A 57671-nucleotide genomic window follows, 5' to 3' on the forward strand; every position below is an offset into this window, starting at 1 on the left:
TTCGATGAAACCGAGCGCACCGTTATTGAAGACGATCACCTTTACCGGCAGTTGCAACTGGACGAGGCTGAGAAGATCTCCCATCAGCATGGTGAAGCCGCCATCTCCGGAAAGCGCGACGACCTGTCGCCCCGGACAGGCTGCCTGAGCGCCGATCGCCTGCGCCATGGCATTGGCCATGGAGCCGTGCCAAAACGAGCCAAGAAGTCGTCGATGGCCATTCATGGTGAGATAGCGAGCCGCCCACACGGTTGGCAAACCGACATCGCAGGTAAAGATCGCGTCCTGACTTGCGAGCTCGTTCGCGATACGCAGCACATATTGAGGGTGGAGTGGACCGTCAGGGCGTCCTGTCGCAAGTTCATCGAGCGTCTGCCGCGCCTGTTGATAATGCGCGAGCGCCGCATCCAGATGCGCACGGTCGGTCTTCTGCACGAGTTTCGGACCGAGCAAGCGCAAAGTGGAACTCACATCGCCGATCAGCCCGATATCGACAGAGGCACGCCGACCGATCACCTCGCCCCGTATATCGATCTGCGCGATGCGTGCATTTTTCGGGTAGAACTGGCGATAGGGAAAATCCGTGCCCAGCATGAGGAGTGCGTCGCAGCTTTCCATGGCGTGATAGCCGGACGAGAAGCCGATGAGACCGGTCATGCCAACGTCGAAGGGATTCTCCCACTCGAGGCCCTCTTTTCCGCGCATCGCGTGAACGATCGGCGCCTTGAGCGTTTCAGCGAGCGCAAGCACTTCCGTACGCGCCTGAGCGGCACCACCTCCGCATAGCATCGTCACGCGTTTGGCGCCGTTCAGCAGGGCCGCAAGGCGCTCGACAGCCTCCTGCGGAGGCACCATGGCGGGGCGCACCGGCAGGAGGCCGTCAGACTTGGGAGTGGGGGCGTCCGTGGCGGGCTTCAGGGCGACGTCGCCGGGAATCACGACGACCGAAACGCACCGTTCGCTCACCGCTCGGCGAATAGCGATTTCAAGCACACGGGGCAACTGCTCGGCGCTGGAGACGAGTTCACAATAACCGCTGCATTCGCGGAATAGCTGTTCGGGATGAGTTTCCTGGAAATAGCCGGAGCCGATTTCGGGAGAGGGAATGTGGGCGGCGATGGCGAGCACCGGCACACGCGAGCGGTGGCAATCGAACAGCCCATTGACGAGATGCAGATTGCCTGGCCCGCAACTCCCGGCGCAAACCGCAAGATCGCCTGTGATAGCGGCTTCGGCGCCCGCGGCAAAGGCGGCGACCTCCTCATGCCGGACATGGACCCAATCGATGCCACCGTGACGCTGCAGCGCGTCGGTGAAACCGTTCAAGCTATCTCCGACGATTCCATAAACACGGCGAACGCCAGCAACAGCGAGCGTTTCGACCATCTGATCAGCTACGGTGCGAGCCATGATCACCTCCATCAGGCTATTGGGTCAGATCAGATGCAACTCTCTCGCTGCTGCCGTAAGCTCGTCGCGAAAGGCCGGGTCTGCGATTTCGATCAGACCGCGCGCCCTCTCGTCGGACGACAAGCCGCGGAGATTGCACAGACCGTGCTCCGTAACGATGTACTGGGTCTCGATCCGTGGGTCAGTCGCCGGCCCCTGCAGCCGCGGAACGATCCGTGAGACCTTGCCATGCGCCGCTGTTGACGACGCAGCGATGAAAGACAAGCCACCTTTGGAATAAGAGGCGCCGCGCACGAAATCGAGCTGGCCACCCGCGGCGCTGTATTGGTGCTCGTTCAGATATTCCGCGTTCACCTGGCCACTCAAATCCACCTCGATCATCGAATTCACCGATACGACGTTGTCGTTAAGCCCGATAACGCGCGGATCATTCACATAATCGGCCATACGGCATTCGATGGACGGATTGTCGTTGATGAGGTCGTAAGTACTGGCGCTGCCCATAGCGACATTGAAGACGCTTCGCATCGGATCCGTGGTCTTGCGCCGATTGGTCACTGCACCGCAGGCGATAAGGCTGGCAAGACCGTCGCCCAACAATTCCGAATGGACACCAAGGTCTTTGCGGTCCCGCAGTTCGCCCGCGATGATGTCCGGCACCCCGCCGACGCCAAATTGAACGCACGCGCCATCTTCGATCATGGGGAGGATGTGCCCCGCAATCTTGCGCTCCACCTCCCCGGCCACCCTGCTCGCGGCATATTGAAGATCGCTCGCATGCTCTATCACCGCATCCACTTGCGAGATGTGGACCAGACCCGTGCCGAGACTACGGGGGAGATTGGCATTGACTTCCACGACAATCCGCTTTGACCGTTCGATGCCGGCCAGGGAATAGGCGCCGGTCAAACCAAAGCTGAACCAGCCGGCCCGGTCCATGGGGGCCACCTGGAGAAGAAAGACATCGGGTGTCAGCCGCTCGCGAATGATGCGCGGAATCATACTGAAGGAGGCGGGCACGAAGAAGATCGCCTTCTTCGCATGTTCGCCCCCAGCCTTGATCAGCGCACGCTCGTTCTCGCCAACATAGAAAGGATATGGCTTGACCACGTCCATCAGTTCCGGACGCAACATGGCTTCCGCCGTTGCGGTCGTGGCATGCATGTAATAGACGCGCAGCTCATCGAAAAGCCCGGACCGTGCTCGTTCCATTAACGCGCCAATCAAGGCAGGCGGCTGTGCGGCAAAGAAACCCAGAAGGACGACGGCGCGGCGGGGTAACTGTCCCAGAGCCGCTTCCGGTGTCATAAGCTTGCGTTGGTAAGCGTCATGAAAATCAAGCATGGGCATGCTCCGGTGACGTCAATATTGGGCAAGCGCGTAGGGCCCGGCCCCTCGGCGATAAACCAGGAGTGCGCGTTGATAACGGCATATGAGTTCGCCGTTCGCCGCAAAAGCGCGCGTTTCGACCTGTGCTATCCCTTGCGTGGGGCGCGATTCCGAAGCGCGCACGGCACCGATGGTGGATTCGGCATAAACCGTTTCACCCGGCCGCACGGGACGCAGGAATTCGATATCGGTCCAGCCGAGATTGGCGACGACACGCCCGAGGGTACGGGTGGAGAGTGCGGTCATCGCGCCGATCACCAGAGGCTCGAAAATCGCCGGGCCCATGTCCGGATACTGATGAAGGTAGGTATCGTCGCTCCAGCGAGGATTGATCTCAAGAGAGCGCAGCGCATGTCGTCGGCTTTCGTTCCAATCCATGGTCCGGCCGGGCCAATGCACGAAGGTTTCTCCAGCAACCATATCCTCGAAGTAGAGCCCGGTCTGTTCCACCAGCGCACCGTCTGCGTCCTTGTGATAGAGACGAAACCGCTCCTCTTCGGCGGGCGTTATTCCCGGCATGTCCTCGGGATGACGACCTTGGCGATACACCTCCATCCGGCATGCGATTTTCGACACAACCTCGCCATGTTGATTGGTGCCCTCAATGGTGAGGGATACGAGGCCCACATCGGCATCGCTTCCCGCCTCGAGCTTTGTGACCGTGGAACTGGAATAGAGTGTGTCGCCGCCAAACACAGGATGGGTCATGGCGATGCTGTCGATGCCGAGCATGTGGCGCCGGCGATACCAGCTTCGGGAAATCATGCCCATCAGGCGCTGGACCGTCAGTGTGCTGACGCCCAGCGGGCGCTTCCATTCCGTTTGGGCGGCGTAGTGGCTGTCGAAATGCAATTGGGCATTATTGAGGAGATCGACGGCATCTTCGCGATTGTCCTGCTGGGAAACGTCGATGCCGGGGCGATGCCTGATCCGGAGGCCCACTTCGAGATCCTCGAAGCTCAGCCCGAAGCGTTCACGGTACCGGTTCTCGCCGAGGCGAACATAGCCGAACATGCTCATGATCGTGATCTCCCGGCGTCCGCGCGTTCAGCGAGCTGCACGATACGACGAGCAGAGTTCACCACCGGCGCATCCACCATCTTGCCATCCAGTTCCAGGGCGTTGCCTTTGGCTGCCTCGAACGCGGCCAGAATGCGTCGAGCGCGCGTCACCTCCAGGGAAGTCGGTGTAAACACCGCGTTGATGGTCGCGATCTGACCGGGGTGAATGGCGAGCTTGCAGCGATAGCCGAGCGCCTTCGCGGCTTCGGTCTCGCCCCGCAGCCCGTCCACGTCGCGGATATTCAGGAAAGGGACATCCGCGGCGGGGATGGCGGCGCAGGCCGCCGCCTGCACCACGCGACTGCGTGCAAACAAGAGAGGCTCCCAGGCCATGGCGGCGTTGAGATCGCTGGCAAGATCCGCGCCTCCGAAGCCGAGCGCCCCCACCCCCGGATGCCCGGCGATAACCTCAGCCGAGGACAGGCCAGCCGCGCTCTCGATCAGCGGCATGAAAGTCGGGGACTCTCCACCACGGGCGAGATGAGCTGTAGCGATTGCGATTTCCATCGCCGACTCCACTTTTGGCAGCAGGAAAAGCGAAGGGCGCGCCGAAGCTTCACGAAAGGCAAGCAGATCATTCAAGCCGTCGGGTGTGGTTACATGATTCAGACGCACGGCCCAGATGAACCCGGCCGGCGCGGAAGGCCTGGAGGCGAAAAACGCCAACGCCTCACGGCGGGCAACGTCCTTCGCAGGGAGCCCTACCCCGTCTTCCAGATCCAGAATGGCGCCGTCAGCACCCGCTTGGCAAGCCTTGCCAAACCTGTCGGGCCGGTCAGCCGGGGTAAAAAGCAGTGAGCGCAGAAAGGACAAATCTGCCATGATCTTGCAATCCCCTCATCGAGAACGCCAATTGCTGCGCGTTTGGTTTGCCGGATCAGCCGCCGACCGTCACTGTGGCCTGAGTTCCCGCAGCGCAGATCGACCTGCACGAGACACAAACCTATGCGTGGCCAGCGGTCAATGCGCTGACGGCCCTATGCTCGACCTTCAGGAAATCGAGCACTTCCTTTCCCGTATAGAATTTTTGAACGGCAAGTCCCGGCGTCGAAGTATGACCCATAGGAATAACGACGTCGGCGTTTTGATTGTGCAACCACGCACCTACAAAGCGGACGCATGGAGCACGAAGCAATCGAAATTCATACTCCAATGCATCTTCAGCTTCGACCGCTTCGGCAAGCAGGATTGCCTGAACCGCAGATTTTGCTATCGCCCCGTCGCCTCTCATATGCGAGACGCTGAGTTTCCCTTCGCTTTGAACCACGCCAACGTCGGTAACCGGCGAATTTGCCGAGAAAATTAAATACTGCCACATCCCAAAACGCGCTTCGCGGATCGTTTCAGTCTCTTGCAGGACTTCCTGATCCAGAAAATATGTCTGAAATGCCGACGAAATACGCAGCTGTTTCGGCTCCAGCGGGAAGGTTCTCGAGAGTTTCGCAAGCACCCCTTGCTCGAAAGTGGCTTGGAAGAACGAAGTGACGCATTCGATCCCTCTTGACGGGCCTTCGGGAAACACAATATGCATAGGAATATCTCCAAATCCTAACGTACCGTGATCAATTCGCCTGCGAGAGCATAGTCAGATACCACTGACTGGCCCCCCACTTTCCCGGATACGATGCTGGAAAACTACTAACCGAAACGAAGTTTGCCCCCTCGATCGGATCGCATACGTTCCAGTAATCAGAGCGATAACCCTGGTTGTATATTACGAAAGCCGCATCGATAACAACGCAGTGCAGATAAAAATTCCTCTGGACGTCCATCTCCAGAACAACGACAAACGGCCTGCCGTTAAGCAATTCCCCCAGAAGTATTGGCATTCCGGGGCTGGCGATTTCCGTGGCCTGCCAAATATTTATCCTTTTCATGGATATTTCAGCATTACCGGACATGTTGCACTGACTATAAGGGGGTGCCTGCATGTACGGAGGATTACAGTTGGTACCCTGAATATTGTTATATAGATAGGCCTGTGTATAGCGAGTACCGCCAGCATAAAAATTACCGAGCGTGGAAGCTACGGCAATCCAGCACCAAAGGCTTTGCTGCTGGTTTTCAAAGTAACTATTGGAAAGCTTGAGGGTATCACCACCCACATCGTAGCCAGTGAAATATCCGTTATCGTTACTGTAGGAAGTTTGTCCCTTGGTTTCAACCAACGGCATATTTTGTATATTCAGGCTCGCCGGCAGGTGTTCGTCACCTGTTGGGATGGCGTCGATATCAGATTGGCTCATTTTTCATCCTCAGTATGACTGGGTTTGACGGACTGCAATAGCGTTACTTCCAATCCTGTGCCGCTGGTATCGATTCAGCTTCACTTCATTCCATTTTCCGTGAAGATATAAATTAACTAAAATAATAGTCCTAATATTTCGGTATCGTTACTAGTAAATCGAATAGTTGGCTATGGCCGGTGTATGTGATCGCGGCAGCTCGGCGTTGCACCCCTTGGGTTCCGGCTTCTTGTGGAGATCGTCATGACGACCGGCATTTCGCTGTCAGCACCGTCTTCCGTCTCACCCGATCGGCACCGACGTCATGGGAACAATACAACTGCGAAACGGCGTAGCCGGAATATGACAAGTTCGTCGATAGGCATCTTGTGTTGACATCGCTTGCCCTGCGCCTTCGGCCCACTTGGAAATGCGAACCTTGAAGTATCAAGCCCACCACCTGCATTCCCAACCCCGTTGCCAGACGGCTCATGAGCGAAATGTAGTAGACGAAACCTGGGCGGGCCGTAATCTATGAGTCGCGCCTATCCACTCTCAAAAATGAGCCGTCATGCAGATCTTTAGAACTGGACATGATGTCCGAGCGTATGTGCGAAACCATGACGGCGTCTCTCTCAGCGATCAGCGCGCCGAGGATGCCGAAATCGTTCGCAACACAATTCGTGATTTCTCAGGAAACACACTCTTCCTGGAACGGGTGGGGGCGGCCATCGTATATCTACACCGGAAGTTGAATTTCACGGCTGACAGTGCAGAGTTAAGCGCTTCAGGACTTGCCGTTGATCTTGCGGGAACAGGGGATCCTTCGCCTGACAACGAAGCACTGGAACGCATGTCAGCGGCCCTTATCCGCCTGTGCACCCGCCGTCATGCCACATTTGACAGGGTCTTTCATAGCGAATCACACCTTCCGCGTCACATCGCGGAAATCAGGCGAGATTTGGCGGACATGCTGAGTGCAGCTCACAGTCAATCGGTGACGGAGAGGCGCAGCGACTCTTCAGAAGCGCTGTTTTCCGGACCGCACGAAAGCTATGTGAGTTTTCCAATGATGTACTACGAGGACTCGCCTTTCCCTGTCTCCGACTATAGGACATTGCAAAACAAGGAGGCGTTTGTTTCCCAAGCGGCAAACCAGACCGAGCGAGACGAGCTGTCACTCCAGTGGGAGCAAGCGAATCCGTCCATGGACCATATGATTCTTGATGCCATAAGTGACGGGCTGACCACTATGGAAGAATTAATTATATCCGTTGGGAGAGACGAGATTGGCAAGCGACAGATAATCGATTCTTTTTATTCTGAGATATACGGCAAGGAAAGGGACAAAACCGCCCCCGAAATAAACGACAGAGGGAAGCGCAATGAATATCTTATAAAGATTGGTTCAATTGCGAAGAACGCCGGATTGACCATGGCAAAGGATGATCCAAGTGGAATTATCGCGCCGAAACCGAAAGCGCTGGGCGCGAACGTTTTTCAGACTGTTGTGACAAAGTCGTACCACTATTTGAGATCGGGGAATGTAGGCGAGAAGATAAATGAAATGGAGCCGGAAATCAGGAAGCAGATACAGGAGGAAGGACTCCGACTGGTAGCGCCAATGGCCAGGGAATTGGGCTATCCTGATGCGGCGACCTTTCGTAGTGAGTTAAGGGCCATAGCATCGGATTACGGCGTTGCCCCAGAAATATTGGATACGACGCCACACTAAGGCGGCCGAATTCACTCGCGGGGTGAGGAAGTGGCAACCTCCGCCACTGACCTCCAGCGTTCCGCAGGCTGGGTACCGGCACGCTGCAACCTGTTCTGTGCCTCCGGCGTCAGCGCGCCTTTTTTCACATGCGACCTTACTGTGCGGGAATTCAGGTTGCGAGCTCGCGCCCACTTTGTCAACTCAAGCCCAGGATTGTGGGCCAGTGCGTCACGCAGTTCCCACAAGTCTTCCACCTCCGCCCTCCTAAGGCTCGACGCCTCCCCATAGGCCCGATCCAACCGGCTCTGTGCCTCTGGCGTCAGCGCACCTTCGAATATGCAACCTATTACGGTTCGAGGATGAAGGCGGTTCGCCCGCGCCCACTCTCTCGCATCAAGCCTGGGGTTTTGGGCCAGCGCGTCACGCAGCGCCCGCAGGTCGTCCCTCCCCACCGTCCTGAAGCTCGGCGCTTTCCCGTCGATCACATCCAGCCGGTTCTGTGCCTCCGGCGTCAGCGCACCTCGGAGTACATAACTTTCTATTGTCCGAGAGTGAAGGTGGTTCGCTCGCGACCACTCCACCACATCGAGCGCGGCGTTGTCGGCCAGTGCGTCACGCAGCGCCCGCAGGTCATCTTCCCCCACCTTCCTAAGACGCGGTGCTTTCCCGTCGGCCAGATCCAATCGGTTTTGTGCCTCCGGCGTTAGCGCACCGTTCTGTACCGAGTTCTTTAATGTTTGAATATGAAGGCGGTGCGCTCGCGCCCACCCTGCCACGTCAAGGTCGGAGTTTTCGGCCAGCGCATTACGCAGCGCCCGCAAGTCATCCTCCCCCACTTTCCTAAGACGCGGTGCTTTCCCATCGGCCAGATCTATTCGGTTCCGCGCTTCCGGCGTCAATGCGCCTCGGTAGATATAGTATCTGATTGTCCGGACATGAAAGTGGTGCATTCTCGCCCATTCCGTCACATTGAGGTTGGGGTCTTGGGTCAGCGCGGCATCCAGTGCCCGCAAAGTTTGAATACCTACCTTTTGGCGGCGAGCCCTTGCTGAATGAAACAAGAATCCAGCGCCTCTCCCCCTGCCTGCGCCCTGGGACGCTGCGCGCGATTCGGGGAGGTGCTGTTGTTGAACCGAGCTCGACGGCATGGAAGCCAACGCTCCGGGATTGGCCCGGGGTGCCAGTGCGGCGTCCATATATGTCAGCATCCCTTCGTGTATCAGCGCGGAGGTTTCAAGGGACAGCGGGCGCTCGATCGAGCTTGATGGCACGTCGGCCGGTGCTTGGGCATTGTCGCGCCGCGCCAAGCTCTCCTGAATGGCGTCAAACCTGCTCAATAGCAGCGATGTCTCGGGGGACGGCGGGTATTGGGCGAAGTTGAGCAAGGCGTCCATCGCCCCGGCATTGACTGGCGGTTCCGTTTGCCGATCCGTCTGATCTGCCGGACACCCCCAGCGCACATTGCCGTCGACGGTCGTCGGCGGCGTCGATGTCGGCGTCGACTGGTGCACGTCTCCGCCCGTCGTCGTTCCAAGGGGCGTCAGGAGTTGGCCCAGGCCCGTCGGCATATGGGAGCGCCCGTCAACTTGGCACACCTCACGCACGTCTGTGCCAAAGGTATTCGGCCACGCTGGAGTGGTAGGTGGCAGTGCCGACGCAGAGGTCGTCACGGGAAACTGGAAGCGCGGAGCCGCAGCGCCGAAAACGGGGGGCATTGAGTTTCTCTCGCGAAAGCGCTTTCGATCACGGCGCGCCTCGTCATCTTCGCAGCCCGCCGTGCGCTTTATTCTCGCAGAGGCTCACCGTCCACATTTGCACAAATCGTTCTTTCGGTTTTCGGCAAAGACTGACGCCCCCGCCCGATTTGCGCAGCACGACGATTTGGCACCCAATCATCCAGTCAGGAGTGTGGACATGAAGAAGCGACTCACTGAAGGGCCGGTCATTGGCCTCCTGAACCAAGCCCAAGTTACCAGAGATGGCCAAGAGGCTCTCTATCGCTGAGTCAATAGGTTCAGTCCCTTTGCCGTGAACTCGCCTTCCGCTGTTACATATTCTATTAACTCATGGAATTTCAGTCCGAGCCTTTGCGCCCACTCCAGCAGGTCGAAGAGGCCACCACTGGCTCGCTCTTCACGAAGCGCCTGCAAGTCCCTTGGCGTCACGCCCCTGCCGGACTTAGAGGCCTGAGGAACTGTCTCCGCCACCGCTCTGCCAAGCTCCGCAGGCCAGCCACCGGCACGCTGCAACCTTTCCCGTGCCTGCGGGCTCAGCGCGCCATTTCGCACAAACGATCGTACCGTGTGGGAATTCAGATGATGAGCTCGCGCCCATGCTGTCAGATCAAGGTCGGAATTGTGGGCCAATGCGTCACGCAACACACGCAAGTCGTCCAACCCCATCCTCCTGAGGCGCGGCGCTTTTCCGTCGACCACATCCAACCGGTTCTGGGCCTCCGGCGTCAGCGCGCCCTTGTAGACATAATTTTCCAGTGTTCGAGAGTGAAGGTGGTTCGCTCGAGCCCACTCCGCCACGTTAAGCTCGCGGTCGAGAGCAAACGCGTCACGTAACGCCCGCAAGTCGACCTCACTCACCGCCCTAAGGCTCGTCGCCTTCCCGTCGGCCACGTCCAACCGATCCTGGGCCTCCGGCGTCAGCGCGCCGTTGGATACATAGTTATCCAGTGTTCGGGGGTTGAGGTGGTTTACTCGAGCCCACTCCGCCACGTTAAGCCTACGGTCGAGAGCAAACGCGTCACGCAGCGCCCGTAAGTCCTCTACCCCAACCTTCCTGAGACTCGTCGCCTTCCCGTCGGCCAGGTCCAACCGGCTCTGGACTTCCGGTTTGAGCGCACAATTATGGACCGCGTTCTTTATTGTTAGCGCATGAAGGTGATTCGCTCGTGCCCATCCTGCCAGGTCAAGTCCGGGATTGTCGGCCAATGCCTCACGCAGCGCCCGAAAGTCAGCATCCCCCGCCTTCCTGATGCGGGACGCTTTGCCGTCAGCCACATCCAACCGATTCCGCGCCTCCGGCGTCAGCGCGCCGTTACAGACATAATTCCTGATTGTTCGGGTACGAAAGTGGTTCATTCGCGCCCATCCTGTCACATCGAGCGTGGCATCTTGGGTCAGCGCGGCATCCAGCGCCCGCAAAGTTTGGATACCTATCTTTTTGTGGCGAATCCCTATTAAGGGAGACATGAAACCGGCATCTCTTCCGCCGCCTGCCGCCCGCTTCTTCGCTATTCCTGTTTCCAGACGGTTCTCTTGTTGAACCGAGCTCGACGGCATGCAGGACCACGCTCCGGCATCGACCTGCGGTGCCGGCGTGGCCTCCATGTAGACCTGCATCCCTTGGAATATCAGCGCCGTTGTCTCGGAAGGCAGCGAGCCCGGCGGCATCTCGACCAACGCTTGGGCATTGCCACGCTGCTCCACGCCCTCCTGAACAGCCTCAAAAATGCCCAATAGCCGCGATGTTTCAGGGCACGGCGGACGTTGGGCGAAATTCAGCAAGGCGGCCGGCACCCCGGTATGGATACACGGCTTCGTTCGCCCCCCAGTCTGATCCGCCTGATGCACCAAGCGCACATTGCAGCCGACAGTCGTCGGCTGCGTTGATGTTGGCATCGACTGGCGCACGTTTTCCGCGGTCTGTCCGGTGCCTATCGTCGTCCCGGGGAGCGGCAAGCGTTGCCCCAAACTCGACGACGCACTGCGCCGCTCGTTGGTTTGGCTCACTTCACGTACGTTGTCGCCAAGGGGCGTCGGCTGCGTTTTGGCAGTGGGGGGCTCCGACGTTGAGGTTGTCGCGGGCAACTGGGGATGCGAAACCCCAGCGCCGGAAACGGGATACATTGGATTTATCTCGCAGAAGCGCTGTCGATCGCGGCACACCCATCATCGTCGCAGGCCGCCATGTGCTTCATTGTGGCAGAGGCTCACCGACCACACATGTACAAATCGCTCTTTCCGTATTCGGGAAAGGTGATGATGGTCTTGATGGAGCGAGGTGCGCTCAATCGCCCTGACAGCATTTGGAGATTTTTTCAGCGAAGTGAAAATCTCCGTGCATGCGATCCTCGCACGAGGAACATACACGATATTCTTAATGCTTCGGTATACACACTAGCAATACTAATAGTTGGTTATCTCAGCGGTATGTGGCCTCATGGTTGCGCGGCGATTTCAAGCGCGCCCCAGCGGACCACGGAGAGTTCGATGGCATTGACCACGGCTCAAAAGGGGGATATATGCCTTACGCAACCATTCAGACGACCGGCGGCTATCTATATTTGAATTCCAATGGTGGGGCAGTTCTCAGTATTTTGCCGTACCGATGGCGGTTGACGGATTACGATCCCGCGAGCACTTTCTTTTCCTATGTGTGGGCGAACGATCAAGCTGTAGTTTGCGACGGGCAATTGCTGTCAGAAACAGGCAGGGCTCCGTTCACTGTTTCACCTAACGTCCCAACTCCGCTCACCTTCGAGTACGCTGGCTCGGTGCCGGAGGGCCCCGTTTATGTCATCAGGGCTCAAGGGCTTGGGATCTACCAGAAAAACTGTGTAACACCGTTCCAGGATGGGAAGGTTTGGTTTTATGACGGGAATCTCAATATTGTTTGGGGCGTGAAAATAGCAGACTAATATCCATTGAGGGATGACCTCCCGAAATCGCCTCCACGCTCGGTCAGCCGTGTTTCAAATCGAAAGACGTACATTGACTCACGGCCCATTGGCAATCTGGTCGCCGAGGGTGTAGGTAAAGGGAGCCGCCAGCGCTTTGTCGAACTTGAGAATCGGCAGGAAGCGGCGGGTTTGCTGCATGTAGTCCCTCTGAATATATTGGGCTCCCGCGAGTAGACCTTCGGAATAGAAGATGGCCTCCAGCGGCAACTGCTCCGGTATATTCTGAGGCCAGACCGCCAGAATGGCCTCGTTCCATTTCTCATCATAATTTTTGATGGGAACTGGCAAAGTCGAGCGCGCCTGCATACTCAGTTCGAACCCCGCGCTATCTGTCCCCAATGAGCACTGTTGTTCGTAGCCAGTTTTTCTGTAGTGGCTCACCCAGCTCTGGAGGTCCGTAATCCCCAGCTCCGCACAGGGCTTGCTGGCCTGGTTACTTCCCCTCATGCCGCATTTATCTGCGCGGTACACCGTGAACCCGTCGGTTGGATATATACAACGCATCTGGAAGGGATGTTGAGCGGGCGCTGCAAACTCGCGCATCACGAATCCCTCGCCGCCGAGATATGGCAAGTCGGTACGCAGGTCACCGCGGAGATAGGTAGCCGAGACGCCCTTGTGCTCGATAGATGACGGACTGGGATTCCAGGAGTGAAAACCTGTGCCGTAGCCGGTGACCCGGACGACGACACCGTTGCACATATAGGCAGCCATGCCTCTCGGACAAGGGGTCGTGTCGGCATAGCGAGCGTTGATACGCTCAGCCACCTGTTTGCCGTAATCGAGTTGATCCGTCTCATCGAAACCGAACGGGGTTGGCGAACCGGGCGCATAGCGCAGCAGTGGCAGCCAGGTCCCCGTGGCTTCGTAATAGGCCTGTTGCCTGGCTTGCGCCTCGTGCAGTGCAGGCGGGTCAGGATCATTTACGAGATAGTAAAGCGCGTCGATGGCGATCTTGCCGGGTTGCGTGGCATCCCAGGCTACCGCCAGCAGTTGCGCGTCTGGTGTCAGACCCTCGGTGTTCGCCAGCGCGTGCGCCTGTAGAGTTTGGTTGAACGGGTTGGGTGCCTGGGCGCTGAAGGAACATTGCTGGCCGGGCGCGCTTGCCAGATAGCGGCTTGCCCACTGGGCGGCGTCGGTCACGCCCAGCGCCGCGCATGAGGAATCGTTGTCCACATCGGGATGGGTCGGCAACGTCATTCCCGTCAGCTTGCAACCGTGGTCAGAATCCGTGTCATGGAGAGACGCGGCTACCGGATAGGCGCATCGCATGGCGTACGGTTTGCCTGCCCCCACCGCGCTCAACAGGTCGGACAGCACCATACCGATACGTGAATTCGGCGCCGCACTCGCCACGTCCTGGCGACGGTATGCAAATGTGACCGACTGCAAGGCCTGCTCGGTCGTGTCGAGTTTCCAGAATTGCTTGTCGTCAGTGGCGATGTCCCGCAAGAGCACGCCGGAGCAATACCACGCGGGTTTGTCCACGCCGCACGTGTTCACCGTCAACTCATAGCGCCGATTGAGTAATGCGGCCACATCAGCGCCAGTCAGGGCACACGCGGCGGAACTCCACGTGGAAGCCAGCAGAGCGGCGAGCCAGAGTAGCGTGGCGCACTTGGAGCGCATCGACCTCGTTGGTGGGAGCTGCACGCGATGTTCCTCCGGGATCGGCTTCGAAAGCGACACCTCGAACTGCTGAAGCGCCTGATTGCCGCGGACATGAGCCAGATCATTGATCCCTGTGCCGGATCGTTCGACCGTCAATAGTGGTATTGGGGCGACCAGTCAGGGCCTTGCCCCCTTTTCCGTCAAATGAAGGTGAATAGCATCAAGATAGATTTTGTCTTTCGGCGCGCAAACTACCGTCCTTGATAGTTGTTTATGGCCGAAATGTATGGTGTTGCGAAAATAAGGCGGACACATCCCGGGGCGGCCCACGCATCTGAGGACACAGGGATTCTCCTGGAACGCCGAACACAAGTCATCCTCGAAGCGGCCCGACGCCGATCAAACCGGTTCACGGCGCGTCGGCGAGACGTCCGTGCGGCATGCGTTCGGAAACTGCCCTTACTGACCTGTGCCATGGATGTCCAGCAGCTTGAGCGTCACGCCATTGGTCCAACCGAAGCCGTCCTGCAGCGGGTACTCGCCACCGCCTCCGCCGCCGGCGCCTGAGCCGTCGACAACATACTTTTCGACCAGCTTGTGCTCGGTGGCATAGACGTCCCTCACGGTAGCCAGAAAACGTTTACTAATTTTGCGTGCGAGATCGGTACGTCCGTAGCGCCGCAATCCATCGATCGCCACCCACTGCATCGGCGCCCACCCGTTCGGCGCGTCCCATTGCTGGCTCGACTCGTACGTCGTAGTCGCAAGCCCGCCTGGTTTGAGCAAAGCCGCTTCGGCCACACGCGCAGTCTGCTGCGCACGCTCCGGCCAAGCAGCGCCGACAAATAACGGAAACAACATCGCATCGGTACGGTTGTCGCGCGGCTTGCCCAACTGCCAGTCGTAATCGCTGTAGTAGCCGTTCTTGTTCCACAGATACTTGTTGATCGCCTCGGCTCGTCTGGCAGCACGTTTCCGATACTCCGCGGCACAAGGGAAGTCTCGTGCCACGCTGCAGCCGCGGGCTATCGTATTTTCGAGATGAAACATCAAGCTGTTCAGGTCGACGGGCACGATGGCAGTGGTGCGAATCGTCGCCAGCGTCTGGCTATCGCCGAACCAGCGGGAACCGAAATCCATCCCGCTTTCCGCGGCTGCACGCAGGTCACGGTAGACTTCGTTCGGCATCCGATCCTTAACCTGCCGTGCGGTTTTCACATCCTCCACGTACGATTCGTCGCGCGGCGTGTCCTGCTCGTCCCAATAGCGGTTAAGTACCGCATGGTTTGGCAGCACCACCACGTTGCGTGTCGCACTGCCGGGCGGGGTAGCGCTTGAACCCTGCATCCAGTACGCCCACTCCTTTCGCAACTCCGGCAGATATTTTTTGTAGATCGCGTCGCCCTCCCGCTTCGCCGCGAGTTCGACCATGAACGAGAAGAACGGCGGTTGAGAACGACTCAGATAATAGGTGCGATTCCCATTCGGGATATGCCCGAAAGTCGTGATTTCATATGCGAAGTTCTCCAGCATGTCATCCACCAGGTCTTCATGACCGGACTCCTGCAAACCCAGCATGGTGAAGTACGTATCCCAGTAGTAGCCTTCGCGGAAACGTCCACCTGGCACCACGTACGGTTTCGGCAGCGGGATCAGCGAACTATTTGGCGGCACGCTGGTGGTAGTGCGCGTAAGCGGTGACCACAACCAGTCGATGTGCTCGCGCAACGTCTGGTTGCCTGGCGGCGTGATCGCCTGATCTGCCGGAAGAGTGAAATGCGCGAGGACGAAAGCCTTCAAGTCGAAGTCGGGCTCGCCCTTCTGCTGCTCGTAAAGCCGCACAATTGAAGCTGGGTCCCCCTTCGGCGTGGCATCGACGAAGATCTTCTGATCGGGAAATATTTGCGCAGTCTGGACTGCCACAAAGAAATCGCCAAAGAGTTTCTGCGGCGAGGCGGGCAACGTCGTGTTGGCCAGACAAAGCTGGGTGCCACCGGCAAATAGGACAACGCTCGCAGCGACAACCAGGCGATGCATCTTGAGGAAGTTTTTTCGATTCAGGCCAGAGCGGATCGAAGCGAGGACCGCACAAGAGCGCAAATTCTGGATTGTCACAGTCGCGCCCCCTTCTTGATTGAGAAAATTCATATTCGCCGCGCTCTCGCGCAAATTCTGTGGGGTATCGAAAATGCCAAGTCAATCCCCACTCGGCCACACCAAGTTTCCGGCATCGAGCAGGGAGGTCGTTATCTGATAGAGGTTCCGCCCCACACAAGGTGGTGCGCTTCCGATGGGTTATCCGGGCTGGGCATGACCATGCGCCAGCGAATGCCGCCCCAACGGGCAGCCAATGCCGCGGCGAAACGCCGCACGCCCTCAGGCCCGGTTCCTTCGTTTATGTTTTTGGGCAGCACGCCAAGAGCCCGGCATGTCCGAGTATGGCTACAGAAATTAGAGGAACCAGTTTATGCAGTCAAATTAAATATTGAAATTTACTTTAAATTTCATTTCTATTTATTTTTTATTTCATTTTACTTATATTTTGTGCAGATCGATGCACTGGCAATGCGGGTTCAAATGCGATGTCACGATAGCGAGCCGGTATCGCCGAATATGAATTCAGGCACGTGGCCGCTTCCCCATGACGCCGGGATTCGCAAAAAAAGCCAGATTTCTCGCGAACATTCCTCACACGAACATTCCTCACACACACCAGAGTCCGAAGCGGCGCTCTATCGTCGATTCAGCAGTTTCTTGGCTCGATCATCAGCGCGCTGCAACCTTTTCTGTGCCGCCGGCGTCAGCGCGCCATCTCGCACAGCGTTTCTTACCGGTTTGTAGTGCAATCTGTGGGCCCGCGCCCACTCCGACACGCTAAGCTCGGCGTTGCGGGCCAGCGCATCGGACAACGCCCGCAAGTCATCCATCTCCAGTTTCTTGAGACTCGGCGCCTTCCCGTCGGCCACATCCAACCGGTTCTGTATCTCCGGCGCAAGCGCGCCTTCTCGCACAAACTTTCTTACCGTCTCGGAATTCAAGCCACGAACTCGCGCCCACGCTGCCGCGTCGAGCTTGGGGTTGTCGGTCAGCGCGACAGACAGCGCCCGCAAGTCATCGATCTCCACCTTCCTGAGAGTCGGCGCTTTCCCTTCGGCCAGGTTCAACCGGTTCTGAGCCTCCGGCGTCAACACGCCTTTGTGTACCTGACTCTCTACTGTTCGAGGATGGAGGCGATTCACTCGTGCCCACGCTGCCAGGTTTAGCTCCTGGTTGCGGGCCAATGCGTCACGCAGCGCCCGCAAGTCGTCCGCCCCCACCTTCCTAAGGCGCGACGCTTTCCCGTCGGCCACATCCAACCGGCTCTGTGCCGCCGGCGTCAACGCACCGTTATATGCATAGTTCTCTATTGTTCGAGGGTGAACCTGGTTCGCTCGTGCCCACTCTGCCACGTTGAGATCGGGGTCATGGGCCAGCGCGTCACGCAGCGCCCTCACATCTTGGATGCTTATCGATTGGTACCGAATTTTCATCGAGGGGGATGTTGAACCAACGCTACCTGCGCTCTGGGGCGCTGCCCGCTTTCCCGCTCCGCGTGATTCCAGAAGCGACTGTTGTCGAACCGAGCTCGACGGCATGCAGTCCGACGCTCCGGCACCGGCCTGCGGCGCCAATGTTGCATTCACATATGTCGGCACCCGTTCGTGTATTGGCGCAGGTGTTTCAACGGGCAGCGGGCGTTCGGTCGACCTTGATGGCATATCGGCAAGAGCTTGGGCATTGACACGCCGCTCAACGCTGGCCTGAACAGCCTCAAACCTGCTCAAGAGTTCCGATGTTTCGGGCGACGGCGGCTGCCGAAGAAAGTTCAGGAGGGCACTCACTGCTCGGTCATCGATAGGCGTTTTCGTTCGCCCGTCAATCCGACGTGTCTGGCGCACCAGGCACACATCGGCGCCAACAGTAGTCGGCCGCGTTGATGTTGGCGTTGCCTGGCTCACGATCCCCAAGGCTCGTCCGGCGCCCGTCCTCGCTCTGGGGGAAGGCGGGAGTGGGCCCAAGCTCGATGGCGCACGGGAACGACCGTCAGCCAGTTGCACTTCACGCACATCGGTGCCAAGGGTGGACGACGGCTTTGAAGTTGATGCCGAGGTCAAGGTTGCCACGGGGAACTGGGGGCCCAAGGCCTCAGCGCCTGAAACAGGACGCATTCTTTATCTCACAGGAGCTTTTTTCGATCGCGACGTACCTATCATCGCTGCGGTTCGCCGCATGCTTCTGATTGTTGCAGAGGCTCGCCAACCATACATGCACAAATCGCTCTTTCGGCATTCAGTAGCGGCGATGACTGGTTCGACGTAGTACGCTGCGGGCAGAATGGTGCTTATGCAACGGAAAGGCCGCCTATGAAAGTCGCTCCAATAGCCCTCGTACTCGCTTCGCTTGCCTATCTCGCTCCGACCCATGCCGCTGGCATTCAGGATAGAAATGACCTGTCAGGCTATCTGATAAGCCATGGCGCCCTTGTTCTCCCCTACACCCTGGATTCCGACGGACAGATGAATGCGGGGGCCGTGCTGTGCTCCAGCGCACAAAAGTGCCTTGGGAGTTCGTTGCAGTACGACTTGGGTGACCTTGACAACAACATCAACGATGAACTGAAAGAAAATCTGTCGTTGACCGGCAATGAGAAAACCCTGAACAAATTATATTTAGGCCCACTTGCCCCGCTGTCCGACCTTCCAATTTCCTTCAGAAATAGAAAGGGACAAGGAAGCTATATTGGCGCACGATGGATGGAGAAACTCGCCTTGTGGTTCAACTTCGGAGCGCGAGAGGTGTACGGGAACGTACAGCCCGGGACCTTTGAAGGCTACATGAAGGAAAGCGAGCTTCACTACAGGATGATTCCTCTGAAGACCTTCGATGCGTACAGGTATCTCATCGTCTCGATCAACGGAAAAACGCCGGTCAATTTCCTGATTGATACAGGCGCCCCCAGAAGCCTCATAGACAGAAATTACGCTGAGTCGCTGGGTCTCGGTGCAAGCAATAAGCAATGCTTGCGCATGAGTAGCCAAGCAGGAGAAACCCGAGCATGCCCAACCCACGACGTGGTGTCCCTGAAGGCGGAAAACGAACCGTTATCGGTCTATCTACCGGCAGGTTTTATTGAACTGGAGCTCAATTTCGTCGTCCCGCCGCTACACATCAAGGGCATTCTGGGAATGGACTGGCTTGAACGCAACGCCGCGATCATGTCCCTGCAGGAGGACAGGCTTTATGTACCTGCCATGAATTGAGAAGATTGACATTCTCCCCACACCCGGGGGCGACGTAGCGCACCGTCGCAGTCGACGTGATCGCTCGAAACAACCGCCGCGAATGGAAGAATCGCGGCGGCCAGCACTACATCTGAAATCTCTCGAATTACTTGAATGTGAATTTCAATCCTATCGAGTCCATCTTCGTTATTAGAACCATCTCGGTAAGATACGAGCTTTCCCTTCGCCAATCCGATCTGCGCTTCTCTTCAATGATAAGCGTTAGAACAATTCCATTGATCGCGATCCCAGGATATTTAAAGTTTAGAGGAACCACACCCAACTGAAATTTATTCCATTCTTTGGGAACCCCAGCGATATATATCCCGTCCACCACAAACATCGCCTTCGAAAAATTCACTTATTTTATTCATCTTGCTTCATATCCGAACCCAGTCAGTTGGATTATTTACAAAAATCAACGCCCTACCTTCCGCAGAAAGATATTTTCCACTGGCAACGGCCCGAATGATAACCGCGCCCATGACTTCCCCAATGAATTACTGATTTCTCAAAAAAACAACAAAAATCACATCCCAATAATACAATACACATGAAACCGATTCAAACAATACCCTTAATGTTTCCACATAAATACCAGAAATACCAGAAATACCAAGAGATTGCCGCGAAAATCAACCAACTTGCCTTTAACTTTCTTTCCGAGAAAATCAGCGAACAGCCAAGGAACAGGACGGCTAAGTGGACATGAGCGTGTCGTTCGTTGCCAAGCGACTCATGAGCGAAATGTAGTAGACGAAACCTGGGCAGGCCTTAATCTATAAGCAGCGCCTATCAATTTTCAGAAGGTGAGCTGTCATGCAGATCTTTAGAATTGGACATGATGTCCGAGCATATGCGCGAGACCATGGTGGCGTATCTCTTAGCAGTCAGCGCGCCGAGGACACCGAAATCGTTCGCAACATAATTCGTGATTTCTCAGGGAATGCGTACTTTCTGGATCGGGTGGGGGCAGCCATCATTTATCTACATCGGCAGCTGAATTTCGAGGCCGACGGTATGGAGATAAGCGCATCGGGACTTGCCGCCGATCTTGCCGGAGCGGGAGATTCTTCGCCTGACAATGAACAACTGGAACGCATGTCAGCGGCCCTTATTCGCCTATGCACTCACCGCCACGCCACATTTGACAATATCTTCTATGGCGAATCGCACCTTCCGCGTCATATCGCAGAAATCATGCGAGATTTGGTGGACTTGGTGAGCGTTGCTTACTGTCGATCAGTGACAGAGAGGCTCGGCGACTCTTCAGCATCGGTCTGCCACAACGTCTGATCGCACGGCGATCTCGCTCGACGAGATCATTCAAGTATTTCTATTGGCACAGCTTGATGTCCTTGCCAGTACCGGCGATCCGGGCAAGCAAGACAGCAGTGTTACCCCCACTCTTGCGGATAGTGATTTTCTCGGGCTCACCATTGAGATCGATGGTCCGAACAAAGCAACGCCGGGCGGCAGTAGGTTTTGAGCGCCCAGCGATACACAACGGAGTGATCGACCCAGCCAACCGATCCGATACGTTCCTATCCAGCCTCGACTGATAAAGATCTGAGAGGATTTCCCATTTGTGGACGTTGGGCACTTTTAGCCAATTCCGTCCGACCTCGCCAACTACACATGCCACGTATCACCGCGCTATCCCCGCCCCCATCCTGGCAGCAAACTCAAGGAGGGGATGCCGAAAACGACCTGCGCCCGTTGACGGACGATCTCCCGTCAGAAAGCAGGTGCGCGAGGTCTCGCCCTCGTCATCAAACTTGGGGGCATACAAACTCGGTGGACGGACGACCTCATCCGCGTGCTCGCCACATCGCTTGGCAAAAGCGTCTCACGGCCTCCCAGTGGACGAGCCGCTGGCGTCCCAAGGAACCTCATCCCGCCCCTTGGAGCGTCAGGAAGCCTCATTTGGACCGCAACGGCGCAGTAGCTTCGCCCAGAATGTCGAGCGGGCGGGTTCTGTGGGTGCGTAGAGACAGACGTGGTTCGGACAACGTGGCCCTGGAGGCTCGGGGCAGCACCGCTTCGGTGGACATCAAATAGAACGAGACGAGCGGACCAGCGATGGAGACACGCTTCCGACACTACACAACCGCTTGCGCGACGGAGCGTTTACAGAAAACACCAGGTTGATGGACGACCACCTGAAGCGTCTTGTAGAGCAATCTCAAAGGCTCAGCGAGGAGGCGCGAAGCGCGTGCATCAGTGATGTGGGGCAATGTCTGCAAAACGAAGCCTGGTTTGGTCAGTCGCGAGGCGGGGCAACGGCCCATGTGGCAAACAAGCTGAGCAAGTTTTCCGGAGTGGCGGATTGCGCTGCCGGCCTTGGCGCGATTGCCACCCGGTTGGACACGCGGAATTTGAGGGGCGCGCATAGGATACCGCGACACATATCCATACGCGCGCCAGCGCTCAACTCGCTATAGTTCTTTACTATCCCATCTGTACGACATTACATAATATGTTTTAGTTTTAGCCGCGATAGAAAAATAAATTTCATTAAATGGCGATGGGAGTTCACTCGGATTATAGGTTCCTTCCATTACAAGACTTGACGAAGATATCCCTTGTTCAAATGTGGCAAGATCCGCATCATTCGGATCATATAGATAAATACGCCCACCAGCATTTTTGTTGAATACCCGTATCATCTGCGGCACAACACCCGCTGCTATGGGGGCTCCCATCAACGTCAAGTATGTGTATGAATTATCAGCTATCGGAAACTCTGGATAGTATTAGTTATCGACTGGAATTAGCCTGGGAATTGCCTGCCCTGCATTAATGCCATTGGAAACTTTCTGCCCCACATAATTAAGATTATCCGCCTCTACAAATCCGGTAATCTCCTCACCATCTATAACTCTCCCCTCGCCCCAAACATCGAGAATATATCCCATAAATTTCTCCATTATTGAGTTACGCAATAAGCTTGAATGGTATTCTCAATACTCCGGAACAAATACTAGCAATACTAAGAGGTTGTTTCGAAAATAATCATGCTAGATTTTATTTACCCCAGAAGATCGTCGAACAGGCACGGGACAGGACGGCTTCGTGGACATGGGCATGTCGTCGTTCGCATCGAGCCGCCAGGCGGCTGAGCGAGTGGAGCGATGGTGCACGCAGTCTTCGATAGCCCGAAGGCGCAGATGCGACGAGTCGTGAAGTTCGCCCAAACATGGCCGAGCAGTCGCCACATTCGCACAGCGACGCAGAAATGCCACCCGATGACGAAGAGGCATTCATGAAAATAATATTCCAAGTCCTGCTGACGCTATCCCTGTTTGGACAGGTTTCCGTCTATGCCGCTGACAGCCCCACCTTCAAGAGCATGCGAAATGTGGACAGGAATATCTTCGGGAAATACGTGGAAGGAAGAATGTCCGAAGCTTTCGATGGCAGACTGGCAACAATCTACCCATGCGGCGACAGGCCAGCTTACTATTGCCAGGGATTGATGGTCACGGCCTTCGAGGCCAACTCAACGTACTGGATGGACCCCAAAACCAAGAGGCTATCCTATACGTACTTCAGGAAAGACATCGCGACACCGCTATATGGATCTGCCGGCCTGGCGCTGTGGCCTCAAGCTTCCGTAGATCACGATTTCCCCAAAAACGGGCCGAACCAGCAGGCGTTCACCCCAGTCTATCGGTGTGCTTTTCCCAACGATGGCAATACAGACTCGCGCAGCGATAACGGATGCGGAGAAATTGCAAACGAAGTAGACAGCGCACCGTGTGCAAGCCTGGGCATTACTACGGCTCAACAGTGGCTGGACAAATATGGGAACTTGGTAGACTGGGACTTTTGCGGATTCACGCTGAATCACGCAGACGGCTCCGATAAGACGGGCATGGACGTCGTGATCCAGATCGACGCCACCCTGAAGAGGCTCGGTAAGTTCATATCTTTCCCCTGGAACGAAATTGTCGCAGAACCGTGGCCGTCGAATGAGGCCGGACGTATTCCACTGATGGCATTCTTCTCGCTCCCCGATCCAGGCTCGACAAAGACACACAGTGCAAGTCTGAGCCACCGCGCATCCTTGGCTACGGCGCAAGCACAGCAAAAGAAATACTACGACCTTACCAATATCTTCGTCCCCATCATCGAAATATCCTCGGCAAGTGCGACGGCGATCTTTGTCTATCGAGACGAGGATCAGGCACCAGGCATCCCCGACTTGGTTACCGTGTTCCCGCAATGACGAGTCGGACGTGAGATCTACTGCCAGGATAGGATAAACGCCTCGCCTGAAGTGTGCCCGGAAATGTCAAGCGGCAATTCCGGGCGCTCACTGCTAAAAACACGGCAGATTCACTACACTTGCACCTCACTTACCAAATTCTGGGGTATTTTTCCAAAGTTCGCCACATAGAAAATCTCATCTTCCTTGGTAATAAATACCTGATAACAAGCATCTATTAACTGCTCCTCGGTAAGCTTCCCCTCCTCAACCAATCGAGGACCATCGTATTTTATAATTCCCTCAATTCGCCTAAACGGATTCTCTCCGTTTGGCTTATTAATTTTAAAAAGAGCGTATCCCCTATCTCTATTTTCCGTCATAAAATGCATAGATACCTCCTGCTTCCCCGAAAGCGAGGCAGCCTTGGCTTTTACTCCTGTCTCGCTCGCGGTGTGAATAATAGCCGAAACCAAGACATCGTCCTGCGTTGCGTGCGCCGGACCTGTGAAACCAACCTCCTTATAACTCACCCCACCAACACCACCTCCCCCCGGGCGAGGCTGAGCTCGATATACAACATCAGGCAATTCAAGGTCAGCCCTACTATCAATAAATTTCTTTAAACCGGCTTCAGTCACATATGGATCTTTAAATTTCACATCAACTTTTTTGTAAATTTCATCAAGATACCTCGCTCTACCGGGAGCGGGACCAACCCGCGAGGGCCGCCAATTGAAGCCGCAGTTGCCGAAAGCCCCTCTCTTGCAACGCAGCACGTCCGCCCCATCAGGGTTTTTTATTTTTTTAAGTTCCGTCAGCGGAAGATCCCCTCCTTTTATTCTATTCAAATTGAAGCTCGTAAAAGGAGGTGAAACAAAATCAAGAAGCTCGCCCCCCACCTTCCTCGCCAAACTAGAGATTTTTATACTTTCCTTGAACGAACGAAAGGCTGCCAAAGTTCCCTTCCCAGCAGCGAGTGTGGCTCTGGCGTTCGCGAGCCCACCTCTAAGAGTACTGACACCGATCTTACCTATTGCGGTGAGCGTAAGGCCCACATCGATCAAATCCAATGCAATATCCCCGATCTCAACCTGATGACCAGGATCATTTATGCCACCGATGATCTGATCATAGAATGGAATCATCAGAGAGAATATCTTGTCGATGGCATCCTTTCCATCGTTCCCTTCTTTGAATGATTTTATGGAGTGCTTCACCTCCTCCCGGATTTGACCCTCCATTACCTCTTTGACCGCCTTGCCATTAAGGGCCATGAAAAATCCAATCTCCGTGCCCTTGTCAACAATGAAGTTGGCGATCGAGCAGGCTCCGAGATTGCTTGCTTGGCATTCCGGCGAAAATGGATTATCGTGCGTTGCAAACGGAATCCCCATGGCGCTCAGGATTTCACGATTACTGAATTTCACTTCCAAGAGCCTTCCCCAACTTTCCGTCTCCCACCCAGGATATTTCCGAGTAATAATTTTAAACTCCCCCTTTGGCCCAATAACTCCAAAATGCGCATCTTCCTGCGAACCTCCAAATGGGAATATAAAGGCCGCCGGATTTTTATTCGTCAATGGGATATTTGTCGGATAGACACGTATGGATGGATTATCCCCCTTGGGTTTTAGGGTATTAAGAGAAACACCCCTGACAATCCTTGCACTCCTGATAGGATATTCCATCTCAAGTGGACTAAGACCAGCCATCCCCGCATTTGAAATGGCCTTTGCCGTAGCAAATCGATCAAGGTGCTTTTCGATGTAATCAACAAACTGCGCGTAATACAGTTTTGTCGCTCTCGCATTTATTTGAGCGACCTCCCCAGCACCCCCGCCGGGCGTGAACTTATACTTCATTCGCTCAAAGACAGACATATTCTTTTCCAGATCCTCTTTAATCTGGTGCCAAGTTTTGAATCCAGAAGGAGGTGGTGGTGGGTTTAAGGCAAGATCCCATGCCTCTTTGAAGATCTCGAGGCATCTCTCTTCGTTTACAGCGCGCTTATCGCCACCATTTTCTGCGCACCAAGTTATTGCCTCTTCTTTCCACAGCGCCAAGTCGGCATCACTTACGAGATCGCTGTTGCCATTATTCCCCTCATTGGAGTGAATCTTGTTTGCGAAGGCCAATAGATCCGCATCGCTCACCCCATTCGCCGCCTCCCCCAGCAGATTTCGAATGGCCTTTTGTCTCGCGACAATTAGCGGATGCTCTTCCGTTTGAACGTCACTCGCCACTGCCTCGCGAGTAGCGTTTTTTTCGTCGACAGAGCGCTTGTGGGGTTGTGCTTGAAGGACGTTTGGCGTCGAATCACGACTTCGGGAATCGCTCACCAAGTGAGAGTCTTCAGAGACTGCATCGGTTAGAACAGGAACCGCACCGGTGACATTGGAGGAAGCGCTGGCATTTCGGTGGGAGTTTTCTTGCAATTCGACTAGTGTCGCGGGAGATTTCGGCTGCATGCCAGAGGCGTGCGCTTCACTGGAATTGCTTCTTTGTGCTCCGGGCCCGGCACTTTCCCTCGCCCTGGAGGCGAATTCGCCTGTTGCATCGTCATTAGACTTCGCACCAGGGTTACTTTTCGGCTTTATTGCATCACTCAACCTTCCGGGCGGATTCTTGAGGACTTCCGCTGCCTGTGCGACATACTGCCCGGCCAGCAAAAGCGCATATAGCGTCGCCGTTCGCGAAGAGTTTTGTACGCTGATGGGTGCGGCCTTGCTTCGACGGGATGGATGTGGGTTGTCATGCCTTGCAATATTGAAATTTCCGTTATTTCTTCTGTTAACACTTAGGATTGCCAAGTTTTGATTCATGAATTCCTCCTATATTGCGGACGGCAGGTTAGATGCCTAGAGAAAAATAGACCTTGCAGGTGCGTTGCCAAGAATCGTCAACCAAAATCGTCGACGAAGCGTGAACAGATGATCGGGGCAGTGAGGGAGGCAGCACAACGTGAATGTCTAAACTCCGCTCGAAACGAATGCGCAGTTTTCCGAAACCGACAAACCAGGCATGCGTGCGCTCGATTAGCCAGCGATGCAGCCTGTGCCACTCCTTGCTTTCCACTCTGCGACCTGCGATGCGAGCCGTGATGCCATGCAGCTTCAGGCGACGCCGACAGCGAGCGGAGTCGTAGTCCTTCCCACGGAATATCGATTTGCGGAGCGTGCGGGTTGCCGTTTGATGCGGCGCGGTCGTCCACCGTCCGGCGTCGGCCGCCCATGGATGGGGATGTGAAGGCTGGAATCAAGGCTTAGCGCCGCCCCTAATTCTTGCTGATTTTTGGTCTTGCCATTCCCCAGGCATATGGCCTGAATGCCCCAACGCTCAGGTCATGTTGGCGATTCGTATTCTCTCAGAGGCTGCATCATTTGAACTAGCATAAATCGCTCTTTCGGCATTGTGCAAATGGAGCGCTTTGTTCCGCGTAACACGCGCTCCCCTCGCAATGTTCTCCGTCTGCGCAGCAATCAACCTTGGCGATCCGTGCCACTGGGATGACACTGCACGAACTTGGCTCACGATAATTCTCACATTTCGCAATCCTAATAGTTAAGCACTCGCATCGGCTGTCGGCGAAGAGATTCATAAGGAGTGTTGCGACCAAAGCCATACGCGTGGTGAGTTCATGACCGCGCACGTCGAGGCCGAGAAGAATCTGTAGTCATCCGGATGCGTGTTTTCTTATAGTCGGCGATGCGGTTCATCGTCCAACATGCGCCTATCCGGCTGGCGACGGCGGTTGAGTCCGCCAGTGCGCCAGACATCCCACGAGAGAAAGCCGGGCCAGTTGCCGAAAAACTCGGAGGCGATGTCTTTCTCAATTGCCATGCCCCCCATGCCGATCACTCCCGCCAGTTTATATTTACCCGCTATGCCGGCTCAGCCGTCGGGCGCACTGCTCTCTTCATCCCAGCAAGTCTGCGAAGCCGAAAGGCTAACGTTGGAGTATGTGGGTCATGGGGACGATTCGGGGCACGAGTGGCGCTGCGCTGCGTTGCTGGCTGCGCTCGCCTGGACTCATCGCCAGTTCGGCCGGATGGGCAGAGCCAACATCGAGCTGACGCGCCAGGACCTGATTCAGCATTTGGCCCGGTCGTGCCGAGAGGGCATGGACACCAAGGCACTGGCGGATACTCTCGCAAGCCTTTGCGTTTCCAACGCGCACGATAGCCAGTCCCCTGATCCCTCACCGGTTCATGCGCAACTCGCCCGCGACGTGCTGGTCACGCTGGATATTCGCGTGGACGCGCACGAGCTCCTGAGCGAACTGATCGGTAGCTTGCCTGAATGGCGCGGAGGACAGGGCAACGACGTCGACGGTCTCTACCGGTCCGCGCTATGCGCATGGGTGGCTATCGCACCGCCGGTGCGGGATGGGAAGGAGGAACAACGTGCGGTGGCCAGGGACAGGATTCTCAATATGGCCGATGGCAACCTGGATTTGCGTGAATTGAGCTTGAGGCGTCTCCCCGAATTGCCCGCGTGTCTCACGTCGCTTGACATACGCCTCAACGAACTGACCGAGATGCCGGGCTTGCCCGCTGACCTCATGACGCTTCACGCAAACGCCAACCGTTTGACCCAATTGCCGGAATTGCCCGCGAGTCTCTCGATACTTCACGTAGGCGGCAACCATCTGCCTCATCTGCCGGAACTGCCCATCAGCCTCACGTCACTCTACGCAAGCGATAACAATTTGACCGAGCTGCCGACGTTACCCGCTGGTCTCAAGGAACTCAGCGTGGATTGCAACCAACTGACCCGCCTGCCGGCCTTGCCCGTGTGCCTCACGTTGCTCAGCGCGGATAGTAATCAACTGACCCGCCTGCCGGCCCTGCCCGCTCGCCTCAAGAAGCTCTGTGTGTATGACAACCAACTGACGGAACTGCCGACCCTGCCTGCGAGCCTCGAGTGGATTGAAGCTCGTGTCAACCCGTTGACCCGCCTGCCGTCAAACGTGTTGAGCATGCCGCACCGTGGCCTGGTATCTGTTAATGACCACTCATTCTCGCCTGCCTACCTGCAACGACTGCATGCGGCTACTTCGGCACCAGAATACAGCGGGCCTCAGATCCGCTTCTTCGCGGCGACTGCCGGCGTGAGCATCCCACCGGCGCGCCCTCTTCCCAACGCGGTTCGAGACTGGTTCACCAGCGATGAGCAGGCGCCGATGGGGCAATGGCAGACGCACAGCGAGGAAGCGCACGCTGCGGAATTCTCCCGGTTTCTGGACCGTTTGAGAGCATCCGTCAATTGCAACGCCGACTTCAAGACAGCGGTCGCCAGTTGGTTGTCCAAGCTCGTCCAGGATGGAGAGCTTCGTCAGTTGGCCTTTCAGGTCGTGCAAGGAGCCACCGAGTCCTGTGAGGACCGGGTCGCGCTCACCTATAACAATCTGACGAAACTCAGCCATGCGCACGCCATCGCCCGTGGCGAATACGATGCGAGGCTCGATGAGATCGTCGACTGCGGGCGCGGCGCATTTCGCTTGGACGCCCTGGAGAAGATCGCCCGCAAGAAGGCTCAGGTGTTACCGCTGGTTGACGAAATCGAAGTCCATCTGGCCTATCAGGTGCAGTTGCGCGACCGGCTGAAATTGCCCACCGACATCGCAAACATGCGCTTCTTCAACGTCTCGGGGGTGACACCACAGGATCTGAGGGACGCCGAGCAAGAGGTTCGCGCTCGAGAGTCCACGGAGTTCCCTCAGTATTTCCTGGTCGAATGGGCGCCTTGGCAGCAGGTGCTGGCGCGCCTGGATCCTGATGGGACAGCGCGAGCGCGTCAAGAAATGCGGGACATGCTGCCCCGATATGAGCAAGAAATGGCGGCGCAACTGGCCAGTCTTAGTCTGCGGGGAGACAACGATACGCAGGCACAGGTTGGCGTCGGCATCATGAAGGCACAGCAGTTCGCGCTCTATAAAGAGCTCACCTGGGAGTTGTTGCGCAAGCGGGGGCAGGAGGCGCTCATGGACCTGATCTTGGGCACTGGCAATCGGTGACCGCACCGGCGGCGATCAACGCCAGCGGGATACAAGCAAGTCACCAAGCCAGGCAGATACTTTTCCATCAAACCTTGACTGGTAAAGGTTTGAGAGGATTTCTCATTTGTGGACGTTGGGCACTTTTAGCCAATTCCGTCCGACCTCACCAACTACGCATGCCACGTATCACAGCGCCATCCCTTCCCCCATCCTGGCAGCAAACTCAAGGAGGGCGAGGCCGAAAACGACCTGCGCCCGTTGACGGACAGTCTCCCGTCAGAAAGCAAGTGCGCGAGGTGTCGTCCTCGTCATCAAACTTGGGAGCATACAAACTCGGTGGGCAGACGACCTCATCCGCACGCTCGCCACATCGCCTGGCAAAAGCGTCCCACGCCGTCACAGCGGGCGAACCGATGACGTCGCAAGGAACCTCATCCCGCCCCTTGGAGCGTCAGGAAGCCTCATTTGGACCGCAACGGCGCAGTAGCTTCGCGCAAAGTGTCAATCGAGCAGGTTCTGTGGGTGCGTGGAGGAGAACGTGGTTCGCACAACATGGCCCTGGAGGCTCTGGGCAGCACCACTTCGGTAGCTCTCGGATCGAACGGGGCGAGCGGACGAGCTACGGAGGCACGCTTCCGACACTACACAAACACTTGCGCGATGGGGCGCTCATAGAAAATGCCAGATTGATGGACGACCACCTGAAGCGTCTTGCGGAGCAGTCTCAGATTCTCAGCGCGGAGGTGCTAAGCGCGTATATCAGCGATGTGGCGCAATGCCTGCAAAACGAAGCCTGGTTTGGTCAAGGGCAGGACAGGAAGATGGCCCATGTGGCAAACAAGCTGAGCAAGTTTGCCAGAGTGGCGGATTGCGCGACGGGTCTTGCCGCAATTGCCGGCAGGATCGATATGCGGAATTTGCAGGCGCATGAAATAGCCATGTACCTCAACGCGTTTTGCAAATGCCCTCGCAATCCGATGTGTCGCCTCGCGGTGCTTGACCTGGCGCGACACATTGTCAAGGCAGGCAATGCGTTGGTTGGTAAATTCGACGCGCAGGCCATTGCCAGTGCCCTGAACGCGCTATGCAAATGGCCGTCAGAGGCTGACGCGCGGCGCGGCGCGCTGTGCTTGGCGCGACACATTGTCAGGAGCGGCAATGCGTTGGTGGGCAAGTTCGTGCAAAACACTGCCAATACCCTGAACGCACTGAGCAAATGGCCAGAAGAGGCTGACGCGCGGCGCGGCGCGCTGTGCTTGGCGCGACACATTGTCAGGAGCGGCAATGCGTTGGTGGGCAAGTTCAGCGCGCAGAACATTGCCAATACCCTGAACGCGCTGAGCAAATGGCCCGATCAAGCGGATGCGCGGCACACCGCGCTGCAACTGGCGCGACATATCGACAAGGTGGGCAATGCGTTGATGGACAAGTTCGATGCGCAAGACATCGCCTGTACCCTGAACGCGCTGAGCAAATGGTCCGATCAAGCGGATGCGCGGCACACCGCGCTGCGCTTGGCCCGGCATATTGACAAAGTGGGCAATGCGCTGGTTGGCAAGTTCGATGCGCAAACCATTGCCATTACGCTGAACGCGCTATGCAAATGGCCCGATGACGCTGAGGCGCGGCGCGCTACGCGGTGCATGGCACGGCGCATTATCGCGCTGAATGACACGGCGCTGAACCGGTTCAACGCACAGAGCATTGCCAATACCCTGAACGCACTGAGCAAATGGCCCGATGACGCTGATGCTCGGCGCGCTACGCGGCGCATGGCACGGTGCACTATCGAGCTGAATGACACGGCGCAGAACAGGTTCAACGCACAGAGCATTGCCAATACCCTGAACGCGCTGTGCAAATGGCCCGATGACACTGTGGCACGTCCCGCCATGCGGCGCATGGCACAGTGCATTGTCGAGTTGAATGACGCGGCGCTGAACAGGTTCAACGCGCAAGAAATTGCCAATACCTTGAACGCGCTGTGCAAATGGCCCGACGACGCTGATGCGCGGCACGCCATACTGCGCCTGGCACAGCGCATTGTCAGACTGAGCGATGCCTTGGTTGGCAAGTTCAATCACCAAGGCATCGCCAATACCCTGAACGCGCTAAGCAAATGGCCCGAGGAAACCGGCGTGCGACACGCCACACTCCGCCTGGCGCGACATATTGACAAGATGGACAATGCGCTGGTGGACGCGTTCAACGCTCAAAGCATTGCCAATACCCTGAACGCGCTAGGCAAATGGCCCGATGAAACCGGCGCGCGACACGCCACACTGCGCCTGGCGCGACATATTGACAAGGTGGGCAATGCGTTGATGGACACGTTCAATGCGCGAGAATTTTCCTGCGCCCTGAACGCACTGGGCAAATGGCCCGGCGACGCTGACATGCAGCGTGCCGCGCTGCGCATGGCGAGACATATTGTCAAGGTGGGGAGTGCGTTGGTTGGCAGGTTCAACGCGCAGGACATTACCAATACTCTGAGTGCGCTGAGCAAGTGGCCTGATCAAGTGGCCGCGCAGGACGCCGCACTCGCCTTAGCGCGGCATATTGTCAAGGGAGGCAATGCGCTGGTTGACAAGTTCAACGCGCACGCCATCACCAATACCTTGAACGCGCTGGGGAGATTTTTCGGTGTCGAGGCATGCGAAGACGCAGGATGGACGTTTGCCGAGTACTTGCACGGTCAAGCCGAGACGTGGCCCTCGTACGACCTGCGCCAAATGGCGCAGATCGCCAACGCCGTGGCGCGACTGGCGTTGCGGTGCGCGGACCAGGATCCGCCCGCAACACTCACCGAACTCTTGCAACGCATGGGCGATCATATGCACGCGCACGACACGATAATCGATGCCGAAATGCTTGAGATCGCCACGACAATCAAGGCCATAGCCGCCTTGCAGCTGCACAAAACCCTGGCGACACTGGCTCCCTCTACCCTCGCCAGACTGCGATGCCTGCTGCCGACCGGACTGCCCGGTGACAATCTGGAGACCTTGGGCAACCTGTGTATCGGCCTGCTCCCGTTGCTGCGCAACAAGCGCTTGTCGAGGTACCGTACAGAGACCCTGCACTCCTTGATGGCCCTCCATCCGCACGTGGCGCGCAAGGCAACGTGCTTTCTGAACGAACCCCGGGAGGGAATGCTCGCGGTTCGACCAACGGCGCCGTCGGAAACGTTCGATACGCGATGTCCGGCACTGACCTTTTATCAGATTCTCAAAACCTACAATGTCGTCGCCAGCATGGCACAGGAGAGCCAAGCCGATCAGCAGCGCGGCCTACTGGTACGGAACTGGGTGGATGCCATGCTCACGCAAACCCGCGAAACGCTCCAGCGCGATCTGAGCGATATGAGCTGGAATCTGATCGCCCAGATCGAGGCCAGCGACGACGTGGACGACGCCATGGACCGATTCATGCACCGGGAACATGAGCGCATCGCACAAACTTGCCCGCCGACTCGCTTTGATCCGGCGCTCGTGCATCAGGCTATGCGAGGCGAATTCCGGGAAGTCGCGCCGACCGTCGGCAACTCCCGTCATGTGCTCGTGGACATGATGGGGCGCGAATTGCCGCGCGAGCAACGGGAGGCGGAAAACTATTCCCTCTATGCGCGAATTACCCGTCTGCCGTTGGTCGAAGTCAAGCTCCCGGGGACGCTGAGCCGATTCATGCTGGCCCGCACGTTCCGCTACGACGATCAACTCTGGCGATTCGACATGTTTGGCGGCAGCCGCCTGACAAAAGGCCGACATCAGCCGGTAGAAGCCATCCTGGCGGGGACGTCTCGCGGTCACGACACGCTGCCTGCGGTGCCGTATGCCGACAGCGCACCGGGAAGCGCCTTGATGAACCTCGTGCGCAAGCTCGCACCCCTCAAGGAAGACTGGGCGCGCATGCAGCGCGCGCTGCTCGAGACGGTGCCGCATACTCACGTTGGCGAGGGCACGTTGACCATCGGCTGGTTCGACGACGTGCCGGGGGCATCGCATCCCTTCAAGCCACAAATTGATGGCACGCCCCTGGCGTTGTGCCCGAACGACGGCTGCGGCTTTATCAAGGCCAGTGTGGCACAGCGCATCCCCGCCTTGCGCGAGCGGATGCAGGCGTGGGAGGCTGCACCCGCCCAGCAACGCCGCGACATGTCGAGGGTCGCCCCGGGCACCATGGCGCCCCAGGCATTGCAGCACTTCGCACGCGATCGGGCCGCACTGGACGAGGCTCGCGAGTTGATGCGCGCGAAGTTGCGCACAATCGACGCGGTAAGGATCCCTCAGTTGCAATTGCATGATCTGTTGGTGCGCGGCCCCTACGAAAGCATGCGAATCCGAGCGGTGCCCTCGGCCGACGACCAGTTTCACCTGCCGACGCAACTGTGCGCGGGCCTTGCCCCGGGCCGCACGGCACCCGTGTTGATCGGCAAGCCGCCCTATGACAAGGAGAACCTGCTGCCCGTGGCTGCCAGCACGCTAGCTACCGAGGCGTCGGGAGATTTGACCGCAAGGTTCCTGGCCGGGCACTTCGCGATTCAGTACAGCTATACGGGCTTTGACGAGACCTCCGACACCTCCGACACCGGCAGCATGCTGCATGGCAAGGGCATGTTGATTGTCGTCCCCGATGAACACTGGCCGCGGCACTACCACGCACTCGACATGGCGTGCTCCCGCCAGGACATGAAAATGCACTCCGCCTGGACCACTGGACGCAAACGCCACGAGATTCCCGCACAGATGCAGAGCACCGGCAGTCTTCGCGTCAAGGACATCCTGCTGCCCGGCCAGTGTGGCGCGATGCCGATCGACGAACTGCGAAAGCGCGACATGGATACCGATGGGGATGACGCTTTCCTCTACCTTGACTGTCCTGCGCTTGCGCGCGCGATCGATGGCGCCATGCAGGCACGCGCGGCGCAACGGGGCCCAATGCCCTCGTTCAAGCCCCCCAAGACCGCACAGGTGGCGATCGACTCGAACGGGATATATCGAGCCGGGCGTGCCAGGGAGATTATCGACGCACTGCACGGGCACCGTCTGATGGGCCGCGCGAGTTCGGCGGCCGCACGTTATCTCGCCCAGCCGAACGAGATACGCGAGCAGATTGCCAAGGCGTTCAAAGCGCGACTGCAAACCAGCGGAATTCCCGCAGAAATCGGCGCATTGCTGGACCGGGAGGACTGGGACCTTGGCACGCGCAATTTCCTGACGATGGCGATCAAGGCAGGGACGGACGCGCTCAAGTCGGATACCGATACGACCTTGTTCAATCGATGGATGCGGTCATTCGAGCGAGCTGAGGCCAGTTGCAAAGCCGACCCTCGCCGAGTACGCACCGTCCCCTACACCAAAACCACCGCACGAGCGTTACGCGACGGCAGTTTCGATCCCGAAAAAACACTGGGCGAGCTGCGCAAGAATCCGACGATGGCCGCGGGCGTCATGGAGATCGGCATCGACGCACTACGGCCAGTTCTGCCGCAGCAATGAAGAGGGCGAGCGGCAGCCTGGAATGTTTCGATATACAGAATTGCTCAGAATGGACGCGTGCGGTTCTATCGCAATAGCGGCAATCGAATAGACGGTTCGCAGAGCCTCGAAGACATCAATGAAGCGCGCGGGCAAATCATCGACGGAACCGTTTTCCAACGTACCCGTTCGTTTCCCCCTACTCCTCCCGCTTGATGACAGTTGCGGCCTGAAAGGCTGAGGCCGCGCACGGCATGGTGGCGAACTGAGCAAGGTAAGCCTCGCCATAGTCAACCCGCACCTCCCGGGCCGGGTTGGTGGCGCTGTACAGATTGTCGAGCGCCACCAGAGCTATTACCGCTTCGCGGCAGTTGCCCCCATCCCGGTCGATCATCGAAACGTCAAAGGGGATAAACACAGCGTTAAGCCGTTGGTGATCATAGGCGGGTTCGGGCCCGGGCAGCAGCGCCGTGTTGGCAAACGCCACGCTGTTAGTCGCGCCGAGTCCCGCCAGCACCCGGTGCCTGGAAACCTCAAAATCATAGGCTAGCGAATCGGGATGCGTTTGAGCATATTGCGCCATCTCATCGTCGGACTCCAGCAACGCTCCCATATAGAGGGCCAGTATTTTGCCGTTACTCAAGGTTGGGCGTTGCTCGGGCGCCAGCGCGTCTACCGCAAATAGACCGTACTGCCCAGCGAGGATCTGTTCATGCGCAAGCAACTCGTTGGCCTGGAGTCTTCTGGGGCGACATCGCGGCACATCCTGGGCACGTCCCGCGATGAGGCGCTGCATCTCTGCGAGAACATCGGCTTGCAGGGAATCTCTGAGCAGGGTGACTTCAGTGCGCCTCATTGGGGCGAGCCGCCGATGCTCGTCATGTTTGGCAAGCGCCTCAATGTAGCGGAAATAGCCTCTGCCGAGCCTGGCTTCGGTGGCTTGGACCCCAGCGGCAATATGCCCACGCACATCAGCATAGCGTGGATGGACCCGATGCAGGGGATCTGACGGATCACGCAGCGGAAAGGCATTCTCCAGGGCTGGGACGGGATCCATCCGGTGGCGCACGACGATGCCCGGCGCGGCCTCGAGCACCGAAGACCATGCTGCCCGCTCACCGGTGAGATCGCACAGCTGCGCCAGCTCCCGGAAGTACGCGGTGCGTGATTGATCCAGCGTACGCTCCACAAAGACGGATATCGGCGCAGGGCGCGGCGCCGATTCCGATTTGACCTGAACGAGCTCCACTTGCACGGCAATCGCCGCCGTCGGGGCGGCGCCAGACGGATCGCCTATGTCAGGGACGCTGTTCGAAGCGCCGGGGGGCTGCTCGGGCATGAGGCGTGGGCGGTTGGCGTCCAAAAGGCGAGATTCATGGCGCGGCGTCGTGTCACGGATGGCCGCCAGCTCGGGCAGCCGCTTTCCCCGGAACACGAGATCGCCACGGAGACTGCTCTCCTTGGCTCCCGAAAGCTGCGCGAACTGCGCGAACGTCAGATCCGGCTTAGCGGCGTACAGCCGACGTGCATATTCAATCTTGGACTCCCCCTCGCGGCGCGGCGTCGTGTCACGGATGGCCACCAGCTCGGGCGGCAGCTCGCCCCAGAACGCGGGATCGCAACGGAGACTACTTTCCGTGAGTCCCGAAAGTTGCGCCAACTGCGCGAGCGTCAGGTCCGGCTTGGTGGCGCGTAGCCGGCGCGCATAGCCGATGCTGGTCTCCCCTTTGTGGCGCGGCGTCGTGTCGCGGACGGCCGCCAACTCGGGCGGCAGTTCGCCCCAGAACACGGGATCGCTACGGAGGCTAGTTTCCGTGATGCCCGAGAGCCGCGCCAACTGCGCGAGCGTCAGGTTGGGCTTGGCGGCGTGCAGCCGGCGCGCATAGTCTATCTTGGACTCCCCTTTGTGGCGCGGCGTCGTGTCGCGGACGGCCGCCAGCTCGGGTGGAAGCTCGCCCCGAAGCGCGGGATCGCTACGAAGGCTACCTTCCCGGACTCCCGAGAGTTGCGCGAGCTGCACGAGCGTCAGGTCCGGCTTGGCGGCGCGCAGCCGGCGCGCATAGTCGCTGTTGAGCTCCTCTTCGCGGCGCGGCGTGGTGTCGCGGATGGCCACCAGCTCGGGCGGCAGCTCGCCCCAGAACGCGGGGTCGCTACGGAGGTTACGTTCCGTGACTCCGGAGAGCTGCGCGAGTTGCGCGAGCGTCAGGTCCGGCTTGTCGATATGCAGCCGGCGCGCATAGCCCATCCTGGACTCCCCTTCGCGGCGCGGCGTCGTGTCACGGATGGCCACCAACTCGGGCGACAGCTTGCCCCGGAACGCGGGATCGCAACGGAGGCTACCTCCCGAGACTCTCGAGAGCCGCGACAACTGCGCGAGCGTCAAGCTCGGCTTAGCGGCGTGCAACCGACGCGCATAGCTGATGTTGGTCTCCCCATCGCGGCGCGGCGTCGTGTCACGGATGGCCGCCAACTCGGGCGGCAGCTCGCCCTGGAACGCGGGATCGCCGCGGAGATTACTTTCCATGACTCCCGAGAGCTGCGCGAGTTGCGCGAGCGTCAGGTCCGGCTTAGCGGCGTGCAACCGGCGCGCATAGCTGATGTTGGACTCCCCGTCGCGGCGCGGCGTCGTGTCACGGATGGCCGCCAGCTTGGGCGGCAACTCGCCCCGGAACTCAGGATTGCTACGGAGGCTATCTCCCGTGACGCCCGAGAGCTGCGCCAACTGTAGAAGCGTCAGGTCCGGCTTATCGGCGTGAAGCCGGCGCGCATAGCCTATCTTCGACTCCCTCTCGCGGCGCGGCGTCGTGTCACGGATGGCCGCCAGCTCGGACGGCAGCTCGCCCCAGAACGCGGGATCGCTACGGAGGTTACTTTCAGAAACACCCGAGAGCAGCGCGAGTTGGGCGAGCGTCAAGTCCGACTTATCCGCGTGCAGCCGGCGAGCATAGCCCGTCCTGGACTCCCATTCATGACGTGGCGTCGTGTCACGGATGGCCGCCAGCTCGGGCGGCAGCCCGCCCTGGAACGCGGGATCGTTACTGAGGCGGCCCCCCTTGACTCCCAAAAGCTGCGCGGGCATCAGCTCCGGCTTATTGGCATGCAGCCGGCGCGTATGGTCCATCCCGGACTCTCCGGGAACGCTGACAGCAGCACCCAATCTTTCACGCTCAAGGCCGGGCACCGCTGCCGTCTCGACGGAACGCCTGAATTTTATGGGGGCGGCAAGCTCGGCTGCGTCTTGCGTCCCAGGGCGCTTTTGATAGCCCACCTTTGCCACCCCCACGCCGAGCGACGCGTGGCTCGTGCCGGCGTCGGGAGCAACACCACGGACGGCAGACGGCTCCAGTTCAGGCGCCCGCGCCGCCCGCACTTCGCGCAGTTCCCGGGCCAATGCGGCTTGCGGGGATCGCGGCCTCGCTGGCAATGGTGTCGCCGGGCCAACCGCAGGCCGTGAGTGGGGGTGACTACTGTGGGCGGGTAAGTTCGGAGTGGTAGGCATACGAGGCTCTCCGGGGCAGCGCGATATCGGGTGGCGTACATTGTGTCCAAGTGAGGTCTGCCGGAAAAGGTTGCAAGGCTGATTCAACCGATTGTCGCAACAATATTTTTTAACTTATTTAGTTAGTTGTCCAGATATTATGCGGGAGACTTCCAAAAAAATCGCCTTTCGATACATGACGTTCGGTGAAATAGCGCCAGCCTGAATCTCTCGATCGCTCCACCGGAATAGGCCCGCGCTCTTTGGAAAATACTGTCGTAAAAGGCCGTCAGCGTGCTTCGTTCGTGCCACGCCGCTGTAATGGCGAGGAATCGACGGGACTGCGCCATCCCGGTTTCGCGCCACATCCTGCGCGGCACCTTGAGCTTGAATGTCGCACTGTGGTGACTTTATTCCTTGCGCAGTCCAGCCATTCCATGCTGCTCATGACTTAACACCCAGCGTAGTACCGTCGTGCGATGTAGCCCGAAGTCGTGCGCAACCCTTTTTGTAGCCGTAGCGACTCGGCACGTAACGCGTCACGACTTCCCCCCAGAACTTCTCGCCGCACCTCACCATGCGAAACACCTCAAAGGTTGGATTTCCATCCGACTTTTGGGGTGCAGTTCAGCCGGATGCGCGTTTTTTTATAGTCGGCCATGCGGCTCATCGTCCAACATGCCCCTTCCAGCTGGGTGATGACCGCTTGGCTCGGGGCGCTCGCGATCTGGTTCGTGATCGCCGAGACGCGTGTGGAGCGCCATCCGCGCGCATATCCACACGCGCCGCCCGAGCGCGCCTGACGCGCATTCTTCCGTTCTTCCTACTGCCGACTCCGCGTAGCTCGTCAAGGCCGCGCGGACGGGGCGACTCGGGCTTTCGATCATGACTATTTTCCATTTGCGCACACTGCGGACATACCGCAGTGCCTGTGCGCTGAGCATGTCGCAAACGCTGAAACTCACCCTTCCCGCGCTGGCCGTCAGCGCGCTGACCGCGACGGCAGCCGTGGCTGAAACCGGCCCCAACGCCAGCGTGCCGCCGGACGAGGCAGCTGTGCAGTTGCCCCTCATTGAGGTCGTTGCGTCACCGCTGACAACGCCGCTCGTCGTCGTAACGAATCCGAAGACGCCGCGCCAGCCGCTGCCCGCCAGTGATGGTGCGGACGATCTGAAGACGATTCCCGGTTTTACGTCGATCCGCAGCGGTGGCACGAACGGTGACCCGGTTCTGCGCGGTATGTTCGGCTCGCGGCTGAACATCCTGGCTAACGGAGTGCAAACGCTCGGTGCCTGCCCGAGCCGGATGGATGCACCGACTTCGTACATCGCGCCGGAGAGCTATGACAAGGTCACTGTCGTGAAGGGGCCACAGACCGTTTTGTACGGCCCCGGCGCATCCGCCGGCACGGTCCTGTTCGAGCGAGTGACGCCGCGATTCGAGCAGCCCGGCATGCGTTTCTCCGGTAGCTTGGTGGGCGGCTCGTCTGGCCGCAATGACCAGAACGCCGACGTGACGGTGGGCACGCCGGACTTCTATGGTCGCGTGATAGCGAACCACGCACATTCACAGGACTATCGCGACGGCAACGGCAACACCGTGCCGTCGCAATGGGACAAGTGGAACACCGATGCCGAGCTCGGCTGGACGCCCGACGACAACACGCGAGTTGCGCTGACGGCCGGTACGGGCGACGGTTATGCGCGCTACGCGGGACGGGGAATGGACGGTACACACTTTCGCCGCCAAACGTTCGGCCTGTCGCTCGACAAGCAGCATCCCAGCGATGTGCTCGACCGGATCGAAGCGCGTGTGTACTACAACGAAGCGGATCATGTGATGGATAACTACACGTTGCGGCAGCCCGACCCGATGAGCAGCATGTCGGCGGGGATGGCGTCTGACGTAAGGCGCCGAACGTTCGGAGCGCGCGCGGCTGCGACGCTCCAACTCGGGGACGATCTCAAGCTCGTAACGGGTGTTGACGCGCAGTCGAATCGTCTCGATTCGCGTTCGGCGATGGGGCAACAGCGCTACGGCGACCAGTCATGGAATGCGCGGACCACAATGTGGAACGCCGGCGCGTTCGGGGAATTGACGTGGTACGCGAACGATGTGTCACGTGTCGTCGGCGGGGCGCGTATCGACTATGCGAGCGCGCGCGACGCACGCGCGACGATCAAGAGCAAGCCGAATCCTACATTTGACGATGACCGCGCTCGCGTGCTGCCGAGCGGCTTTGTGCGTTACGAGCGAGACCTCACGTCGCTGCCCATCACCTGGTACGCGGGAATCGGTCATGCGGAGCGCTATCCGGACTACTGGGAACTGTTTTCAGCCAAGCAGGGGCCTGCAGGCTCGATCAACGCATTCTCGGCGATACAACCGGAGAAGACGACGCAGCTCGATGTCGGCGCGCAATACAAAAGCGACCGGTTCGGGGCCTGGATTTCGGCGTATGCAGGCTACGTACAGGACTTCATTCTGTTTAACTACGCCGCCAGCGTGATGGGCTCAACTACGCAGGCGACTAACGTTAATGCTCAAGTAATGGGCGGTGAGGCCGGCGCGTCATGGAGCCCGATCACACCGCTGCGCGTGGAGACGTCGCTCGCATACGCGTGGGGACGTAACGCGTCGAGTGGCGATCCGCTGCCACAGATACCACCACTCGAAGTGCGTTTGGGGCTCGAGTACACGCGTGGCGCCTGGTCGGTCGGCGGCCTGTGGCGAGGGGTCGCTGCGCAGCATCGGTACGCAACGAACGAAGGCAACGTGGTCGGGAAGGATTTCGGACCGAGCGCTGGATTCGGCGTGTTGTCGCTGCACACGCAATATAACGTCAGCAAGGCTGTGCAGATTTCTGCGGGTGTCGACAATGTGCTGAACAAGGCTTACGCAGAGCATTTGAACCTCGCAGGCAACGCCGGCTTTGGCTACCCGGCGAATGCGCCGGTGACGGAGCCGGGCCGCACAGCCTGGGTGCGTATGAGCGTGAAGATGTAGAGAGTTGGGGGCGTGTCGACGAATAGGCGTTGAGAGCCGGTCGCCCGTTAGTAGGGCCAAGGCATGCGTTTCCTACAACAAGGGTTGAGACGTTGGCCCTTGTTGTTCCTTGCCACATCCCGTCGGTGACAGCGAACTGGCAGACCTGGACAAGTCCGTGCTTGGCATACGGACACCCGAAGCGTTGGCGAAAGCGGTCAAAGCCGAGTTCATAACGCAGGCGACAAGGGGCACCGAAAAGTAGGTTGTGTTCCCTTGAGCAGAACAAGTCCCTCACGGCCCGCCCCTCCTGATGTGGATGACCGAAATATCTCGCACGCTCCGACCTGGCCTCACAACACCATGGCGCGCATGATCCGGCCGGTGGCTTCGTCGGCCGGGTAGAACGCTTCGAGCGCCAACTCGGCAAGTGTCACATCCACGGGCGTGCCGAATACCGCCGTCGTACTGAAGAACGACAGCAGCCCATCGTCCGTGCGCAACTGCATCGGCACGAAAATGCTCGCCGTCGGCGGTACCGCCGGTGCCGGCCCGTGCGCTGCCGCGGGAAACGCCTTCAATTCCTCATACAACTCGCCCAGCGTAGCATCGCCGCTCGCGTGAATTTGCTGACGCAGGCGATGCAGCAGATGCGCACGCCATTCCGGCAGATTGGCAATGCGCGGTGCGAGTCCGTCGGGGTGCAGCGACAAGCGCAGCACATTCACGGCGCCGCTCAGCAACGAAGGGGCGACACCGGCGAGCAGCGGCATCACCGCGCGATTTGCCGCGAGCAGCGTCCAATGCCGGTCGACGGCCAGTGCCGGATACGGCTCGTGACCGTCAAGCACTCGCTGGACGGCTTCGCGGGCGACGGCCATGTCGGGAGCGTCGAACGCACGGGCCTCGAAGCGGGGTGCGAAGCCTGCCGTCACGAGTAGCGCGTTGCGCTCGCGCAGTGGAATGTCGAGCGCTTGCGCGAGGTGCAGGAGCATCTCTCGGCTGGGTTTTGCTCGGCCCGTTTCCACAAAGCTCAAATGGCGAGTGGATATCTCGGCTTCCAGCGCGAGATCGAGTTGGCTCATGCGTCGGCGCTGACGCCAATCGCGCAACAGGGTTCCGATAGCAGGTGTCGTCATGAAGCGGGAGTAGAGGTTGGAAAATGTGCAGCCATTACCTCGCAGGTAATCGACGGGGTGTCATGCCTTCGCGAAGATTATAGCCAGCGAGACACGATGTCTCGTCATCCTGGGCAACGCCGCCAATGGCGCGTTGTCCGGATCGGTCCAACTTCGATGGAGATCACCATGACGTCATCCCGTCAGTCTTCGCTCGAGGCTTCGCGCCACGACTCGCTTCGTTCTTCCTCCTTAGCTTCGTTTCTTGGTCGCGTGATGTTCGCCGACGCGCTTACCAGCGGTGCCGTCGGGCTGTTGCAGGTGCTCGCGGCGGCCCCACTGGCGGCATTGCTGGACCTGCCCGCCATCGGACTGCGCGTCACGGGCCTTGTCCTGCTCGCCTACGCGGCTGCGCTCGTCTGGCTGGTGCGCCGCACCGCGATACCCGCGGGGGCAGCGTGGGCGATTATCGCCATCAACGTGATCTGGGCGATCGACTGCGGTGTGTTGCTGGTGTCGGACTGGATAGAGCCCAATGGGCTGGGCGAGGCTTTCATCGGTGTGCAGATCGTCACCGTGCTGGTGTTCGCCGAGCTGACGTTCATCGGACTGCGCCGCCGTCGGCCGGGGCTAGCCTAATGGGTTTGGTGCCCCCGCGACTTCACGAACTCACAGTCGTTCGACGCTCGCGGGGGGAGCGGGATCACAGGCACCTCGCAATACCTGAATACGATAATATTTCCCCCTTATGAATCGCCGAAAATCGTGGAATGGCAACTGGAGGAAAACAATGAATGGCCAGTGATGATCGCACCAAGATAATTTCCAGGAAAACCCCGGAATCAGCGGCCATGTCAGCAAACATCAAGCGAGCGATGGCGATCACTGCGGCCCTGAATCGGTTGACATACAACGATGCTGATGCAGTCCGGGCAGTGTTCAGTGAGCTCATCGGCAAGAAGGTGGATGACAGCTTCTTGTTGATACCACCGTTCTACACAACCGGCGGGGTCGATATCAGTGTCGGGCGCAATGTTTTCATCAATCAGAATGGACCTATCCGTGATTTCGTGGGCGGGGCATATCATGAGGGGTAAAAGCCATGGATATGCCGATGAAGAAGAAAAGACAAACCGTAGCGCGTCAGGCAGCGGCCCGAGGGCCGCTGCCTGAACTTCCCGAGGAACTGCTGGACCAGTTGGTCAAGGGGCCGATGACGCCGACCGAGGTCCAGGATCTGATGCTGGCGTTCAACAAGGCGATCATCGAACGCGCAATGGGCGCCGAGATGAATCTGCATCTAGGCTACCCGTCGGGCCAGTCCAAGCCGGCCGGGCAAGCCAACGAACGCAACGGTGCCAGCGGCAAGACGGTAATCACTGATCGCGGTCCAGTTCGAGTCGAAGTCCCCCGCGATCGTGACGGCAGCTTCGAACCAATCCTGATCCCAAAGCATGAGCGCCGCTTCACTGGCTTCGACGAACGCATCATTGCGATGTACGCGCGCGGCATGAGCGTGCGCGAGATTCAAGGGTTTCTGGCCGAGCACTACGGCACCGAGGTGTCGCCCGACTTCATCAGTTCGGTCACCGACGAGGTGATGGCCGAGGCGCTGAGCTGGCAGAATCGCCCACTCGAGGCGATGTATCCGGTCGTGTTCTTCGACGCGCTGAGGGTCAAGATCCGCGACGACGGCGTGGTCAGCAACAAGGCCGTCTATCTGGCCTTGGGCATTCAGGCCGACGGCCAGCGTGACGTGCTGGGCCTCTGGATCGAGCAAACCGAGGGCGCCAAGTTCTGGCTCAAGGTGTTCAACGAACTGAAGACGCGCGGTTGCCAGGACATCCTGATCGCCGTGGTCGATGGTCTGAAGGGGCTCACCGAGGCGATCGGCGCGGCCTATCCCAAGACGACTGTCCAGACCTGCATCGTGCATCTGATCCGCAACAGCCTTGAGTACGCCGGCTACAAGGACCGTAAGGTGCTCGCCGCCGCGCTACGCCCGATCTACGCCGCCGCCAGCGAAGAGGCGGCAAGGCAGGCGCTGCAAGACTTCGCCGATGGACCCTGGGGCGCAAAGTACCCGACGATCGTGCAGTCGTGGCAACGCGCGTGGGAGCACGTCGTGCCGTTCTACGTGTTTCCGCCGGAGATTCGACGGGTCGTGTACACCACGAACGCCATAGAAAGTTTAAACATGCAGTTGCGCAAGATCATCAAGACCCGCGGTCACTTCCCGAATGACGAGGCCGCAGTCAAACTGCTCTGGCTGGCGCTGCGCAACGTACTGGCCAAGACCGTGCGGTCCGCCTTCGACTGGAAATCAGCAATGAACCAGTTTGCTATCCTGTTCGGTGAACGATTCACGCAGGCGCGCGGATAACCCGCTGTTCAACCGCCTCGCCCACAAAAGTGCGGACAGGTTCGGGCGGCAAGAACCAGGATCTGATCCTCGTCAGTGTTTTCAATCCACCGCTCAAGGGACGCGAACGGCACAATCTCGATGCCGCCGAAGCGTCCACCTATTAGAGCCCGATTCGATCGGTCCGGAAGTTCAAGACCCCGCTTCTCCGGGTAACGTAAGCAGGAGCGCCAACCCAGCGCGCGCTTAGTACAAAAGAAAGGTGACCGTTCGTGCGTGCCCAGCATCAAGCGTTCTTCTCTTCGCCATTCTTTGCCCGCCTCGCAGATCAGATCCTGCTGTTCCTCGTGCCGCTGGTCATCTTTCAGACGACTGGGAGAGTGTCCTGGTCGGGCATTGCGTTTTCGCTCGAGACGTTTCCGAGGTATCTGTGTTTCCCGGTCCTGGGTGCGCTTTGCGATCGCTATTCGCCGACGAAGCTGATGCACATCAGCCAAACTCTCCGCGCGGCAGTCTGCGTCGTCGGCGTCATCGGATACGACCTCATCGGCGGGATAGGATGGCTGATCGCGCTGTCCGCATTGTGCGGCATGCTGACGAGTCAGGGCATTGTCGCGCGCGAAGTGATGCTGCCGCAGATCTTCAGCAGCCATCGCTTTGAGAAAGTGCTGTCGTATTCGCAACTGGCTGACCAGCTCGGCATGGTGCTGGGTCCGATGCTAGCGGCCATCCTGCTGTCCTGGTGGCGCTGGGAGTTTGTCGTCGCCGCGGCAGCTGTCCTGTTCTTTGCCGCCGATATCGCACTGGCCTACTGGCAAAAAGCCAGCGCATTCGAATTCTCCTTACCGGAAGGCTCACACGGGACCTGGCTCAAGCCCATCAAGACAGCTCTCGCTCACGTCATCCATCTTCCCGGCCTCAAGTCCGTCATCCTGCTGGCGGCCGCCGAGAATCTCGTGATCGGCGTCACGCTTGCGACCTCCGCCGCGATGGTCACCGGCTTCCACCACCAGAACGGACACCATTACGCGGGGTTGCAAACGGCAGGTGCCTGCGTGACGATCGCGATTCTGCTCGCAACAGCAAGACTGCATATCCCGAGGCACATCCTGGGCCTCGTCGGCTTCATCGCCATCTGTGTCGGCGGTGCCATCGCGGCGGCCAGCCCGGGAATAGCAGGGTACGTCTTCGGCTTTCTGCTGATCGTCGGATTCGACAAGATGTTCAACGTGTATATCCGGAGCACGCGGCAGAAGATCATCCCGGCGCGCGATTACGGAAAGACCACGGGCGTCGTTATTCTCCTCAACAACATGACGCAACCGCTCGCCGGCCTCGCGGTGGGTGCGTTTTCGACCCCTCTCGGCCCAAACGCGGTAATTCTGGTCTTGTCTCTGTGCATGGGCGGCCTTGGCCTGCTGGTCTGGCTCGCTCCTCGCATCCGAAAGAACCGGCATCCCTCGACGTCCACGGGCGAAGGCTAGCAGATGACGGGACGGTTTCACGAATACTTCGATCCGCCAACGAGACAAAATAACGCTGACGGTAGACGGACGTTCGGCAACCTATGCGGAATTGCAGGACTACGCATCGACTGTCGAGGGAGCCCTCCGCGGTCCGCCCCGCCATCACGCTGTCAGCCCTCGCGTGCCCGGCGGCCGCCTATCAGAGCACATCGCCTGCTTCGTCATCGATGGCGCGCCGGACACCGCGAACATCGACACGCCTCATGCAGCGACGATCTTCTACATGTCGGGCACGACAGGCGATTCGAAGGGGGTCCCTTGCATGCTTGAGCACGATTGTGTCGACCGATTACCCCGTGACCTTGGGCCGCCGACACTGGGCCCGTCTTTTCTTCCGGCCATCGCGCGTCGAAAGAAATTGGCATCCCTACAGCGATTCCCTGAGTTGGAATATTCCCGCCTGTAATTGTGCACCTGACGGTCCTGGCCTGTCATTACATCTATACGGAGTACTTACTAAGTGCTTACCACCTCATTCGATTGCTGTCGCAACCGCTACAAGCTCTGTGCCGACGGTGAGAAGATGATCTTGAGCTTTCCCGTATAGCTGCCTGCACTTTTCTCCTTGGCATTGAATTCTGGCGTTTCCAACGTCAACGGCATCGGCTTGCACAGGACGGGAACCGGAATGTTCGGTAAATACACCGGCCTGACGTCGGTGTTGTTGCCGCCGAGCAGGCGAATCGTTTCCCCATTGTTCAGCGACTTGCGCTGCCCGTTATGAAGGTAGGTCACGCCGTAGTCGATCCGTTCACCCAGCGATTGCCCCGATGTTCCATCGCGGACCACCGAGAAACTGCTCGGCCCACGTTGCGGCACCGACAGACCATCCATTACCGTCACCTCAAAGTACGAGCTATTCGAGCCGAAACCGTCGTACAGGCACATGTCGATATTCCGACGACCGGTTGTGCGGCCGTCACGGCTGACTTGACCGGTTAAGCCGAGGTCTACCGTCGGTGTCGTCGTGTTGTGCTCCGGCAGGAAGATTTGGACGTTCTTCGTGTAGGTGATGGTGAGCTTGATCTTGAGATTCACCTCAGAGACGAAGCCCCTGTCGCGACGATGCAACCTTAGCTTCCAGTGTGCATCCCATATCCCTCCGGAAGGGAAACGCTTGAATTCGGCCGCGGGGATTTTTGCTTCCAGACGCAACGCGTCTTGAACCACAACTCCGTCGCCACTTCCGTAGTCATCGTTTATACGCTTGTGGTCGTTTGTGTTGCCCACAGTATGCTTACTAGCCCGAAATGACACTACGTGACCCGCTTTGGAACGACGCTCAACAAACATAAGCCGAATTTCCGTACTCCCCTGACTGCCATCTCTAATGTCCTTTGTTGGGCAGGCACCAACACTCGGATTCGAGTCGGAATAGCACAGGAATGTCCCGTTGCTCCAATCCTTTTTCGCCGCAACGTTATTTTCCCCTGATGCAATCAATCGCTTGTCCCACAAGCTGAAATCAAGATGGCCTTGCGACAGATCGAATGCTGCAGGACGGTCCTCATTTATGTCGACCGGAGCAATATCCTGAGCCAGCACGGTCTTAATAGGCAGGATCAAGGCGAGAGAGACCAGCGCCGCCGATAGCAGCGGCATTAATACGAATGCACGAAGAAATTTCATACTGACCTGAGGCCCCTTCAAGAAAAGCTACCAGGCCACCAGGAAAAATTGTCGCGCCTTCGAGTGTGCGGGCATATCGGAATGCTCTGATTCGTGGGGCGTGGAAATCCTCAAGCGCCGTCAGCGCTGCCCAACGGCACATGAGCCTGGACGTGATCATTCATCAGACCTAGAGGGAAGACGTAAGGGCGTCGAAGTTGATAGCCCTCGAGTGACTCAGAGGGCATCTGGGAGACCTAAGAAGGCGGCGCGGGGCTACCTAAGATCCCCGGCGAACCACCTCGCTGGGGCATAGGGCGCTCGAGCGAGTTTGCGCAAATTTGCAAACAGCCATTGCAAAAAAAATGCCGCTCGCCCCCCGGAGAGCGGCATCAAGCCATCGCGCCACGGGGAGTAACGCGATGGGATCCTATGTCGCCAACGAATGCTGGCGACGGATCGGAGCTAGGCACTCCACCATTCGACGTGATGGAGCATGAAGCACAGTGCTTTCGCCCAGGTGGCGTGATAACAATGGCGGGCCTCCCGCGAATCAGACGCGGCACCAACGAATGATGAGTTCGCCGCTCTAGCCAACATGGCCAGAGGCCCGTGAAGCAGGACGTGAGGCATTTTTTCATTACACCTTGCCTGCCTCAATCGGAATTTTCCTAAATTCCATCACTCTTATTCAACGCGTCGTAGCTGCACTCGCAGGCGAGCCCTGCGATGTGGGAAGCGTCAGCGAATTCCGCAAGTCGTCCCGCAGCGTCGCCGATCCTGCCGAGCAATCCTGTGAGCAGATCAAGGACATCCGTTCCGCCGTCGGTTGGCGTGCTTCCGCCGGCAGCGGTGGAACTGCGTACGGAGGCGGTGAAGGCTGCGAGTTGTTTGCGCAGGCGCTCAGAAGAAGCGTCAGAGGCACGAGCGGCAACAACGGCTGTGTCAACTTCCGTGATCGTTTTAGAACTCTCTAATGTGTACGAATCACACACATCAGATGGCCGATTGATTCACGCGCTTCATCAGTTCTTCGGCGCTCTCTTTGCGCTCGCTGTATCGGTCTACAAGGTACGGACCGATGTCGCGTGTCAGCAGCGTGAATTTGACCAGTTCCTCCATCACGTCAACGACGCGGTCGAAATACGCTGAAGGTTTCATGCGCCCGGCTTCGTCGAACTCCATGAACGCCTTGGCCACCGACGACTGGTTGGGAATGGTCAGCATGCGCATCCATCGTCCAAGCACACGCATCTGGTTGACGGCGTTGAACGATTGCGAGCCGCCGCTGACCTGCATCACGGCGAGCGTCTTGCCCTGGGTCGGCCGCACCGCTCCGACCGAAAGCGGAATCCAGTCGATTTGCGCCTTCATGATGCCGGTCATCGCGCCGTGCCGCTCCGGCGAGCACCAGACCATGCCTTCCGACCACAGCACCAGTTCGCGTAGTTCGGCCACCTTGGGGTGGCTGTCCGGCGCGTCGTCCGGCAGAGGCAGGCCGCTCGGATTGAATGTGCGCACATCGGCGCCCATCGCCGTGAGCAGGCGTGCGGCTTCTTCGCTCAGCAGGCGGCTGAACGAGCGCTCGCGCAGCGAACCATAGAGCAGCAGGATGCGCGGCGGATGGGGCGACGCTTTGGCAGGCTGCAGACGATGGATATCAGGGGCGCGAAACAGCGCTGGGTCCACCTGCGGGAGGTCAGTGGTGAGATCGGACACGTTTGCCCTCTGTGATTGTTTCTGTATTCCTCAGGCGCACTCGTACCAGTCTTTGGAGCGGTTGACGATGCGCACCACGAGCAGCATGACGGGGACTTCGATCAGCACGCCCACGACCGTCGCAAGCGCGGCCCCTGAGTTGAATCCGAACAGTCCGATTGCGGTAGCGACAGCCAGCTCGAAGAAGTTCGATGCGCCAATCAGTGCCGATGGACAGGCAATGTTGTGCTTCTCGCCGACGGCGCGATTGAGCCCGTAGGCAAGCGCCGAGTTGAAGAACACCTGGATCAGGATCGGCACAGCGAGCAGCACGATGACGAGCGGTTGCTTCAGCATGGCCTCGCCCTGGAACGCGAAGAGCAACACCAGCGTCGCCAGCAACGCGGTGATGGACCACGGGCCTATTTTTGCCATCGCGGCATCGAACGCGGCCTGCCCCTTAACAAGGAGCAGCCTGCGCAGGATCTGCGCGAGAACGACCGGAATCACGATGTAGAGCACGACGGACGTGAGCAGCGTCGCCCACGGCACCGTGATCGCAGATATACCGAGCAGCAGGCCGACGAGCGGCGCAAATGCGACCACCATGACGCTATCGTTCAGCGCGACCTGGGAGAGCGTGAACAGCGGATCGCCATCGGTCAGCCGGCTCCACACGAACACCATCGCCGTACATGGCGCGGCGGCAAGCAGGATCAGGCCCGCGACGTAACTGTCGAGCTGCTCTGCAGGCAGCATCGGCGCGAACAGGTGCTTGATGAAGAGCCATGCCAGCAGCGCCATCGAGAACGGTTTGACCAGCCAGTTCACGACGAGCGTGACGCCGATCCCCTTAACGTGCTGGCGTACTTCATGCAGCGAACCGAAATCGACCTTGACGAGCATCGGGATGATCATCACCCAGATCAGCAGGCCGACCGGCAAGTTGACGTGCGCGTACTCCATCCGGCCGATCGCCCGGAAGGCACCGGGCAGGACCTGGCCAAGCACGATACCCGCGACGATGCACAACGTGACCCAGACGGTCAGGTATCGCTCAAAAAAGCTGATGGTCGGTTTTACGGCCGACTTCCCCGGAGCGGCAACATTGGGGGGGTTCATGGGATGACTCGACGGAAAGGGTTCAGCTCTGACGGATGTCGTTCAGCGCCAGTTGCAGCTCAGTGTTGTTCAAACGCTCCAGTGGGAGCGCGAGCAGCTGCAGCATGCGGTAGCCGATTGCTTCGCGCGTGAGTTCGAACGCGTGCCGCTTGCCTTCATCGCCGCCCGGCGCGTTCGACGGATCGGCATAGCCCCAGTGAACCTTGACAGGGCTTCCGGGCCAGAACGGGCACTGTTCGGCCGCAGCGCTGTCGCAGACCGTGATGACGATGCGCATCTGCGGTGCGTCGTCCTGCGCGAATTCATCCCAGCTCTTGCTGCGATAGCCTTCCGTATCGACACCAGCGTTCGTCAGCGCTTCAAGCGCGAAAGGATTGATGCGACCGCTCGGGGCGCTGCCCGCGCTATACGCGCGGACGTCCTTGCCGAGATTCTTCGCCCAGTGGTTCAGCATGCCTTCGAAGAGCACGCTGCGTGCGGAATTGTGCGTGCAGAGAATAAGTACGTTCGTGGTCATGGTGTTGCTTTAGGCTGCGTGATCAGCAGCAGGCCGCACCGGCGGGTTTTACCGGGATGCCAACAGGTTTGCCGCCCGGAGCGCAACAGGACGTTGCCGCTGATGACGCCAATGCCTGCCGGCTCTCGCCATATACCGGAGCGCCCTCCAGCGTATGGAAGTGTTCCCAGGCCACACCCTGCGGATCGAGAACCCAATGTTTGTCGCTGCGGGCATAGCAGCAGGTGGTTTCGCCTTGACCGAGCAGAGCCATGTTCGCGGCCTCAGCGTGCCTTGCGAGTTCTGTGAGTTCGGCCGTGTCGTCCACCTGGAAGCCGAAGTGGTCCACACCGGCCTTCGTGCCGCGAGTTGAAATCGCAAAATTCACGCGGGGATCGTCCAGCATCCATTTCGCGTAGTCCGTCTCGACGCGCGCCGGTTCTGCGGCGAACAGCTTCGAATAGAACGCGACACTGGCTGCGAGGTCGTCAACGTGGACGTGGACGTGAAATCGTTTCACGGTAATTCTCCGTCAGGATTTGCGCGAGGTCGTGTTACGTTCAGAGCAAGGCTGCCCTTGGCAGCAGTTCTCGGTCAGAAAACCAAGCACTGAGTCCATTTGGTCATAGGCAGCGCGATAGATCAGGCTGCGCCCGTCTCGCTCTTGCGTGACAAGCCCTGCATGCATCAGCTCCTTCAGGTGAAAGGAGAGCGTCGCGTTAGGAACATCGAGCTGTTCCGCCATGACACCCGGCGTCAAGCCAGTCGGACCAGCGACGACCAGCATGCGGAACACACGCAGGCGCAGTTCGTGGGCGAGTGCCGCAAGGGCGCGGATAACATCTTTATTTTCCATAATTCCAATATATTCGAAATAAAACGTGAAAGCAAGCCAGTGCAGTAGTTCATCGGGGACGTGTTCCCTCGACTTGCTTGACGAGGTAAGCCCCCTCGCTTAGGGCGAATGGTAGCCTTGGGGGCTTGCTGTTATCACGACTTCGAGGATGCAGGATACAAATCGCGTACAAATCGACGACCAGCTCGTTCATCAATTGATCCGCGAGCAGTTTCCCGAATGGGAAAGCCTACCGGTTGCAATGATTGAGCCAGGAGGCTGGGACAATCGGACCTTCCGTTTGGGCAACGATATGGTGGTCAGAATGCCGAGTGGCCCTGCATACGTTGCACAAGTCGAAAAGGAACATCGGTGGCTTCCTAAGTTGGCGCCACATTTGCCTCTCCAGATTCCCCAACCCCTGGTTGAGGGAATGCCAGGCAGTACCTATCCATGGCCATGGTCTGTTTATAAATGGATTGAGGGAGAGCCGGCCAAGGCAGAATTGATCGAAGACATGAATCAATTCGCCAACTCCCTTGCAGAGTTTCTCGATGCACTTCACCAAATCGATGTCAAGGGTGCGCCCCTGGCCGGGCCGCACAATTTTCATCGAGGCGGACAGCTAGCAGTTTACGATCAGGAAATTCGAGCGGCCCTTACCAAACTTCATGGCGATATCGACACGAGAGCAGTCGAGCAATTGTGGAACGTTGCCTTACAGTCTGAGTGGCGAGCCACTCCGGCATGGGTTCACGGAGACGTCGCGTTCGGCAATCTGCTTGTCACCGACGGGCGGCTGAGTGCAGTCATTGACTTTGGTAGCTCGGCAGTGGGCGACCCCGCGTGCGACCTTGTAATCGCCTGGACTCAATTTTCCGGAACAAGCCGGGCAGTGTTCCAGAACAGGCTATCTTTTGACGAAGACACGTGGAACCGTGCACGCGGTTGGGCTTTATGGAAAGCGTGTATTGTCGCGGCAAAGCATGATGGCAATCAACGCGAGGCGGAAAAGTCTTGGACTGTCATCAACGAAGTACTGAGCGACTCGCGTTAGTCGACGGGCATCTTCCATGGCAACAGCGTGTCGTAATCGTCGACGGTCTTCGCCGGTGGGAGACGCTGGAACCGCCAGGTGAGGTATCGATACAGATCTCTGCGAACGAACACCTGACGTGGGTGCGAAGCAGATGGGGCATGCAGATTGGACCATGATCGCGCGAATCTACGGGCGATGGATGCCTTCCGCGGACGTGCGCGCCGGAGACAAAGCCGTAGAAAAGTTCGCCAGAAAGGCTGGCACAGAAGCTGGCATTTCGGGAGAAAAACAGGCAAAAACCGGCTAGATTTTTGCCAGCCTTAAATTTCGACCCAATGATTTTTAAGGGTTTTTTGGTGCGAGGAAGGGGACTCGAACCCCTACACCCTTGCGGGCGTCAGGACCTAAACCTGGTGCGTCTACCAATTTCGCCATCCTCGCAGCCCGTGGGCGTCGCTCACCTGGGTAAGGTACGACGCCCGGCATCGGGTCGACGGCATGCGTCCTGTCGGACATGAAAAGAGGCGACTCGCCACCGCCCCGCTGCATGCGTCAAAGCAGGCGAGCATTCTACACGAAGTGAATTTCACCAGCAATCTGCCAATTCCATCTTTGCCCCACACGCGTCACCATGCCCCGCAATGCTAGAATTCGCACCAATTCATGGCATCTGCCCCGGTTGCGCGCCCGCGCACCCACTTCCGGGCACCTGACCAAACCGATACCCCATTCGCATGCAACCCCACGAGAACGCCGACGAGCACTCCGGCTCCCCCGCCAACCCCGCCCAGGGCCACCCGCAAGCCAACGACTACTGCCGCCAGAAAGCCGGCCCTCCCGGCTCCGCCCTCTACTACGCGCTGCTGCAACTCCCGCCGTCCAAGCGCGACGCGGCTTACGCCGTCCACGCCTTCTGCCAGGAAATCGCAGACATCCACTCGGCCGTCCACGATCCCGGCGTCGCCCACGCCAAGCTCGACTGGTGGCGCCAGGAACTCGCTCGCCTCTTCTCCGGCACGCCGGCGCACCCCGTCACACGCGCCCTCACGCCCGTCGTCACATCGTCCAGGCTGTCGCGCGACGCCTTCGAAGCCGTTCTGCACGCCGCCGAGATGGATCTCTCACAAATGCGCTATCTCGACTTCGCCGGCCTCGCCCACTACTGCGACGCCGCCGGAGGCGCCCCCGCAGAACTCGCCTCGCACGTCTACGGTTTCGATGACACCCAGACCCCCGCCCTCGCCCGCGCGCTCGGCCACGCCATCACGCTCGGCCGACGCGTCACAGACGCGGGCGTCGACGCACGCGCCGGATACGTCTATTTCCCCATCGACGAATTGCAGCGCTTCGGCGTCACGGCCGCCGACCTACAGAACGGCAAGTACTCCCCCGCATTCGTCGAATTGATGAAGTTCCAGCACGCACGCGCACGTCAAGCCATCGTCGACGCAGCCGCAGCGATCCCCAAGCGCGATCGCCGCAAACAAAAACCATTACTCGCACTCGCCGCGCTGCAACTGGCCCTCCTCGATGAAGTCGCCGCCAGCGACTATCAGGTGCTCCATCAACGCATCGACCTCACACCGCTTCGCAAATTCTGGCGCGCGTGGCGCGCTCGTTGAACGTCGCCGACGAACGAGCTCAGGAAACGCGAGCGCTGTTCCCGTGCTGACGAATCGGCGTACCGAACGCTGTGAAAACCCATAAATCGTCATGCCGGGGCAATACGCACGACTTTCGTCGGCACCGCGCAACCGACTCACACCCGTAACACGTCCAGCGGCTTGAACGCTCCGCCGAGCACCGGCTGCGGGCTCATTCCCCACCATCGCTGCAACACGGTCGCGTAGACGTCGCGAAAGTCGACGGCGAACGGCAGGTTGCCGTTGCCATCCAGACGGTCCAGACGCGGCACCTCGCCGTACAACCCGCCTCGCACCCGGCCGCCCGCGATGAAGTGCGGCGCAACCGTGCCGTGATCCGTTCCGTTGCTCTGGTTCTCTCGCGGACGCCGACCGAACTCGGCATATGTCACGATCATCGTCGACTGCCAGCGGCCCAGTTCCGTGAGCCCCGCGCGCAACGCCATCATCCCCTGCGCCAACTGACGCAGCAGATTGGCCTGCTGCCCCGGCTGATCCTGGTGCGTGTCGAAGCCGTTCAGCGTCAGACGCAACACCGCGACGCCGCGCCCCGGCTGCGGCACCCCCGTCGGCGAATCGGCCGCCGCAACAACCTGCAACGCCGTCTTCACCACATTGCCGAACGCGCCCGATGGCATCGACGTCTTGAGCACATACTGGCCCTGCCGCGGACGCAACCCATCCGCTGCCTTCACAATGTCGTTCTCCACCCTCAGCACGTGCGCCAGCGCAGGATTGCTCACCTGCGCCGCATTTGCCGAGGCCAGCCCCGCATCGCGAAGAAACTGCGCCGGATTGGTCAACGTGACCGCACGCGCGCCGCCAGCGAGCGGCCCGAGCTCCGCGCTACCGACGATGATGCCGTCAGCATCGAACCCCGCCGGAACCGCATGCTCGGCGAACGCACGCGACAGCCAGCCGTCTCGCAAATACTCGTCGGCGCGCGACGCCGTATTCCATATTTCGATCGATCGGAAATGCGACAGATTCGGCTGCGGATACCCCACGCCCTGCACGATCGCCAATTCCTTCGCTTGCCACATCGGCATGAGCGCCCCCAACTCCGGGTGCAGCCCGCTATGGCCGTCAAGCTGGATGATCTTCTCGCGCTTGATGCCAATGTTCGGCCGCAGACTGGCATACAACGGATCGCCGTACGGAATGACGGTATTCAAGCCGTCATTGCCGCCCTTGAGCTCGATGAGGATAAGCAAGTTGCCGTAGTTGCCACCGGCCTGTGCCATGCCTCTCCCCGGCGCACCCGGTGTACCCGGTGTACCCGGCAGCGTGCCGGACAGATCGCGCGCTGCCGCCACCGCGGTCAGCGGCGTCAGCCATGCCGCACCCAGCCCCGCCGCAAACGTCAGAAAATCCCGCCGCCGAAATTCACGCATCTCACACCTCTCACCACCCACATTGGCCTGCATTCATCGGACACGCACGCGCATGGCACACGCACCCACTTCCCCGTCACACGAACCCGCACCTCGCCCCTCCGAGTACCGACCGCGCAGACTCCAGCGCCCTGGCCCGCTCACTTCAACTGGTACGCGGGATCCATGAGCAGCGCCTGCAGATACGCCGCGCTGCTGTCGCCGGAGGTCTGCGGCGCGGCAGGGGCGAACGGCAACACCGCCCGCTGCAACGCTTCGCGCGACGCGGCGTCCGGCACGTCGACCGGCCCCAACGCATACGGCTGCAACCAACGCGCGAGATCGAACCGCACACCCGCCACCGTTCTCGGCATCGCCGGCGTCGCACGCAACGCCGTACGCTGCACGCCCGCCCGCGCCGACATCGACGGCGCCATCATCGACGGTCCGCCCGCATTGGCATTCTCCGTCGCCCGGAACATGCGCTCGACGAACTGCTTGCGCGCGAGCAACGTCGTACTGTCGATCCACGCGTCGCCACCCGGCCATCCCTTCACGTTGGGCGGGCGAAACAAGTCCTGACCGAGCACCCGCATCTGCTGCGCGAGCATCTGCGGATCGTCGTAGCCGATGTCGAACTCGCGCACCGCATCCGTCACGAATTCCGATGGCGATTTGACCAGCGTGCCGCGATTTCGTGTGTCCCAGAACGCAGGCGCGAGGAACAAGGCCCGCAGCGCGACGCGTATGTCGTAACCACTCGCACGAAACGCGTCGGCCACTTTCGCGGCTTGCACCGGATCGGGCGTCGGCGACACGAATTCGCGCCACAGCTTGCCCGTCAGGAACGTCGCCGTTTCCGGACGCCCCAGCAGGATGTCAAGCACCTGGTCGCCGTCGAAATCCCCCGTCTGCCCGAGCACCGTCTTCACGCCCGTGTCGTGAACGTTCGCTCGCCATGCATAGGTCATCGCCGGCCGATCGATGCTCCAGCCCGTGTAGGCACGCGCCGCCTCGCGCACATCCTGCTCGCTGTAATGCCCTTCGCCGAGTGTGAACAACTCCATCACCTCTCGCGCGAAATTCTCGTTGGGACGCCCCTTGCGACTGCCCGCGCCATCGAGGTAGATGAGCATCGCGGGATCCTTCGACACCTCATGGAGCAATGTGCCGAAGTTGCCCAGCGCATTTGCCCGCAACAGGACGTTCTGCCGATAGAGCACGACAGGCTCGCGCACCTTGTCGTCGCTCGACACGAAGTGGTTGTGCCAGA

Annotated in this window: 37 protein-coding genes, 1 tRNA gene and 4 pseudogenes (2 of these 42 running past the window's edge); 14 read left to right on the top strand and 28 right to left on the bottom strand. The window is 58.8% G+C overall.

Annotated features, from left to right (window positions below; translation table 11 throughout):
- The 6 genes from poxB to RO07_RS26035 all read right to left on the bottom strand — a co-directional run.
- On the bottom strand, positions 1-1410 hold the 5' portion of the coding sequence (gene poxB / locus RO07_RS14320) for a ubiquinone-dependent pyruvate dehydrogenase (RefSeq protein WP_039415554.1). The gene continues 318 nt to the left of window position 1, outside the view; the window shows 1410 of its 1728 coding nt (coding positions 1-1410); the start codon lies at positions 1408-1410; its stop codon lies off the left edge, out of view.
- A 24-nt stretch (positions 1411-1434) separates the two neighbouring features.
- The gene (locus RO07_RS14325; RefSeq protein ID WP_039411632.1) at positions 1435-2754 is read right to left on the bottom strand and encodes an acetyl-CoA hydrolase/transferase family protein; all 1320 of its coding nucleotides are present in this window, start codon (positions 2752-2754) and stop codon (positions 1435-1437) included.
- Between the two features lie 18 nt (positions 2755-2772).
- Positions 2773-3819: a MaoC/PaaZ C-terminal domain-containing protein gene (locus RO07_RS14330; protein WP_052267325.1), complete on the bottom strand. Its 1047-nt coding sequence runs from the start codon at positions 3817-3819 to the stop codon at positions 2773-2775.
- Complete coding sequence (locus RO07_RS14335) at positions 3816-4682, bottom strand: HpcH/HpaI aldolase/citrate lyase family protein (protein ID WP_039411634.1); 867 nt, start codon at positions 4680-4682, stop codon at positions 3816-3818. Before RO07_RS14335 ends, RO07_RS14330 begins: the two co-directional genes overlap by 4 nt.
- Before the next feature lie 121 nt (positions 4683-4803).
- Positions 4804-5391 carry a hypothetical protein gene (locus RO07_RS14340; protein ID WP_039411637.1) on the bottom strand — a complete coding sequence of 196 codons (588 nt, stop codon included), beginning with the start codon at positions 5389-5391 and terminating at the stop codon, positions 4804-4806.
- 31 nt (positions 5392-5422) lie between these two features.
- Positions 5423-6106 carry a hypothetical protein gene (locus RO07_RS26035; protein ID WP_147284646.1) on the bottom strand — a complete coding sequence of 228 codons (684 nt, stop codon included), beginning with the start codon at positions 6104-6106 and terminating at the stop codon, positions 5423-5425.
- A gap of 550 nt (positions 6107-6656) precedes the next feature.
- On the opposite strand from RO07_RS26035, the gene RO07_RS26040 reads away from it, so the two are divergent.
- Positions 6657-7820 carry a hypothetical protein gene (locus tag RO07_RS26040; protein ID WP_157118210.1) on the top strand — a complete coding sequence of 388 codons (1164 nt, stop codon included), beginning with the start codon at positions 6657-6659 and terminating at the stop codon, positions 7818-7820.
- An 11-nt stretch (positions 7821-7831) separates the two neighbouring features.
- On the opposite strand, the gene RO07_RS14355 is transcribed toward RO07_RS26040, so the two are convergent.
- A complete protein-coding gene (locus RO07_RS14355) occupies positions 7832-9370 on the bottom strand; it encodes a hypothetical protein (RefSeq protein ID WP_147284644.1) in 1539 nt (512 codons plus the stop codon).
- Positions 9371-9796: 426 nt separating this feature from the next.
- Positions 9797-11434, bottom strand: coding sequence for a hypothetical protein (locus RO07_RS14360; RefSeq protein ID WP_147284643.1), 1638 nt, complete (start codon positions 11432-11434; stop codon positions 9797-9799).
- 623 nt (positions 11435-12057) lie between these two features.
- On the opposite strand from RO07_RS14360, the gene RO07_RS26045 reads away from it, so the two are divergent.
- A complete protein-coding gene (locus RO07_RS26045) occupies positions 12058-12453 on the top strand; it encodes a hypothetical protein (RefSeq protein WP_147284642.1) in 396 nt (131 codons plus the stop codon).
- 78 nt (positions 12454-12531) lie between these two features.
- Here RO07_RS26045 and RO07_RS14365 read toward each other — a convergent pair whose 3' ends face one another.
- The 3 genes from RO07_RS14365 to RO07_RS14375 all read right to left on the bottom strand — a co-directional run bounded on the left by RO07_RS14365 (position 12532) and on the right by RO07_RS14375 (position 17636).
- Positions 12532-14262 carry a hypothetical protein gene (locus tag RO07_RS14365; protein ID WP_072637047.1) on the bottom strand — a complete coding sequence of 577 codons (1731 nt, stop codon included), beginning with the start codon at positions 14260-14262 and terminating at the stop codon, positions 12532-12534.
- Between the two features lie 303 nt (positions 14263-14565).
- Positions 14566-16254, bottom strand: a complete 1689-nt coding sequence (gene treA, locus RO07_RS14370) for an alpha,alpha-trehalase TreA (protein ID WP_039411652.1) — start codon at positions 16252-16254, stop codon at positions 14566-14568.
- Positions 16255-16838: 584 nt separating this feature from the next.
- Positions 16839-17636: a hypothetical protein gene (locus RO07_RS14375; RefSeq protein WP_039411655.1), complete on the bottom strand. Its 798-nt coding sequence runs from the start codon at positions 17634-17636 to the stop codon at positions 16839-16841.
- 873 nt (positions 17637-18509) lie between these two features.
- On the opposite strand from RO07_RS14375, the gene RO07_RS14380 reads away from it, so the two are divergent.
- Together RO07_RS14380 and RO07_RS26050 are read left to right on the top strand one after the other, a co-directional pair.
- On the top strand, positions 18510-19406 hold the full coding sequence (locus RO07_RS14380; RefSeq protein WP_039411658.1) for a retropepsin-like aspartic protease: 897 nt from the start codon (positions 18510-18512) through the stop codon (positions 19404-19406).
- An 840-nt stretch (positions 19407-20246) separates the two neighbouring features.
- Entirely contained in the window at positions 20247-20723 is a 477-nt protein-coding gene (locus tag RO07_RS26050; protein WP_147284641.1) for a hypothetical protein, read from the top strand.
- 1460 nt (positions 20724-22183) lie between these two features.
- Here RO07_RS26050 and RO07_RS26055 read toward each other — a convergent pair.
- A complete protein-coding gene (locus tag RO07_RS26055; protein WP_157118211.1) occupies positions 22184-22345 on the bottom strand; it encodes a hypothetical protein in 162 nt (53 codons plus the stop codon).
- A gap of 281 nt (positions 22346-22626) precedes the next feature.
- Between RO07_RS26055 and RO07_RS14390 the strand changes: the two genes are divergently transcribed.
- Positions 22627-23658, top strand: coding sequence for a hypothetical protein (locus tag RO07_RS14390; protein ID WP_039411663.1), 1032 nt, complete (start codon positions 22627-22629; stop codon positions 23656-23658).
- A 113-nt stretch (positions 23659-23771) separates the two neighbouring features.
- Here RO07_RS14390 and RO07_RS26060 read toward each other — a convergent pair whose 3' ends face one another.
- Both RO07_RS26060 and RO07_RS26590 read right to left on the bottom strand, forming a co-directional pair.
- Complete coding sequence (locus tag RO07_RS26060; protein WP_147284640.1) at positions 23772-26462, bottom strand: hypothetical protein; 2691 nt, start codon at positions 26460-26462, stop codon at positions 23772-23774.
- Between the two features lie 77 nt (positions 26463-26539).
- Positions 26540-26790, bottom strand: a pseudogene (locus RO07_RS26590) (IS5/IS1182 family transposase); the annotation flags it as partial.
- A gap of 970 nt (positions 26791-27760) precedes the next feature.
- Here RO07_RS26590 and RO07_RS14400 point away from each other — a divergent pair.
- Both RO07_RS14400 and RO07_RS14405 read left to right on the top strand, forming a co-directional pair.
- Complete coding sequence (locus RO07_RS14400) at positions 27761-29656, top strand: NEL-type E3 ubiquitin ligase domain-containing protein (RefSeq protein ID WP_160118117.1); 1896 nt, start codon at positions 27761-27763, stop codon at positions 29654-29656.
- A gap of 671 nt (positions 29657-30327) precedes the next feature.
- On the top strand, positions 30328-35136 hold the full coding sequence (locus RO07_RS14405; protein WP_052267328.1) for a DUF1601 domain-containing protein: 4809 nt from the start codon (positions 30328-30330) through the stop codon (positions 35134-35136).
- 178 nt (positions 35137-35314) lie between these two features.
- Here the strand turns inward: RO07_RS14405 and RO07_RS14410 are convergent, their stop codons facing one another.
- Together RO07_RS14410 and RO07_RS26915 are read right to left on the bottom strand one after the other, a co-directional pair.
- Positions 35315-38506: a hypothetical protein gene (locus tag RO07_RS14410; RefSeq protein WP_072637050.1), complete on the bottom strand. Its 3192-nt coding sequence runs from the start codon at positions 38504-38506 to the stop codon at positions 35315-35317.
- Positions 38507-38751: 245 nt separating this feature from the next.
- Positions 38752-38921: pseudogene (locus tag RO07_RS26915) on the bottom strand (IS30 family transposase); the annotation flags it as partial.
- A 557-nt stretch (positions 38922-39478) separates the two neighbouring features.
- Between RO07_RS26915 and RO07_RS14415 the strand changes: the two are divergent.
- Entirely contained in the window at positions 39479-41599 is a 2121-nt protein-coding gene (locus RO07_RS14415) for a TonB-dependent copper receptor (protein ID WP_039411672.1), read from the top strand.
- A 332-nt stretch (positions 41600-41931) separates the two neighbouring features.
- Here the strand turns inward: RO07_RS14415 and RO07_RS14420 are convergent, their stop codons facing one another.
- A complete protein-coding gene (locus RO07_RS14420; RefSeq protein WP_472462554.1) occupies positions 41932-42663 on the bottom strand; it encodes a helix-turn-helix domain-containing protein in 732 nt (243 codons plus the stop codon).
- A gap of 222 nt (positions 42664-42885) precedes the next feature.
- Between RO07_RS14420 and RO07_RS14425 the strand changes: the two genes are divergently transcribed.
- The 4 genes and pseudogenes from RO07_RS14425 (at position 42886) to RO07_RS14445 (ending at position 46542) form a co-directional block, all read left to right on the top strand.
- Positions 42886-43335 carry a hypothetical protein gene (locus tag RO07_RS14425; RefSeq protein WP_039411676.1) on the top strand — a complete coding sequence of 150 codons (450 nt, stop codon included), beginning with the start codon at positions 42886-42888 and terminating at the stop codon, positions 43333-43335.
- Positions 43336-43490: 155 nt separating this feature from the next.
- Positions 43491-43772, top strand: a pseudogene (locus RO07_RS14430) (LbetaH domain-containing protein); the annotation flags it as partial.
- A gap of 32 nt (positions 43773-43804) precedes the next feature.
- The gene (locus tag RO07_RS14435; RefSeq protein WP_397558746.1) at positions 43805-45079 is read left to right on the top strand and encodes an IS256 family transposase; all 1275 of its coding nucleotides are present in this window, start codon (positions 43805-43807) and stop codon (positions 45077-45079) included.
- Positions 45080-45330: 251 nt separating this feature from the next.
- Complete coding sequence (locus RO07_RS14445; RefSeq protein ID WP_039411679.1) at positions 45331-46542, top strand: MFS transporter; 1212 nt, start codon at positions 45331-45333, stop codon at positions 46540-46542.
- 537 nt (positions 46543-47079) lie between these two features.
- Here the strand turns inward: RO07_RS14445 and RO07_RS14450 are convergent.
- The 7 genes from RO07_RS14450 to RO07_RS14480 form a co-directional block, all read right to left on the bottom strand.
- On the bottom strand, positions 47080-48213 hold the full coding sequence (locus RO07_RS14450; protein ID WP_147284639.1) for a CfaE/CblD family pilus tip adhesin: 1134 nt from the start codon (positions 48211-48213) through the stop codon (positions 47080-47082).
- Between the two features lie 650 nt (positions 48214-48863).
- The gene (locus RO07_RS26920; RefSeq protein WP_072637052.1) at positions 48864-49187 is read right to left on the bottom strand and encodes a DUF2514 family protein; all 324 of its coding nucleotides are present in this window, start codon (positions 49185-49187) and stop codon (positions 48864-48866) included.
- Position 49188: 1 nt separating this feature from the next.
- On the bottom strand, positions 49189-49911 hold the full coding sequence (arsH, locus tag RO07_RS14460; RefSeq protein ID WP_039411681.1) for an arsenical resistance protein ArsH: 723 nt from the start codon (positions 49909-49911) through the stop codon (positions 49189-49191).
- A gap of 30 nt (positions 49912-49941) precedes the next feature.
- Entirely contained in the window at positions 49942-51012 is a 1071-nt protein-coding gene (gene arsB, locus RO07_RS14465; protein ID WP_039411684.1) for an ACR3 family arsenite efflux transporter, read from the bottom strand.
- Between the two features lie 22 nt (positions 51013-51034).
- Positions 51035-51529 carry an arsenate reductase ArsC gene (locus RO07_RS14470; protein ID WP_039411685.1) on the bottom strand — a complete coding sequence of 165 codons (495 nt, stop codon included), beginning with the start codon at positions 51527-51529 and terminating at the stop codon, positions 51035-51037.
- 22 nt (positions 51530-51551) lie between these two features.
- Positions 51552-52028: an ArsI/CadI family heavy metal resistance metalloenzyme gene (locus RO07_RS14475; RefSeq protein ID WP_039411687.1), complete on the bottom strand. Its 477-nt coding sequence runs from the start codon at positions 52026-52028 to the stop codon at positions 51552-51554.
- Between the two features lie 12 nt (positions 52029-52040).
- Positions 52041-52364: an ArsR/SmtB family transcription factor gene (locus RO07_RS14480; protein ID WP_039411688.1), complete on the bottom strand. Its 324-nt coding sequence runs from the start codon at positions 52362-52364 to the stop codon at positions 52041-52043.
- Between the two features lie 148 nt (positions 52365-52512).
- Here RO07_RS14480 and RO07_RS14485 point away from each other — a divergent pair, with 148 nt between their 5' ends.
- A complete protein-coding gene (locus RO07_RS14485; RefSeq protein WP_039411689.1) occupies positions 52513-53400 on the top strand; it encodes an aminoglycoside phosphotransferase APH(3') in 888 nt (295 codons plus the stop codon).
- On the opposite strand, the pseudogene RO07_RS26980 reads toward RO07_RS14485, so the two are convergent.
- Both RO07_RS26980 and RO07_RS14490 read right to left on the bottom strand, forming a co-directional pair.
- Positions 53397-53498 (bottom strand): annotated as a pseudogene (locus RO07_RS26980) (transposase domain-containing protein); the annotation flags it as partial. The gene RO07_RS14485 and the pseudogene RO07_RS26980 sit on opposite strands and share 4 nt — an antisense overlap.
- Before the next feature lie 238 nt (positions 53499-53736).
- Positions 53737-53823 (bottom strand) — tRNA-Leu (locus RO07_RS14490).
- Positions 53824-54116: 293 nt separating this feature from the next.
- Here RO07_RS14490 and RO07_RS14495 point away from each other — a divergent pair.
- Entirely contained in the window at positions 54117-55004 is an 888-nt protein-coding gene (locus RO07_RS14495; RefSeq protein WP_072637053.1) for a squalene/phytoene synthase family protein, read from the top strand.
- 137 nt (positions 55005-55141) lie between these two features.
- Here RO07_RS14495 and RO07_RS14500 read toward each other — a convergent pair whose 3' ends face one another.
- On the bottom strand, positions 55142-56419 hold the full coding sequence (locus RO07_RS14500) for a DUF1501 domain-containing protein (protein WP_039411690.1): 1278 nt from the start codon (positions 56417-56419) through the stop codon (positions 55142-55144).
- 140 nt (positions 56420-56559) lie between these two features.
- Positions 56560-57671, bottom strand: partial view of a DUF1800 domain-containing protein gene (locus RO07_RS14505; protein ID WP_084072622.1) — the 3' portion only. The gene runs 565 nt beyond the window's last position; only the last 1112 of its 1677 coding nucleotides appear in the window; its start codon lies off the right edge, out of view; its stop codon occupies positions 56560-56562.

This window comes from Pandoraea pulmonicola, from assembly GCF_000815105.2.
Classification (GTDB): Bacteria; Pseudomonadota; Gammaproteobacteria; order Burkholderiales; family Burkholderiaceae; genus Pandoraea; species Pandoraea pulmonicola.

What these genes read in the sequence shown, in the direction of transcription:
- RO07_RS14325 (WP_039411632.1), bottom strand. Translation starts at nt 2,754, where the DNA reads ATGCTTGATTTTCATGACGCTTACCAACGCAAGCTTATGACACCGGAA.
- RO07_RS14405 (WP_052267328.1), top strand. Translation starts at nt 30,328, where the DNA reads ATGGACGACCACCTGAAGCGTCTTGCGGAGCAGTCTCAGATTCTCAGC.
- RO07_RS26055 (WP_157118211.1), bottom strand. Translation starts at nt 22,345, where the DNA reads ATGGGATATATTCTCGATGTTTGGGGCGAGGGGAGAGTTATAGATGGT.
- RO07_RS14355 (WP_147284644.1), bottom strand. Translation starts at nt 9,370, where the DNA reads ATGCCGACGGGCCTGGGCCAACTCCTGACGCCCCTTGGAACGACGACG.
- RO07_RS14435 (WP_397558746.1), top strand. Translation starts at nt 43,805, where the DNA reads ATGCCGATGAAGAAGAAAAGACAAACCGTAGCGCGTCAGGCAGCGGCC.
- RO07_RS26040 (WP_157118210.1), top strand. Translation starts at nt 6,657, where the DNA reads ATGCAGATCTTTAGAACTGGACATGATGTCCGAGCGTATGTGCGAAAC.
- RO07_RS14450 (WP_147284639.1), bottom strand. Translation starts at nt 48,213, where the DNA reads ATGAAATTTCTTCGTGCATTCGTATTAATGCCGCTGCTATCGGCGGCG.
- RO07_RS14375 (WP_039411655.1), bottom strand. Translation starts at nt 17,636, where the DNA reads ATGAAAATTCGGTACCAATCGATAAGCATCCAAGATGTGAGGGCGCTG.
- RO07_RS14340 (WP_039411637.1), bottom strand. Translation starts at nt 5,391, where the DNA reads ATGCATATTGTGTTTCCCGAAGGCCCGTCAAGAGGGATCGAATGCGTC.
- RO07_RS14390 (WP_039411663.1), top strand. Translation starts at nt 22,627, where the DNA reads ATGGCCGAGCAGTCGCCACATTCGCACAGCGACGCAGAAATGCCACCC.
- RO07_RS14400 (WP_160118117.1), top strand. Translation starts at nt 27,761, where the DNA reads ATGGACACCAAGGCACTGGCGGATACTCTCGCAAGCCTTTGCGTTTCC.
- RO07_RS14470 (WP_039411685.1), bottom strand. Translation starts at nt 51,529, where the DNA reads ATGACCACGAACGTACTTATTCTCTGCACGCACAATTCCGCACGCAGC.
- RO07_RS26050 (WP_147284641.1), top strand. Translation starts at nt 20,247, where the DNA reads ATGCAGATCTTTAGAATTGGACATGATGTCCGAGCATATGCGCGAGAC.
- RO07_RS14420 (WP_472462554.1), bottom strand. Translation starts at nt 42,663, where the DNA reads ATGAGCCAACTCGATCTCGCGCTGGAAGCCGAGATATCCACTCGCCAT.
- RO07_RS26035 (WP_147284646.1), bottom strand. Translation starts at nt 6,106, where the DNA reads ATGAGCCAATCTGATATCGACGCCATCCCAACAGGTGACGAACACCTG.
- RO07_RS14360 (WP_147284643.1), bottom strand. Translation starts at nt 11,434, where the DNA reads ATGCCAACATCAACGCAGCCGACGACTGTCGGCTGCAATGTGCGCTTG.
- RO07_RS14425 (WP_039411676.1), top strand. Translation starts at nt 42,886, where the DNA reads ATGACGTCATCCCGTCAGTCTTCGCTCGAGGCTTCGCGCCACGACTCG.
- RO07_RS26060 (WP_147284640.1), bottom strand. Translation starts at nt 26,462, where the DNA reads ATGAATCAAAACTTGGCAATCCTAAGTGTTAACAGAAGAAATAACGGA.
- RO07_RS14480 (WP_039411688.1), bottom strand. Translation starts at nt 52,364, where the DNA reads ATGGAAAATAAAGATGTTATCCGCGCCCTTGCGGCACTCGCCCACGAA.
- arsB (WP_039411684.1), bottom strand. Translation starts at nt 51,012, where the DNA reads ATGAACCCCCCCAATGTTGCCGCTCCGGGGAAGTCGGCCGTAAAACCG.
- RO07_RS14330 (WP_052267325.1), bottom strand. Translation starts at nt 3,819, where the DNA reads ATGAGCATGTTCGGCTATGTTCGCCTCGGCGAGAACCGGTACCGTGAA.
- RO07_RS14495 (WP_072637053.1), top strand. Translation starts at nt 54,117, where the DNA reads ATGCAACCCCACGAGAACGCCGACGAGCACTCCGGCTCCCCCGCCAAC.
- RO07_RS14380 (WP_039411658.1), top strand. Translation starts at nt 18,510, where the DNA reads ATGAAAGTCGCTCCAATAGCCCTCGTACTCGCTTCGCTTGCCTATCTC.
- RO07_RS26045 (WP_147284642.1), top strand. Translation starts at nt 12,058, where the DNA reads ATGCCTTACGCAACCATTCAGACGACCGGCGGCTATCTATATTTGAAT.
- treA (WP_039411652.1), bottom strand. Translation starts at nt 16,254, where the DNA reads ATGAATTTTCTCAATCAAGAAGGGGGCGCGACTGTGACAATCCAGAAT.
- RO07_RS14500 (WP_039411690.1), bottom strand. Translation starts at nt 56,419, where the DNA reads ATGCGTGAATTTCGGCGGCGGGATTTTCTGACGTTTGCGGCGGGGCTG.
- RO07_RS14485 (WP_039411689.1), top strand. Translation starts at nt 52,513, where the DNA reads ATGCAGGATACAAATCGCGTACAAATCGACGACCAGCTCGTTCATCAA.
- RO07_RS14335 (WP_039411634.1), bottom strand. Translation starts at nt 4,682, where the DNA reads ATGGCAGATTTGTCCTTTCTGCGCTCACTGCTTTTTACCCCGGCTGAC.
- RO07_RS14415 (WP_039411672.1), top strand. Translation starts at nt 39,479, where the DNA reads ATGACTATTTTCCATTTGCGCACACTGCGGACATACCGCAGTGCCTGT.